43 protein-coding genes (1 of these 43 only partly in view) are annotated in these 57,671 nt (G+C 44.9%); 27 read left to right on the forward strand and 16 right to left on the reverse strand.

All coding sequences use genetic code 11. The features are described 5' to 3' along the window. Positions 1 to 70: 70 nt before the first annotated feature. On the reverse strand, positions 71 to 4,738 hold the full coding sequence (locus AAEO56_RS00275; RefSeq protein ID WP_341695004.1) for a choice-of-anchor Q domain-containing protein: 4,668 nt from the start codon (positions 4,736 to 4,738) through the stop codon (positions 71 to 73). Positions 4,739 to 4,859: 121 nt separating this feature from the next. Beyond that, positions 4,860 to 6,725 carry a tetratricopeptide repeat protein gene (locus AAEO56_RS00280; protein WP_341695005.1) on the reverse strand — a complete coding sequence of 622 codons (1,866 nt, stop codon included), beginning with the start codon at positions 6,723 to 6,725 and terminating at the stop codon, positions 4,860 to 4,862. A gap of 434 nt (positions 6,726 to 7,159) precedes the next feature. Here AAEO56_RS00280 and AAEO56_RS00285 point away from each other — a divergent pair, with 434 nt between their 5' ends. The 4 genes from AAEO56_RS00285 (at position 7,160) to AAEO56_RS00300 (ending at position 9,485) form a co-directional block, all read left to right on the forward strand. Continuing rightward, positions 7,160 to 7,846, forward strand: a complete 687-nt coding sequence (locus AAEO56_RS00285) for a DUF1345 domain-containing protein (protein WP_341695006.1) — start codon at positions 7,160 to 7,162, stop codon at positions 7,844 to 7,846. A 97-nt stretch (positions 7,847 to 7,943) separates the two neighbouring features. Beyond that, a complete protein-coding gene (locus tag AAEO56_RS00290) occupies positions 7,944 to 8,480 on the forward strand; it encodes an RNA polymerase sigma factor (RefSeq protein ID WP_341695007.1) in 537 nt (178 codons plus the stop codon). Beyond that, positions 8,461 to 8,730, forward strand: coding sequence for a hypothetical protein (locus AAEO56_RS00295; protein ID WP_341695008.1), 270 nt, complete (start codon positions 8,461 to 8,463; stop codon positions 8,728 to 8,730). Before AAEO56_RS00290 ends, AAEO56_RS00295 begins: the two co-directional genes overlap by 20 nt. A gap of 80 nt (positions 8,731 to 8,810) precedes the next feature. Further along, positions 8,811 to 9,485 (forward strand): ATP-dependent Clp protease proteolytic subunit, encoded by a 675-nt coding sequence (locus AAEO56_RS00300; RefSeq protein ID WP_341695009.1) that lies wholly within the window; start codon positions 8,811 to 8,813, stop codon positions 9,483 to 9,485. A gap of 23 nt (positions 9,486 to 9,508) precedes the next feature. On the opposite strand, the gene AAEO56_RS00305 is transcribed toward AAEO56_RS00300, so the two are convergent. From AAEO56_RS00305 to AAEO56_RS00320, 4 genes are all read right to left on the reverse strand, one after another. Continuing rightward, entirely contained in the window at positions 9,509 to 10,900 is a 1,392-nt protein-coding gene (locus tag AAEO56_RS00305; RefSeq protein ID WP_341695010.1) for an exonuclease domain-containing protein, read from the reverse strand. Positions 10,901 to 11,043: 143 nt separating this feature from the next. Further along, positions 11,044 to 13,482: a TonB-dependent receptor family protein gene (locus tag AAEO56_RS00310; protein ID WP_341695011.1), complete on the reverse strand. Its 2,439-nt coding sequence runs from the start codon at positions 13,480 to 13,482 to the stop codon at positions 11,044 to 11,046. Continuing rightward, complete coding sequence (locus tag AAEO56_RS00315; RefSeq protein ID WP_341695012.1) at positions 13,460 to 14,839, reverse strand: HTTM domain-containing protein; 1,380 nt, start codon at positions 14,837 to 14,839, stop codon at positions 13,460 to 13,462. The genes AAEO56_RS00310 and AAEO56_RS00315 overlap by 23 nt, the downstream gene beginning before the upstream one ends. 211 nt (positions 14,840 to 15,050) lie before the next feature. Then, entirely contained in the window at positions 15,051 to 16,151 is a 1,101-nt protein-coding gene (locus AAEO56_RS00320) for an imelysin family protein (RefSeq protein ID WP_341695013.1), read from the reverse strand. A 148-nt stretch (positions 16,152 to 16,299) separates the two neighbouring features. On the opposite strand from AAEO56_RS00320, the gene AAEO56_RS00325 reads away from it, so the two are divergent. The 6 genes from AAEO56_RS00325 (at position 16,300) to AAEO56_RS00350 (ending at position 23,635) form a co-directional block, all read left to right on the forward strand. Continuing rightward, entirely contained in the window at positions 16,300 to 17,493 is a 1,194-nt protein-coding gene (locus AAEO56_RS00325) for an imelysin family protein (protein ID WP_341695014.1), read from the forward strand. A gap of 67 nt (positions 17,494 to 17,560) precedes the next feature. Beyond that, the gene (locus AAEO56_RS00330) at positions 17,561 to 18,961 is read left to right on the forward strand and encodes a di-heme oxidoreductase family protein (RefSeq protein ID WP_341695015.1); all 1,401 of its coding nucleotides are present in this window, start codon (positions 17,561 to 17,563) and stop codon (positions 18,959 to 18,961) included. 169 nt (positions 18,962 to 19,130) lie between these two features. Further along, positions 19,131 to 20,183, forward strand: coding sequence for a PEP/pyruvate-binding domain-containing protein (locus AAEO56_RS00335; RefSeq protein ID WP_341695016.1), 1,053 nt, complete (start codon positions 19,131 to 19,133; stop codon positions 20,181 to 20,183). Between the two features lie 235 nt (positions 20,184 to 20,418). Then, a complete protein-coding gene (locus AAEO56_RS00340; protein ID WP_341695017.1) occupies positions 20,419 to 21,606 on the forward strand; it encodes a PAS domain-containing sensor histidine kinase in 1,188 nt (395 codons plus the stop codon). After that, positions 21,603 to 22,652 carry a response regulator gene (locus tag AAEO56_RS00345; RefSeq protein ID WP_341695018.1) on the forward strand — a complete coding sequence of 350 codons (1,050 nt, stop codon included), beginning with the start codon at positions 21,603 to 21,605 and terminating at the stop codon, positions 22,650 to 22,652. The genes AAEO56_RS00340 and AAEO56_RS00345 overlap by 4 nt, the downstream gene beginning before the upstream one ends. A gap of 152 nt (positions 22,653 to 22,804) precedes the next feature. Beyond that, positions 22,805 to 23,635: a universal stress protein gene (locus AAEO56_RS00350; protein ID WP_341695019.1), complete on the forward strand. Its 831-nt coding sequence runs from the start codon at positions 22,805 to 22,807 to the stop codon at positions 23,633 to 23,635. A gap of 64 nt (positions 23,636 to 23,699) precedes the next feature. Here AAEO56_RS00350 and AAEO56_RS00355 read toward each other — a convergent pair whose 3' ends face one another. Beyond that, complete coding sequence (locus tag AAEO56_RS00355) at positions 23,700 to 24,155, reverse strand: hypothetical protein (protein WP_341695020.1); 456 nt, start codon at positions 24,153 to 24,155, stop codon at positions 23,700 to 23,702. Between the two features lie 119 nt (positions 24,156 to 24,274). Between AAEO56_RS00355 and hemN the strand changes: the two genes are divergently transcribed. After that, on the forward strand, positions 24,275 to 25,639 hold the full coding sequence (gene hemN / locus AAEO56_RS00360) for an oxygen-independent coproporphyrinogen III oxidase (RefSeq protein ID WP_341695021.1): 1,365 nt from the start codon (positions 24,275 to 24,277) through the stop codon (positions 25,637 to 25,639). Positions 25,640 to 25,696: 57 nt separating this feature from the next. On the opposite strand, the gene AAEO56_RS00365 is transcribed toward hemN, so the two are convergent. Beyond that, positions 25,697 to 26,065 carry a winged helix-turn-helix transcriptional regulator gene (locus tag AAEO56_RS00365; RefSeq protein WP_341695022.1) on the reverse strand — a complete coding sequence of 123 codons (369 nt, stop codon included), beginning with the start codon at positions 26,063 to 26,065 and terminating at the stop codon, positions 25,697 to 25,699. A gap of 80 nt (positions 26,066 to 26,145) precedes the next feature. Here AAEO56_RS00365 and AAEO56_RS00370 point away from each other — a divergent pair, with 80 nt between their 5' ends. Next, positions 26,146 to 27,024 carry an NAD(P)H-binding protein gene (locus tag AAEO56_RS00370; RefSeq protein ID WP_341695023.1) on the forward strand — a complete coding sequence of 293 codons (879 nt, stop codon included), beginning with the start codon at positions 26,146 to 26,148 and terminating at the stop codon, positions 27,022 to 27,024. 219 nt (positions 27,025 to 27,243) lie between these two features. Here AAEO56_RS00370 and AAEO56_RS00375 read toward each other — a convergent pair whose 3' ends face one another. From AAEO56_RS00375 to AAEO56_RS00410, 8 genes are all read right to left on the reverse strand, one after another. Continuing rightward, the gene (locus AAEO56_RS00375) at positions 27,244 to 27,945 is read right to left on the reverse strand and encodes a sulfite exporter TauE/SafE family protein (RefSeq protein ID WP_341695024.1); all 702 of its coding nucleotides are present in this window, start codon (positions 27,943 to 27,945) and stop codon (positions 27,244 to 27,246) included. Positions 27,946 to 28,030: 85 nt separating this feature from the next. Next, entirely contained in the window at positions 28,031 to 28,474 is a 444-nt protein-coding gene (locus AAEO56_RS00380) for a FixH family protein (RefSeq protein ID WP_341695025.1), read from the reverse strand. 38 nt (positions 28,475 to 28,512) lie between these two features. Next, positions 28,513 to 29,931 (reverse strand): cytochrome c oxidase accessory protein CcoG, encoded by a 1,419-nt coding sequence (ccoG, locus tag AAEO56_RS00385; protein ID WP_341695026.1) that lies wholly within the window; start codon positions 29,929 to 29,931, stop codon positions 28,513 to 28,515. A 6-nt stretch (positions 29,932 to 29,937) separates the two neighbouring features. Continuing rightward, on the reverse strand, positions 29,938 to 30,852 hold the full coding sequence (locus tag AAEO56_RS00390; protein ID WP_341695027.1) for a cbb3-type cytochrome c oxidase N-terminal domain-containing protein: 915 nt from the start codon (positions 30,850 to 30,852) through the stop codon (positions 29,938 to 29,940). A gap of 9 nt (positions 30,853 to 30,861) precedes the next feature. After that, on the reverse strand, positions 30,862 to 31,056 hold the full coding sequence (locus AAEO56_RS00395) for a CcoQ/FixQ family Cbb3-type cytochrome c oxidase assembly chaperone (RefSeq protein WP_341695028.1): 195 nt from the start codon (positions 31,054 to 31,056) through the stop codon (positions 30,862 to 30,864). 6 nt (positions 31,057 to 31,062) lie between these two features. Next, a complete protein-coding gene (ccoN, locus tag AAEO56_RS00400; protein WP_341695029.1) occupies positions 31,063 to 33,255 on the reverse strand; it encodes a cytochrome-c oxidase, cbb3-type subunit I in 2,193 nt (730 codons plus the stop codon). Positions 33,256 to 33,257: 2 nt separating this feature from the next. Beyond that, on the reverse strand, positions 33,258 to 33,440 hold the full coding sequence (ccoS, locus tag AAEO56_RS00405; protein WP_341695030.1) for a cbb3-type cytochrome oxidase assembly protein CcoS: 183 nt from the start codon (positions 33,438 to 33,440) through the stop codon (positions 33,258 to 33,260). Between the two features lie 83 nt (positions 33,441 to 33,523). Continuing rightward, positions 33,524 to 35,896: a heavy metal translocating P-type ATPase gene (locus AAEO56_RS00410; RefSeq protein WP_341695031.1), complete on the reverse strand. Its 2,373-nt coding sequence runs from the start codon at positions 35,894 to 35,896 to the stop codon at positions 33,524 to 33,526. A 158-nt stretch (positions 35,897 to 36,054) separates the two neighbouring features. Between AAEO56_RS00410 and AAEO56_RS00415 the strand changes: the two genes are divergently transcribed. The 15 genes from AAEO56_RS00415 to AAEO56_RS00480 form a co-directional block, all read left to right on the forward strand. Next, positions 36,055 to 37,332 carry an acetyl-CoA hydrolase/transferase family protein gene (locus AAEO56_RS00415; protein ID WP_341695032.1) on the forward strand — a complete coding sequence of 426 codons (1,278 nt, stop codon included), beginning with the start codon at positions 36,055 to 36,057 and terminating at the stop codon, positions 37,330 to 37,332. Between the two features lie 329 nt (positions 37,333 to 37,661). Further along, positions 37,662 to 37,859, forward strand: coding sequence for a hypothetical protein (locus AAEO56_RS00420; protein ID WP_341695033.1), 198 nt, complete (start codon positions 37,662 to 37,664; stop codon positions 37,857 to 37,859). A gap of 153 nt (positions 37,860 to 38,012) precedes the next feature. Next, the gene (locus tag AAEO56_RS00425; RefSeq protein WP_341695034.1) at positions 38,013 to 39,362 is read left to right on the forward strand and encodes a sigma-54-dependent transcriptional regulator; all 1,350 of its coding nucleotides are present in this window, start codon (positions 38,013 to 38,015) and stop codon (positions 39,360 to 39,362) included. 350 nt (positions 39,363 to 39,712) lie between these two features. Then, entirely contained in the window at positions 39,713 to 39,994 is a 282-nt protein-coding gene (locus AAEO56_RS00430) for a DUF7674 family protein (RefSeq protein WP_341695035.1), read from the forward strand. A gap of 105 nt (positions 39,995 to 40,099) precedes the next feature. Beyond that, the gene (locus AAEO56_RS19265) at positions 40,100 to 40,177 is read left to right on the forward strand and encodes a potassium-transporting ATPase subunit F (RefSeq protein WP_407934945.1); all 78 of its coding nucleotides are present in this window, start codon (positions 40,100 to 40,102) and stop codon (positions 40,175 to 40,177) included. 40 nt (positions 40,178 to 40,217) lie between these two features. Beyond that, the gene (gene kdpA, locus AAEO56_RS00435) at positions 40,218 to 41,906 is read left to right on the forward strand and encodes a potassium-transporting ATPase subunit KdpA (protein ID WP_341695036.1); all 1,689 of its coding nucleotides are present in this window, start codon (positions 40,218 to 40,220) and stop codon (positions 41,904 to 41,906) included. Positions 41,907 to 41,917: 11 nt separating this feature from the next. Further along, positions 41,918 to 43,957 (forward strand): potassium-transporting ATPase subunit KdpB, encoded by a 2,040-nt coding sequence (gene kdpB, locus AAEO56_RS00440; protein ID WP_341695037.1) that lies wholly within the window; start codon positions 41,918 to 41,920, stop codon positions 43,955 to 43,957. 10 nt (positions 43,958 to 43,967) lie between these two features. After that, positions 43,968 to 44,540: a K(+)-transporting ATPase subunit C gene (locus tag AAEO56_RS00445; protein ID WP_341695038.1), complete on the forward strand. Its 573-nt coding sequence runs from the start codon at positions 43,968 to 43,970 to the stop codon at positions 44,538 to 44,540. Positions 44,541 to 44,577: 37 nt separating this feature from the next. Then, positions 44,578 to 45,957 (forward strand): outer membrane beta-barrel protein, encoded by a 1,380-nt coding sequence (locus AAEO56_RS00450; protein ID WP_341695039.1) that lies wholly within the window; start codon positions 44,578 to 44,580, stop codon positions 45,955 to 45,957. Between the two features lie 2 nt (positions 45,958 to 45,959). After that, positions 45,960 to 47,087 carry a sensor protein KdpD gene (locus AAEO56_RS00455; RefSeq protein ID WP_341695040.1) on the forward strand — a complete coding sequence of 376 codons (1,128 nt, stop codon included), beginning with the start codon at positions 45,960 to 45,962 and terminating at the stop codon, positions 47,085 to 47,087. Next, positions 47,084 to 48,820, forward strand: coding sequence for a sensor histidine kinase (locus tag AAEO56_RS00460; RefSeq protein WP_341695041.1), 1,737 nt, complete (start codon positions 47,084 to 47,086; stop codon positions 48,818 to 48,820). Before AAEO56_RS00455 ends, AAEO56_RS00460 begins: the two co-directional genes overlap by 4 nt. Before the next feature lie 87 nt (positions 48,821 to 48,907). Continuing rightward, complete coding sequence (locus tag AAEO56_RS00465) at positions 48,908 to 50,857, forward strand: KUP/HAK/KT family potassium transporter (protein WP_341695042.1); 1,950 nt, start codon at positions 48,908 to 48,910, stop codon at positions 50,855 to 50,857. 72 nt (positions 50,858 to 50,929) lie between these two features. Next, complete coding sequence (locus AAEO56_RS00470) at positions 50,930 to 51,304, forward strand: DUF1508 domain-containing protein (RefSeq protein ID WP_341695043.1); 375 nt, start codon at positions 50,930 to 50,932, stop codon at positions 51,302 to 51,304. 160 nt (positions 51,305 to 51,464) lie between these two features. Beyond that, positions 51,465 to 55,673, forward strand: a complete 4,209-nt coding sequence (locus AAEO56_RS00475; RefSeq protein ID WP_341695044.1) for a hybrid sensor histidine kinase/response regulator transcription factor — start codon at positions 51,465 to 51,467, stop codon at positions 55,671 to 55,673. Positions 55,674 to 55,847: 174 nt separating this feature from the next. Then, on the forward strand, positions 55,848 to 57,671 hold the 5' portion of the coding sequence (locus AAEO56_RS00480) for a SusC/RagA family TonB-linked outer membrane protein (RefSeq protein ID WP_341695045.1). 1,254 nt of this gene lie beyond the right edge of the window; the window shows 1,824 of its 3,078 coding nt (coding positions 1–1,824); it begins with the start codon at positions 55,848 to 55,850; its stop codon lies off the right edge, out of view.

The following is a 57,671-nucleotide window of genomic DNA, read 5'->3' on the forward strand; positions in this document are numbered from 1 at the left end:
ACGAAAAAAGGACAGCTCTACCGCTGCCCTTTTTCTGCTACCCAATTTGGAGGCTGCTTGTAGGGGGAATTTAATACACTATTTTTTTAGATGCCTTTACACCTTCCACTGTAGTCACCTGCACAATGAGCATCTGCTCCTGTACCTGCAATGTCGTGATCGATGTTTCAGCCGCATTAATATTGTCGGATGAATACAGCAGCCTTCCACGGATATCGTAAACCGCAACTGACTTCATATCCACATTGCCTGTGCTTATGTTGATGGCACTCCCCTGCTTGTAGACGATGATGCTGTTGCTATCGAATGCGGGTATATCAGTATTCAATGCTTCTGCGTATACCACATCAAACCTGCCTGCTGTTATTCCGGCTTCCGTAGTAAAGTCATACGCCGTTTCCAGATCGTGTGTCACACCCAAAACATTATCACGTAGGTAGATATTCTGCCCTTGGGTGAATACTCCATCAAAATGGTCGATCGATATCGTATAGCTGCCTGCCGCGGTTACCTTGTATTCCATCGGCACTTCATCTGCCGGGTCGAAGGCCGGACGCGCCTGTATGCCCAATTTGCTTTCTCCCGCAAGGGAATAAATGGCAATGCTGCCATCGGTCATGGCCGAACCGTCCCAGCCGTAGTCAAGGCCGAGTGTGGTGTTTGGCGTGTAGGCAATGGTCGTTTGCCCGAATAATCCTTCGCTATTGGTAATGTTCAGCCACAGTCGTGATTTATCCGAAGCATCCATTGCCGAGCGGAACATCTGGCCGTTGTTTACAGCCGCACGCATTCCGTTGTTAAAGACTATGGTAGTATTAGTTGCCCTCACGATAAAGCCCTGCCCCGGGTTGATGACCCAACTGTCACTATCATTCGGGTCATCAAACGCACCGTCGCTGCTGTCGCCAAACGGGTTGCCACTGTTGGCGTTGTAGCCTGCAAGGGTCAGGGAGGCATAACTGGAGGTGCCTGCTTCGTTCTTTTTCCTCCAGAAGAAAATGGGGGTATTATTGGCAAAATTATTTTGATTGGCTTCAAAGAAGGCTGCAATGTTAATGGCTGACGGGTACGGGTTGCCAATGGCGTTGAAGCCCTTCACACCGTTAGCATCTTCCTGGGTCGGCGAGGAATTTGGCACTACTGCCACGTTCACATTTCCATTATTCGGGACACCGGTAAAGGTACCCTCCCACGGTGTTGGTGCTACAGCATCGCTCACGTAGGCCGGATGGGCATTCGACACACGGATAAGGTAGCTTTTGCCTTCGGCGAAATCAGTAGCGGCAGGAGCAGCCACAGTAGCATAAGCATCGCTCAAAGGATTATAGCTATAGAACCTGTTATCCAATGTCTGTGGAGAGAAAGCCTTTAGCTTCTGCCCTGCGACTGGCGAGACCCATAGTGCATAATCCAGTCGGTACAACGGGGCGCTTTCTTTTATTACATTAATTGTGCCTGTATTATCTGCATCATCGATCTGGATGAGATTGGCGTTTTGCTGTACCGTGAATGTCGCGTTGTTATTATCAATGCTTACAGCACCCTTTATTTTGAAGTTATTGCCTTCTGCAATTACGACATCACCACTGTTTACTATAACTGAGCAGGCGATTATTTCACCATTAATCGCGGAGTTGTAATTGCCGTTTATGGTAACTGAATAGCTGTTGGAGACAGGCGTGCCGTTACTCCAGCCATTGCCATCCCATACGGTAGCAATAGTACAGCTGACTTTGTATTCGTAAGCGCCCAAATCTATGGCGGTACCATCCAGCCTCGGGTTTCCTGCAAGGTCGGTCGCTGTCGCAGCGCCCGGGTAAAGGGCACTGCTCCCGCTGTCTCTTGCCGGGCTGCCTGCCTTCAACGTGTAGTTGGCTCCACCGGGAGATGTAAACAACGGATTTTCAGATAATATGTTTGCGCCGTTAAATGGCCCGTAAACATTTTCACCATCGTTTATAATTATGGTGTAATTAGCGGTAACGCTGCCCCCTCCGGCAGAGAGTACCTGGTCACCGTCATACTCAGCATAATTGCCCCATACAATACAGTTTTGAAGTGTGGATAAGGCATTCTGGTAAGTGTGTATCGCGCCGCCATTTTGGCTGGAATCGTTGTTGGCAAACGTGACGTTGGTATATACCGGTGCGGCATTAAGGTTGTCAAAAGCCGCCCCGCCCCCACTTGCTGAATTGTTGTAAAACACACAGTTAACAATTTTTGTACTTCCGTTGCCCTCGTTATATATTCCGCCGGCCCAGTTGGCAGCATGGTTATCCCTGATTATACAATTGGCAATCGTTGGGAAGGCATTAATGTTGCTTATTCCGCCCCCGTTGTTATCTGTATAGCCTTGCAGCATTGTAAAACCGTCCAGCAACGCGGTATTGGTAAGGTTGTTATTGTTATTGTCAATTAACCTGTTACCGTTCCCCACCAGTTTTGTTTCGAACTGACGGATGTTTCTGTCGGCCATGCCCGGTGTTCCTGAAGCAGGGAATCCTCCGTATATCTTTACATTATCTTTCATGGTGAACGCTACGTCCAGCGGCGTTAGGTATTCACCTTGTGCCACCCACACCTGCTGAACACCATCGGCATTTATCATGGCCTGAAGATCGTTCGATGCATCTGCCCAGCTGCTCCCGTCTGCCAGTCCGGATGCATCTTGCTTCACATAACGAACGGGAAGGTAATTTACCGTTACAGCAACGGCAACACGGGCGCTTTCGCAGCCATCAATAGCCTGGCTCACATAATAGGTTTGAGTAAACAACTGGGTATCGCCTGCTTGTGCAGCTCCGCCTGCCGGCACATTGTACCAACGGATATCAGAACCTGTAGCTTCAAGATTGGCAACGGTCGCGCCTGGCTCAAAAATTTGGGTACCTGGCGCAGTGGGAACTGGAGTTCCGTTTACCAGCTGGAATTCGTAGGCACCCGCGTCAATATTCGACCCGTCTAAACGGGCATTGCCACCCAGGTCTTTTGCCGTTGCCGCATTGGCAAGGAAATCATTATTACCAATATTGGTGGCGGGGCCGCATGTTGTGAGGCTAAAATTATTGGCTGCAGGATCTTCAAATCCCGGGTCGCCGGAAATACAATTGTTAAGGGTATAAGCCCCGGCCAGATTACCGCTATCAGTAGATATAATCGAGTTATTTACCGTCATGCTGCTCAGGGAAAAAAACTGGTCACCGTCGCCGGAAGCATGATTATTCCAGAAGATGCAGTTAGAGGCTGTCATCGCTCCGCCATTATAAGTATGTATGGCTCCTCCGTTACCCGCGGTATTTTCAGTAAACGTTACATTTATGTAATTCACGCTGCTGTTGTGGTCGAATGATGCACCGCCGCCGCCGCCAATGTTATGATGAAACAGGGAATTGGTTATGACAGGGTTGCTCGTGTTGTTGTACATTCCGCCGCCCCAGTCTCCCGTGGTATTGTTCCTGAAAATGCACCTGTTAATCAGAGGTGAAGCATTGGTGTTTTGCATACCCGCACCGTTTATAACACCGCCTCCGCCTGTAATCGTAAACCCATCAAGTATTGATGTATTGTCAAGGCCAACGTTGTCGAACACCCGTGATCCATTGCCGTTCAACACCACCTCATGCAGTGCGGGGTTACGATCTGCCATAGACGGATTGCCAGTATTGGGGAACCCTCCATATATCGCTACGCCCTGTTTCATGCTGAACGACTGGCCTGCGCCGGGAGAGTAGCTGCCCCCTGCAACCCATACGGCATCATCGGAATTGCTGCTATAGATCATCTGCTGGAAATCACCGGAGGCGAGCGCCCAGCTGGAACCGTCTCCTGTTCCGCCTTCTTTTACATAGCGGATCGTGGGAGGGCTGTATTCATATGCCCCCATGTCAATGGCACTGCCACTCACCCTGGCATTACCCCCAAGGTCTTTTGCCGTTGCTGCGTTGGGGAAAAGGGCAGTATTGCCTGTATTATAAGCCGGGCCGGAGGGCGAAGGGGTAAAATTCCCCGCACCGTCATCGACAAATACGCCGGCCATAGATGTTCCTATGATAGAGTTGCTTACCGACACCACTTCAGACATATTGCTGACACTGCCTATAAGGGAGTTGGAAATCGTTAGTGCAGACCCTTGTGTTTCTATATCATATTGCCAGTTGTAAACAATGGTTACATTCAGCAAATGCGCAGTACTGCCGTATGCATTTATACCGTAATTTTGGCCTGTAATCTGTACATTGCTTACCAGGCTGGCAGATGATTCCAGCCTTAGGGCAAATGGGGCTTTTATATTCAGGTTTCGCAGGGTAGGTGACGAATTTTGCACCCAAACACCATTGTCATTATCTTCTCCCACAACAGTAAAGCCATCCAGCACCGTTGCAGGGGAACCTGCGTAGAAAAAGGGACTGCCAAATATAGTTGATGTATGAGCGGCCCAATTGCGTTGCCCCATCGTCGGGTTGCCGCTTTCCGGGAAGCCACCATACACCTTCACCTCCGGGGTCATATAAAGGAAATCTTCTGTATAATTACCTGCAGCTACCCATACCTCATCATTCGGCTGAGAAATTTCAACCATAGTATAGATGCTACCTGACGGATTGCCCCATGACGAGCCGTCGCCGCCCGCTCCTTGTTTCACATAACGGATGGTTTGTGCAGAAAGTCCGAAATTTAAAAATAGGGCAATGGCAAGGAATAATTGGTAACCACCGAGCCTGTAAAAATTCATCTTCATAAAATTCGTATTAGCTGATTTAATGGTGGCAAAATAACCACATATTAATTCAGCGGCAGAATTTCAGGTATAGACAAAAGCGGGACATTAAAATAAAAACATTAATCTACTCTATTTAAAATCAGTGTTTTGATTTTTTATTATATTGTGCCAGTATATGCTCCAGGTCCTGATCCTCGCTAATGCCCATCTTTTTCCTGATGCGGTATTTTCTTTTTCGTACAGCCTCCGGTACTACCTTCAGGATAATCGAAAGGTCCTTATACGGCAGGTTCAGGTTGAGCAGGGCACAAAAGAAAAGGTCATTTTCGCTAAGCTGAGGATAATCCTTGCCCAGGCTTTTTATAAATGCACTATTGGAACCGGTAAATTTCTCCCGAAAGTTTTCACCATAATTTTCATCTCCAAGAAGACTTTTTAATTCTGTCTTCATAGGATTTATATCCGGCATTCTCACTTCCGGCTCTTTGTCCTGATCATAGCCTTTTACCTTTTCAAAGTATTTTTCTATACCGCTTTCCTTTAACTCAATATTGCGGAGCTGTTCCCGTTTTTCTTCAATATCTGCATGCAGTTTCTTGTTTAACCTGCGTGCCGTTTTTTGTTCTGTTGCCAGTTCTTTAATAGCAGATTTGTTTTCGGCCACTTTCCTCCTGTGCTGTACTGTTTTATACAAATAGTAAGACACCAATGCTGCTAACACGCCTAATGGAAGCCATATCCAAAGCAATTTTTTATTTTCAGTACTATCAACTGATTCTTTTAGTTTTGAGTTGATCATCTTCAGCGTATCGCTTTTCTTACCCTGGTAGTCCCGCTGTATGCCAGCCTGCATCGCTATCACCGCTTTTTTATCCTGGGTACTGTTCAGGGTATCCAATAATTCTATCGTGGTTTTTGCGCTGGCAAGTGCCATAGTATGGTCGCCAATTTTTTTATAGACTTCGATCTTTGCTTTTTCATAGTGCGCAAGGTCCTGTAAGTTTGCCTTGCTTTTAAACGTGCTGTTGTCCACAAGCGTAATAACTTCGCGGGCTCTGTCTGTTTTTTTCAGGTAGGTAAGCGATTTAATGTATAAATTGGCCAAAGGCACTGTCCTTCCCGAATTTACAGATGACAGGAGGCTGAATGCTTTTTCGTAATATTTTTCACCCTGCACAAAATTACTTTTTTGGGTTTCGAGCCTGCCGAGGGTGGCATAAGCACTGCCTATAAGTTCTTTATCATTAAACTGCCCCAGTCCGGCTATCGCTTCCAAAAGTGATGTTTTAGCTGCATCGTCCCTGCCAACGGTGATAAGGCATTCGCTGTAATTGATAAGCGTTAAATAATAATTCTTTAGCATTCCGGCCTCCTTAAAGCCTTGTAATGTTTCTTTATACAAATCAATCGCAAACTTGTAGTTGCCAATATTCATGTAGGTATTGGCCAGGCTCTGCTTTATGGGAAGCTGGTCTTTTTTATTGTTTGCCTTTTCAAAAAATGCAATCGCTTTAATAAGGTATGGGATCGCGTACTGAGGCTTTAGCATCGCATTATAATTGGCTCCTATCTCCCCATATACAGTTGCCAGTCCCCGTGTGTCATTAATAGAGCTATATTCTTTTTCTGCGCGCCCGAGCAGTTGAAGCGACTTCTCATAATTTGCCTTTTTACGGTACGGAGCTGCCATAAGCCGTAAAGCCCGTGCACGGTAAGATGGCGTATTTGCAGCATAGTCCAGTGCCTTATCATAATAATAAATAGATGAGTCGAGGTTATTCTTTACCAAATAATAATATCCATTATAAGTGTTGGCCATAGCATATATAGTATCATTCTGCCTGACTTTATGGTCCATAATCTGCCTGATAAGCACATGGGCGCTGTCAGGATTAACCATAAGCAGTTTTTCTATCGACGCTAATTTTTTCCCAGTGTCGGTAGTTTTGTTCTGTGCATATAAAAAATACGGCAATACCAATACGATCAAAAGGCATCTTTTCATTTTAAAAAAAGGGAATATGGTAGGATTATATAGCTTCTGTGTTATGTGAGCAATACCCTGTAAAACTAAAGAATTTTATTTAAGTTAAATACAGCATATTTTCGCAGATATCATAATTCTTTTATAAAACCAGGCACAATTCGTATACGTTATAATAAAAACAGCTGGAAATCGACTAAAATGAATTATGAAAAGAGACTGTTGCAGGTAGTTTATTCTTTGCCTGATGGTTGGCTTATCAATTAAAAAAAACACACATTCCGTTCATCCTGAAGTTTTCGTACACATTCTCCAAATGCTATATTCGAAACTTTACTGCAATGGCTATACTGCAACATTTTTAAATTATGGCTAAGAAGTTTATATGAATAACCGGTCATAGCAACCTCGGATTTCTTTTAATTTGTACCTTGCATCATAACTCAAATTTTTCAATGAAGCGATCTAAGGTTTCCAACTGGGTGTTCCATTCCAATGGATATCAAAAATTAGTAACGGCGTTGGTTTTAGCGTTGGTTTGTTCAGGCGGGCTACTTCCTGTACAACTCAGCATTATGACACGTATTATGGCCGGGTGGGATGTATTTGCCATTTCAATGACCGGGATGATGTGGTTTCTTTTTTGCACCACCACGGCAGGCGAACAGAAAAAAATCGTAAAAAAGCAGGACGATAACATCAGCACCATATTTGCAATTATACTTACAGCCGTATGCATAAGCTTTTCAGGAGCGCTTTTACTCATATTCAATAACGATACGCCATCATTTGACAAGGGAGTAGCAACAATTGTTACACTAATTGCAATATGCTCATCATGGGCGCTCTTTCATACTATCTTCACCGTGCGTTATGCCCATTTGTACCACGATGATACGATTATAAAAAACGGGGACGGGTCCGGCGGTATAAATTTCCCTAATCCGGATGCGCCCGATTATATCGATTTTGCCTACTTTTCTTTTGTGATAGGGATGACGTTCCAGGTATCGGACGTGACCATTTCCTCCAAAACAATACGCAGGTATGTTTTGATGCACAGCATTATTTCCTTTATATTCAACACCATAATCGTGGCGCTGGCCGTAAATATTATTGCCGGGACGAGGATTCATGGGTAAGGGATGGCGTAGAGTTGAAGTCCGGAAAAATAAAATATCTTACTTTTATGGGTGATATTCCATCTGTTCTGTGCACTTATCTATAAACACATCATTTATGGCTACAGATATTATCGATAGCATGAGCAACGACCGCAAGGCAAGGCTTGAGGCATTGTACGTGAAAGCCTTCCCGCTGGTGGCACGCTATGTGGCAAGGATGGGCGGCACCCGTGAAGAAGCAAAAGACCTCTTTCACGATGCGCTGCTGATCTTTATGGAAAAAGAGTTCGGTACCGGCATCACCCTCCGGTATAGTGAGGCATCGTATATCCTTGGCATAGCACGACATCTCCGGATAAAACACAACAATACATCAGACTGTGCTGTTGACGAAATTCTGACAACACCTGAAGAATATCACTATACCGAAGTAGCATCGCGAAGGCTAACCGACCTGCTGTCCAGTGGAGGGCGGAAATGCCTTGAACTGCTGTCGGCGTTCTATTATGAAAAACTGGATATGGAAAGCCTGGCACAGCGTTTCGGGTTTGCGGGCGCACGTTCGGCTACCGTACAGAAATTCAAATGCCTTGAGAAAGTAAAAGATACCGTAAAAACCAAATCGCTGCAGTATGAAGACTTCATGGAATGATATGCAGGCAATAGAAGGCTATGCACTGTCGTCCGGCAATCCTGAAGACAGGGTGCTGTTCCAGGCAAGGCTGCTGCTTGAACCACAGCTAAAGGCGAGTGTTCATTGGCAACAGGAAACCTATGCACTAGCCCGTGAATATGGCCGCCTGAAACTGAAAACAGAGATTGAAGAAGTAGCAAACGAAGTATTCACCGCCAAAAAACACGAATCGTTCCGCCAAAAGATCCGGAATATCTTTAGCAAATAAACCTGAAACATATAATTATCCGTGCACCTTTTTTAAGGTGCCGGCTCCCTCATGCTTTATACGAACTTAAAACTAAAAATATGGATTCAAAAGAATTCCGCAGCTATGCGGTAAAGCACCACAGGATCAACAGTATTTATGTTGACAAATACATTACAAATACACAAGCTTATGCCAGGCCAATGGCACTCACGCCTTATATCATGGAAGAACGGCAGCTCAATGTGACCCAGCTGGATGTATTTTCACGCCTGATGGTCGACAGGGTGATTTTCCTTGGCGAGGCTGTGGAAGAACGGAATGCCAACATCATACAGGCGCAGCTGCTCTTTTTGCAATCGCTCGATGCCCATAAGGACATACAACTGTATGTTAATTCGCCAGGGGGTTCAGTCTATGCAGGCTTCGGCATTTACGATACCATGCAGTACATCTCGCCCGATGTTGCCACGATATGTACAGGAGTCGCGCTCTCTATGGGATCGGTGCTGCTGTGCGCCGGGGCGGCAGGAAAGCGGTCGGCGCTTAAACATTCGCGGGTTATGATACACCAGACATCAAGCGGTGCGCAGGGAACGGCAGCCGATTTGGACATCAGTATAAAACAGGTGCTTAAAATACAGGAAGAATTGTACCAGATCATTGCATCGCACAGCGGGCAATCCTATGAAACCATCTGCAAAGTGGGCGAACGTGATTACTGGATGACTGCTGTTGAAGCAAAGGAATTCGGGATGATCGATGAGATCCTCTAGAGGAATACATCTTTCCGCCAGGCTTATTCAATTTCTATTTCACAAAGCGGTTTTTGGGCTATAACCTTGTTAGGATATTTTGCGGCATACGAATACAGCAGGTGCATGATATACTGGTTGCTCCGGTAAGGTGTAACATGATCCCTTGCCTCTGAAGGTTCCGCAAACCCTATATCCGAAGCGATATAACCCATGCCGTAAAAATGTCCGTTTTCAACCCAGATGCAGCTGCGCTCATCAGCCGCCCGGCCTTTATCCAGGATGGCAAAGCTAGGCCTGCTTTTTATGTAAAATTCGAGGGCACGTTCTATTTGCAGGTTATGCTGCTTTACATCGGGTAAATTACTGATGTCCGCTTTGTGAGGTGCATCCCCTTCTCCCGGGCTACAGTATTTGCAGAACCGGTGGTCAATTTCAAACTGTGCCGAAAGATCCTGCAGCAGCCGTATTCCGTCATACAGCTGATTGAAAACCTCAATGCATTTTTGAAATTTTGTAACCTTGCCAATTGCCAGGTACCGGTAACCATTACGGGCCTCGTATTCGTACAGGCCATACTTGGGTTCAAAGCGTTTTAAAGCCTTATTGTATACAGGCCACAGCTTTTTAATCTCGGTACATTCGAGTAGCAGCGCCATCAGTTCGGTAGCGCAAACTTCAAAAGAAATGCTGTAAATATCCCGTAAGAAATGCTGTCTTTGCGGGGTGATCTTATGGCCGCTGAAATGGGAAGCTACCCGTTTCTTTAGGTTGACTGCTTTGCCAACGTAAACGACTTTCTTCGATTGGTCATAAAAATAATATACGCCCGGCTTTTCGGGTAACTGCTCAAAATCTTCAGGCGGGAGGTTTGGCGGGAGGCGCTGGTCCTGTGCTGTCTTTTTGATCATTTTTTCCATCTCTCCTTCACTATCCCATTCGAGCAATTGCGAAAACAATATGGCGGTAGCATCGGCATCACCGCCAGCACGGTGCCTGTTTTCTATGGGTATGTACAACGACCGGCAAAGGTTGCCCAGGCTATAAGAAGACAGCCCCGGTCTTATCTTTCTTGCCGCGCGCACCGTACACAGTTTCTTTGCTGTCCATTTAAAACCTGCTTCTTCCAACTGGTGGCGGACAAAGGAATAATCGAAGTTGACATTATGTGCTACAAAGATCCTGTTGGAGAGCATACAAAACAGTTTTTCTGCAATGTCGTCAAAAACAGGTGCGTCCTTAACCATTTCATTGTTAATACCGGTTAGGGCAAAAATAGGCAGCGGGATCTCTTTTTGCGGGTTGACAAGGGTTTCGAAACGCTCAAGTATAACTTCCCCATCATGGATGATAACAGCTATTTCTGTAATGCGGCTGCCACCGGCATTGCCACCTGTAGTCTCGATATCCACTATTGCATATTCAGTCTTCTTCATTTATCAAATAGCACTACTGATTTATTCCCGCAAATTTATATGAAAATAATATCCAAATGTAGTTTAAATTCTTATATCAAATATATTTTGAAAAGAATTTGATTGTGAAAAGACTTAAAAACAACCCATTTCGTTAAACTGCGCTATATCTTTATTTGTAATGTAGTATATATCGTACGCGGGTCGCTTGGTAATATGCCCGGCCCCGGATAGCCGGTAGCCCTGCGGGTAAAGTAATAATTGTTGGTAAAATTATTAACGCCTGCTTCCAATTTAAAGTTCTTCCAGGTATAGGACGCTGAAAAGTCGGCGACATAGTACGACGGTATCTGCCCGAATATACCGAAGCTGTTATCGTTGGGGTCGGTTGGGGCATTGCCGCTATCGGTATATTGTTCGGATAAATAGGTAAGCTGTAAAGATGCCTTAAAATTGCCCAACCCTACGGTAGTACCCGTTTTCAGGTTAATAAGCGGGACAAACTCTACTGCATTGCCTTTTGTATTCGGTACGTCGGTCTTTAAATACTGGCTTCCGGTGATAGCGTTATTCACAAAGGCTGTCCATAAAAAGCTTTCGTTTTCCTTAAAGAAGGTATTGCTTATGTTCCAGTCGGCCAAAATCTCCCATCCATAGGTAATGGCAGTACCCACATTGCTGCGGTAACGCACCACAGCGCCACTACCATTCGGGTTCGGGGCCATATACTCCCCTATTTTGTCATTGTAATACAGCGCATAAATATTGGTGTCGTAACTGAACCTTTCATCGGCCCTGCCACGAAGGCCAAGGTCAAAAGTAAATCCTTTCTCATCAGTAATAGATGGGTCTATCGCAAGGCCGGGGCTGGCAGTACGTATGTCGTTAAATGTTACTGAACGGTAGTTTTGGGAAATATTGGCATACCATTCCGCTTTTGTCGAAGGCTTGTAGCTAAACCCTATGCCCGCAAGGATGAAGTTACGGTTCTTAACCACGTTTTCATCTTCACGCTGGTCGAGGATGATGTTCCCGGCAAGATCGGTATTGATGCGGCGCCAGTAGCCATCGGCACGTGTCTTTATATTTTCAAACCGTATCCCGGGAGTGATGGTGAATTTATCCGAAAGCCTGAAAATATTTTCAGCAAAAAACGCAAGGTTAAGGTTGGGGTATACATAACTACTCTGGTTCGTGTAGTTTGGAAATTCGGCGTTGGCATAATCAAAATCCGGCCCGCTCCCACTGCTACCCGGCCCCTGGCTCGCGGTATTGCGCGCCTGGTAGTACTTCATGCCAACCATAAAGGCGCTTTTTTGGTTTTTGAGCGAATACTGCTGGAGGAATTTTATCTCGGTGCCCCAGTTGACGAAATCGCCTTTTATAAGGTCGCGCACCGAGCCGGGGGTATCGGCATTGCTGACACGATTGCTAAGATACCCAAGCGCACTGCGTGAGGCATTGAGCCCGAAAAGCTGTACGTTAAGGCGGGCATCATCCGTAAAAGCATGCTCAAAACGCAGGCTGTAAAGGTTCCAATTCACATCGAACCAGTTGCGGGTACGGTTGCTTTGGAACATATCCTTGTTAAACATCGGGTCGGTAAGGCCGCCTGGCTGCTTTGCAAGGTAATCGAACAATGTATAATCAAAATGGAGCGATGTTTTCGGGGTAAATTCGTAGTTTAGGTTTATGAAAAAATTGCGGCTGTTAAACTGTGCATTGGGCCTGAAACCGTCGCCCTGTTTATAATTGAAAAGCGTATAAAAACTGAACTTGCCCTCGGTACCGCTTAAACTTGTAAAATTGGAATACAGCCCGTATGAGCCGCCGGTATTCCTTACCACTACTTCCATGGGTTTTGGCGATGGCTTGTGCATTACAAAATTAACCAGCCCACCGAACTGCGTACCATATTGTAGCGATGCCGCGCCGCGTATCACCTGTATACGCTCTACCCCCTCGGAAGGTGGCGTGTAATAGCTTTCGGGATAACCCAGCACATCGGCACTGATGTCATAACCATTTTGGCGCGTATTGAAATTGCTGGTACGATTGGGGTTAAGACCCCTGCCGCCAATGTTAAGCTGCAGGCCGCCATCCGAATTTTCGGCAAAGGTTAGCCCCACGATCTGGGCGTATATCTGGCGTGTATTGTTGGTCGCTTTATTCACGGTAAGCCTGTCGACTTCAATTACTTCCGTTTTTTTGCCGGCATAAATAGAAGTGCCCTCTATATCCTTCAGGTGGGTTAACGCAAAAAGGCGATCACGGCCACGCTCGATCACAACTTCATTCAGTTCGGTGATCTTTTGCAGCGTTATAGTAGTTTGGATTCCGGCAGTGATGTCCTGCTCCAAAAGCGCATAGCCTTCTTTATATAATGCCAGGTGCAACTCCTCTTTAGCAGTGTTTATTGAAAATGAACCGTCGGTACCTGTAACGACAGTAGTGCCGGTTTCGGTATCAATAACCTGTACGCCGGTAATGGCATTGCTGCTTTCGTCAACGACAATTCCGGTATGGAAATGCTCCTGTGCCAAGACCTTACACGGGATAAAGGCAATAAGCAGCAGGAAGCTAAAACCCAGTGATCGTATCATTGAATGGCAGTATCCAGGTTTTGTGGGCAAATGATTCATCTTCTTTCGCAAGGTTAACATCAGGATTAATATAGAGGGTGCTGAGGCGGCCATTGAGGGCAACGTAGCTCTCGGCATACACTTTAGGGTCGGCCATTCCTTTGCGGGCGTAAAGGTCGTTCAGAAAGTGGGCATATTCCAAAATAAAATCGGGCTGGAACGACATTTGTTTCTCCTGGAACGCCGTAAGGTAGTCGCGGTTGTTTACATATACGGTTTTACCGGTGATGCTGTCGGACACCTTGAACTGGATGTAACCGGCCTTTTCCATGAGCATTACCCGCCATGAAAACCGGAAGCCTTCCTCGGTCCAGAACAGTTCTGAAGGGTAAAGCAGGTAACGGAACGGCAGCACTAATTGGATAATAAGGAAGAATGCTAAAAAATAAGCAATTCCATTACTTCTGAATTGCCTTCTTACAGGCGATACTGTTGTTTCAACAGGAGGCAGCAATTTTTTCTTTCCGAAAGTTATTAGCTTTAAAAGAAAAGCCAATACCTTCCTGTGGAATTGCGGGCTGAAAAATACCAGTGACGATATGATCATAACATACGGAAAGACACCTATCGGGAAAAGGATGCGGGTAAGTAGATGGAATATCACAACCAAAGCGAAGGCAAACAGGCGGGTGCGGCGGTTTATTAGAAGGAAAACAATTGCAAGGTCGTAGATAGCGCCAATATAGCTGAAGGCATAGGCAACCCATTCCCTGCCGAGCAAAGGCCCTATTATGGGCAAATGCGTGTTACCGGTGAGCCATATCTTTAATGGCATGGCATCAACAAGCCAGTCGGAATTAAGTTTTGCAAGGCCGGCATAAAAATAGACGATAGCCAGTAAAACTTTAAGGATGTCTGTTGTATAGCGTGGGACAGTGTTGCTAAAGATTGCCGGATCCCTTTTGGCATCAGCCGAAAAAAATACATTGGCAGGCAAAAAGATCAGGACAAAGCTTACAACCGATATGAAATAATAATGGTTGAGATAGGTGGTTTTGTCCATCAGCTCTATATAGGTAAAGCTCAGAAAAAACAGCACAATACCTAACCTGTAACGGTATCCCGCAACCACCATGAGCGCTGAAATGCCACATATTATAAAGACTAAGTACGTATAGATCCCTATTGGCTTCACCCATTCGAAACCATAATAGGTAAAATGAAAACCGGGCTTTATGTAAAACTTATCGATCCAGCCGTTCATTGCGAACCGCACCACACTAAAAAACATCATCAACCCAAAGGCCACCCTGTAAAAAGCCAGTGTAGCGGCATCGGTGTAGGTATTTAAATAGGTATGGAATCGCTTTTGCAACATAGCTTAGAAACTGTCTAAAATTTAATTTAACCACATAGATACATAGGTTTTCATAATTTTCAGGTTGTAAGTTAAAGCCCACAATAGTATTGAAGCATAGCTTCATTACTATGTTTGACTATAATTGAGGTCAATTTTCTAACTTTTTTGAAGCAATCTATATCTATGTACCTATGTGGTTAGATACACTTTTAAAAATTTATAAAGTTACTTAATCCCCGTCACCATCTACATAATCGATACTTATGTTGAGCGCCTGCAGCATGTCCAGCTTTTCATATACTGTAAGCTGCTGCATCGCCTGGTAAGCCGCAACCATTTTTGTATTATCATTTGCTATCTGGTTGCTGAAACTGTTATCAAGCAGGGCAACAGCGGCAAGGGCAGCATCATATTTGGCATTGATCACGTCGCTAAGATTTTGCCCGTCACGAACGGCATTTACAGCATCAAGGTAACCTTTGAGTCCCGGCCCGGTAGTTTGAGAACCAAAATATTTGCCATTAAAAAAATCACGTGAGGCGGTAATGGCCTCGGTAAGGAGCTGCCTGCTTACATTGTTTCTGTAATAGCCTTCCACTTTATCAGGGAACGTAGCGCCGTTGCTAAAAAGCCCGGCAGGTATACCCAGTTTTGGCGTACGTACATCTTTCTCGAGGTTCTTTACAAAGTTGTTTACCGTTTGGTTTATCGGTGCGCTAACGCCTGTACCTGTGCCCGCAATAAAAGTAGCCCGGTAACCGCCGTTCCAGTCGGCTAAAATGCCATCGGCAACAGTCTTTATATGGGAGGCAAGGTCGGCAACATAGTTGCGTGCATTGGTATTGCCGCTATAATACGTAATAATAGCAGCATCGTTATCAGCAACACCATATAGCAAATAATCCAGTGCAGGGAAGCCTTCGCGGGCATAATTCACCGGCTGTGAAAGGTTGTAAGTACCCGATGCAATGTTGCTGTTAATCCCTGCTACATCTGAAGGATAGGTATTACTGCCTTCAATAAGGTGGAGCTCGTTTGCTTTAGTGTCGTCAAAAATACCAACGTGCTGGAAGGCAAGATAAGCATCCAGCCAGGCCGCACGCAATTCGTCAAGGCTTTGCTGTGATGGGGCTGTTGAAAATGCCGTTGCTTTTGCAGTAAGGATATTGGCCTTCGCCTGGTAATTTTCAAATGAGGGAATAATGATATTATCGGCCCAACTGGTCATGAGCGCTGTGCGGTCATAGTTTCCCGTGTTTACATTGCCACTGTCGGAAGAGGAGCAGGCGGCAGCTACTACCGCGAAGCATAGTCCAAGGATTTTTTTCATTTAAAAAATTTTATGCAAATGTATGAACATAGCGTGTTTATTTATAACTATTCCAAATAATTTTTATATTCCTTTAAAAAAATATTTTTATCTAATATAAAAGTTCCTATTTTTGCACTGTTTTTAATCAATCTAAATAAAAAAACAGATGAGAAAAGTCACTTTAAGCTTACTACTTCTTGCCGCGTCAGGCCTTATTATAACAGCGTGTAGCAACGACGATGACTCAGGGAACAGCACTGTTACCAGGAGAGCCGTTATAGAAAACTACGCTAACATTGTTTACCAGAACTACCAGGATGCGCTTGATGATGCTAATGACCTTGAAACAGCCATCAACGATTTTACAGCAAACCCTACACAGGCAAAGTTCGATACTGCAAAAGCAGCGTGGAAAACAGCCCGTGAAAGCTATGGCACTACCGAGGCTTTCCGTTTTGCAAACGGCCCGATAGATAACGACCAGGACTTTTCAGCTCCTGAAGGACTTATCAATGCATGGCCACTGGACGAGGCTTATATTGACTATGTGAACGACAGCAATTCTCCTGATTATGGTGGAGGGATCATCAACAAACCGGCTATATATCCTACAATAAGCAAAGCCCTTTTGGTCGACCTTAACGAGAGTGCAGATGAAAAGAGTATTTCTACCGGGTACCACGCTATTGAGTTTTTACTGTGGGGCCAGGACCTTACAGCACCTGCTGCCAACCAGGCGGGGCTAAGGCCTTATACAGATTTTGTTGATGGCGGTACTGCCAGCAACCAGGACAGAAGAAGGGCATACCTGAAAGCTGCTGCCGACCTGCTTACCGACCACCTGACTTACCTTGTGGACCTTTGGAAAACAGGCGGTTCTTACAGGAATACTTTCCTTGGTTTGCCGGAAGAAATCGCCCTTCAGAACATTTACCTTGGCATCACTACGCTTGCGGCGTCTGAATTGCCGATAGAGCGTATGTCGGTTGCCCTTGAGAATGGCGACCAGGAAGATGAGCATTCGTGCTTTAGCGACAATACGCACCGCGATATATACCTTAACCTTAAGGGTATCATTAATGTATACGAAGGCAGATATGGCAACATAGACGGCGCTTCATTGGCCGACCTTGTAAGGCAGGCGAACAACACCCAGTACCAAACTACTGAAACAACTATAAATGCAGCTCTGACAGATGTTGCGGCTATCGCGACACCATTTGACCTTGCAATAAGCGGAGGGCCGACAAGTACTGAGGGCGCTAAAGTAAAAACAGCGTACCTTAAGATCATTTCCCTGTCACAGGAACTTCTTGCAAGCGCTACAGCGTCAGGAATCGTAGTAAACGGAATTGATTAATTTGTTTGGGATATAATTATTTATAAAGAGTGCCGTAATTTTGCGGCGCTCTTTTTACACTTTATAAATGAAAACCTTAAAACTTTCCTGCCTGCTGATATCAAGTCTTTTGATACTATCCTGTGCTAATGAAGGAGAAGATTACCGAACCCTTACCGCCGAAGACGGCGAGCAATACAGCGGCGGCACTTCTACTGTTATAAATGCTACCGAAGAGGCCTTTGGCTTTGCCTCCTCCACCCTTAGCGCTGACCAATCTGTCGATTTTGGCGTGGGCAATTCGCTCTTCAGGCAAAGCTGGGTAACAGCCCCCTCCTCTACTACGGCACGCGACGGCTTGGGCCCGTTCTTTAATGCCATATCCTGTAGCTCCTGCCACTTTAAGGATGGCCGTGGACGCCCGCCTGCTTTTGACGGGGAAATGGGCAAAGGATTGCTTTTAAGATTGAACATAGCGGGTACTGACGAATGGGGTGCAGGACTTACCGACCCTATATACGGGCACCAGCTACAGGACAACGCACTGTTAGGCATTACGCCAAAAGGAGCATTTACCATAACCTACCAAACCATAAATGAAACGCTGGCAGATGGCACGGTTATAACCTTGCAATCGCCGACATACCATATCAATTCGCCGGGCTATGGGCCATTGGCAGGCGGATTGCTCATATCACCCCGTGTAGCCAACCAGGTTATAGGGCTTGGCCTGCTTGAAGCTGTGCAGCACGATACCTACCTTGATTTTGCCGATGAATCGGATAGTAATGGTGACGGCATTTCCGGCAGGGCAAATTATGTGTACGACAAAGAAAGCAACAGCATTAAAATGGGGCTTTTCGGGTGGAAGGCCAACCAGCCGAGCATACGGCAGCAGATCGCAGCCGCTTTTTTAAACGACATGGGTATTACATCCCCGATATTTCCTGATGAATATGCCCCGACAGGGTTTGACATAAGCGGTATCTCGAATGGCGGTACCCCCGAAATACCTGATGTTTCGTTCAATCGTGTGGTATTATACTCACAAACACTTTCTGTACCCGTAAGGCGTAACTATGATGCACAAAACGTACTGCGTGGCAAAAAACTTTTTACAGACTTAAAATGTGCTTCTTGTCACATCCCTAAAATGCAGACCGGAAACGACCACCCGATTGCAGGGCTGCGCAACCAGACGATACGCCCTTACACCGATATGCTGCTGCATGATATGGGCCCCGGCCTGGCAGATGGCTCTCCTGACTTTCTGGCTACCGGCAGCGAGTGGCGCACCCAGCCACTTTGGGGTATTGGCCTCATCAGTACTGTAAACGGGCATACACAATTGCTGCATGACGGGCGTGCACGCAATGTCACCGAGGCTATTTTATGGCACGGTGGCGAAGCGCAACAATCAAAAGAAATGTTTAAGCAGCTTAGTACCCGCGAACGCCAGAACCTGCTCGACTTTGTAAACTCACTGTAAAGCTTTTGGTATCGCCTTCTTTTGCCGACTGCAAATGCTGACTGAGCCTGTTTCAGCTTCCTGCTTTAAATAAAATAACCGGTTTGTGATACAGGTCATTTACCGGTAGCCTCCAATGCTTTAGTTTTGCCGGTACTCATTAGGTACAAAGCAGATTAACAGCTACGAAATGGAGCGATATATAATAAAATTCAGCGAGGCGGGCATAAATGATGTTGCAGAAGTGGGGAGTAAAAACGTTTCCTTAGGAGAAATGTATAATAACCTCACCCCAAAAGGATTGCTCATTCCCGATGGCTTTGCTATTACTGCTGCCGCTTTCAGGCTATTTTTACAATATAATACCTTAAATGAATCGCTTCGGCAACTGATGGAGCGGCTGGACCATACGGAATTTTCGAACCTGAATGCAATTGGCATCGCCGCACGAAAATTAATCATGGATGCTAAATTTCCTCGCGGGCCCGAACAGGAAATAACGGAAGCCTATGCAGTATTATTGACTGCTAAAAATAATGATGTGGCTGTTCGAAGCAGTGCCTTTTCGATGGGTTTTATGCATCTTTTCCCGGAAGGGCTGCATGAGTCGTACCTGAACATACGCGGGCCTCTTGCGCTCATTTATGCCATTAAATGCTGCTATGCCTCGCTGTATAGCAACAGGGCTATAAAATTCAGGGAAACCTATGGCATTACCCATGATTCGGTAGTCTTGTCCATCACCATACAACGCATGGTACGTGCCGATACAGGGTGCTCAGGCATTGGTTATACATCGCATTCCTTTCCCGGTTTTTCCGATGTGGTACGCCTTACCGGCAACTGGGGACTGGGACAAAACACCCCTATGGAAACCTGGGACGAATATATCATTCCCAAGCCTTTTCAAAAAACAAAACACAGCAGTATAAAAACGATAGGCAGTAAAAGCAGGATGACTGTATATAAAGATATTTCTGCGGGAACCAACTCTACACTGACGCTTATTACCGCACCCGAACTGCGAGAAAAACCTGTACTGGACGATGCAGGGGTTTTTGAACTTGCAGGACAGGCAGTGCTATTGGAAACGTATTTTGGACATCCGGTAGAATTTAAATGGGCAAGAGACGGCGAAAACAGCCGCTTTTACATCCTTGGAGTGCGGCCGGTGAATAAGGAAATTTATAGAGATGCCGCGACTAATCATCTGTCTTTGCCGAAAGGGAAAGATATTGCCTAGGCACTTATTTTTATGATAATTCGTACAGAATTTTTTTCCGATATTTGTTTTTAATAACTGTCCGGAATAATTAAACCGGTCAAGATACAGAAATGCTATAGCCAACTGTTGATTATATCAATACAGCGAATAGAAACTTTGCTGCCTGTGGAAGTTTTAATCAAAGAATAGCATTAAACAAGCCTGTATATTTATGAGGTTAATTATTAAAATAGTTGCTCAGTAAAAATAATCAATGAAAAACGAGGCGCTTCTGAATTCCATTATAGATAATGCCATAGACGGTATCATTACCATCAATGATAAGGGCATTGTCGAATCCATAAACCCTGCGGCATGCCAGTTGTTCCTTTACAGCCCTGACGAGGTTGTAGGCAGGAATGTTGCCATGCTGATGCCTCCGCCGGATAAAGAAAGGCATGATGATTATATTGAGAAATACCGCCATACCGGGCAGGCCCATATCATAGGGTTTGGAAGGGATGTTACGGGACTTAAAAAAGATGGTAGCCTGTTCCCCTTCCGGCTGGGGGTGACCGAAGTGAAGTTCCAGGGCGAGCGGATGTTTGCCGGATTCATACACGACCTGAGCCACCAGAAGGAAGCCGAAAACCGTCTTATGGAATATACCCAGCACCTGGAAGACGTAGTAAAGGAACGGACGACCTCGTTAAACGAAACCATCGAGGAGCTGACCAAGGCAAAGGAAGATGTAAGCCAGTCGCTCGAAAAAGAAAAGGAGTTGGGGAAGCTAAAAAGCCGCCTGCTCTCTATGGCATCGCACGAATTCCGCACACCGCTCAGCTCCATACAACTGTCGGCATCACTGATAGAGCGCTACACCGCATCGCTCGAAAATACCAATGTGGGTAAGCACCTCTACAAAATAAAAAGCGCTGTAAACAACCTTACCACGATACTGAACGACTTCCTGCATGTTGAGAAAGCGGAAGCCGGAAAAGTGGAAGTGAAATGGGGAACTTTTGACATTGAGCAATTTTGCAGAGAAATTGCAGATGAGGTGCAACTGCTCGCGAAAAAAGACCAAAACATTATATATAACCATGAAGGCAATACTACCGAAGTAAGCCTCGACCGCAACCTGCTGCGGAACTGCATCTTCAACCTGATGTCGAACGCAATTAAATATTCAGGAGAAAATACCACCATACACCTTGCCACACATATTGATGCCGATAACTTTGTAATTACTGTTGAAGATAACGGCATCGGCATACCGCAGGAAGAGCACAAGCACCTTTTCGAAGCGTTCTTCAGGGCACAGAATACCGGCAACATTCCCGGTACGGGACTGGGGCTCAACATCGTGCTGCGCTATGTGAACCTGATGAACGGCACCATCGACTTTAAAAGCGCCACCAACGAAGGAACCATATTTACAATCACATTCCCAATACAATGACCAAAGTACTTATAATAGAGGATAATGACGACATCCGCGAAAACATCATCGAAATACTGGAGCTTTCGGGTTATGACGTGCATGCCGCGCCAAACGGCAGGATTGGCGTTGAACTTGCCATAAAGCACGTTCCCGATATAATCCTCTGCGATATCATGATGCCCGAAATAGATGGCTACGGCGTGATAGACGCGCTGAACAAGCATCCTGAAACGCGGGCAACGCCTTTTATCTTCCTTACGGCAAAAGCGGAACGTACAGATGTAAGGAGGGGAATGGAGCTTGGCGCCGATGACTATCTCACCAAGCCTTTTGACGATACCGAACTGTTGAGGGCGATAGAAAGCCGCCTTAAAAAAAAGGAAGTGCAACAGCTTTTTTACGGCAAAACCGCTGAAAAACTGGATAGCATCATCAGCAGGAAAGATGGCCTGGAAGAATTGAAAAAGCTGATGCAGGAGCGCGACACCCGCAAATTTAAGAAGAGCCAGACCATACACCATGAAGGTGACCGTGTTATAGGCATCTACTTTGTTATAAGCGGCAGGGTAAAAACGGTACAGCTAACACAGGATGGCCGCGAACTGATAACGGGAATGTATGCCGCGAATGATTACCTGGACCTGAATATCATACTATCCAGCGATACCTATATTGATACTGCCGTGGCTGTAGAAGATACCGAACTGAGTTTCCTGCCGAGCGAACAGCTGGACAAACTCCTGTTCCTGCACCCGGACATTGGCGCCAAATTCATCAGGATGCTGGCCAATAACATACGTGATAAAGAAACCAGGCTGCTGCAGATAGCCTACCTCTCGGTACGTAAGCGAATTGCGCAGTCCATCATACGCCTTCTGGACCAGCAGGGCGAGAGTGCCAGGAGCATCAAAATAAGCCGTGATGACCTTGCTGCTATATGCGGTACCGCACCCGAAACCGTGAGCCGTACCCTGACCGATTTTAAAGAAGAGGGGCTTATCGAGAAAAGCGGGAGTACGATACAGGTGCTGAATTATGAAAAGCTCAACAAGCTTAAGAACTAATATGCACTGCAACCGACAGAGGCCTATTTTTTGCAGCGGCATATTAGGAACTCGCTTTCACCGTAGGTTTTTGCAAAGGCTAATCTGATGAATATCATTTTTTAAGGCTAAGAATTAAAATACCTTTATAAAGTAATTTTAAACTACAGACCATGAAAAAAATTTTATTCCCAACAGATTTCTCTGCTGCATCACTCAATGCATTTGTATATGCGCTGCACCTTGCAAAAAACATCAACGCAGAGATCATTACGCTCCATGTATATGAGTTACCCATTGGCCTGGCAATTGACAATTATGATTTCCTGCTGGAAAATTACAATATTGGAGAATGGGGCGTATTTGAAAATTTTAAAAGTGAAGTACCAAAGCTAAGGGATATTGCCGAAAGGGAGCGAATGGAGCATATACCTGTGACCCACATGCTGGAAAGAGGCATACCTGTTGACGAAATAGTAACTACCGCTGCCAGTGAAAGGGCCGATATCATTGTGATGGGTACTAAAGGGGCTACCGGCCTGAAGGAAGTGTTTTTAGGCACTATAGCCGAAAAGGTAATAAGGCATGCAAAATCGTTTGTAATTGCAGTCCCTGAAGGTTATGCCTACGAACCGATACAAAAAGTACTTTTCCTTACCGAATATGAAAAATATGAAACAGGCCTGCTGAAAAAAGCAAAGGGTTTTGCGGATATTTTTAAAGCACACATCCATGTTTTGGAAGTAAAGAAACATAATGACGATGCTATTGGGGTACATATATCCAAATGGAAGGACAGCTTTAAAAGCGATGACATCACCTTCTCATTTATAAACACCGATGCAACCGAAGATCTGATACTGGAATTTATCGATTATCATAAGATCAACATTGCGGCAATGTCTATTCATCATAAAAACCTGTTTGAGCGGTTATTCCTGTTCAGCCTGTCCAAACAAATGGCGTTCCATTCAACTATTCCTGTGCTGGGCATCCCCGCATGATTTACAACAAGAAGAGGCTGTCATAAAACCGACAGCCTCTTCTTGTTTTAAAAGTATTTACGCCTTAGATTTTTTCCATTTCGGCAATGGCTTCGTTAAGCTTTTCTTCTTTTTTACGGTAGCTTTCCATAAAGCTTTCCATCCTTTGTATAACGGATGCATCAACCTTGTAATTATCCATCTTATCCTCAAAGCGTTCGCCCCTGAGCAGCTTTTCGCTGACCTGTTCCAGCTGGCCCTCGGCATTTATAATGGCATTGCGCAATTTCAGCTTCTGCTTCCTGTTGGGGTCATCCAGCCTGTCGGTAGCCTTTGAAATCTTTTTCTTAGCAGTCATGATATTGCTTTCAGACTCTTTTTTAAACAATTTCCATTCGGCAGCGGCGTTGCGTATTTTGTAGTCCAGCTCTTCGTAATCGGATTGCTCGGTGGTTTCGTACAGGGTTTTCTCTTCTGTATCGTCTTCACATGCTTTCGGGGCCAGTGCCAGCAATAATGCGGTAAATAGTATAAATTTCATAATGTGGTGTCTTTGCTCATTAAGATACAAATCTGCACCAATTGATTTCCTTATAAAATGATGCCCGTCATTTTTCAGGGAGCGTTGGCACTTTAATTTTGCTTTTATAAACTATGAAAATGGAAACCTCAATACTGCAGAAATACAATGTGCCCGGGCCGCGCTACACCAGCTACCCTACTGTGCCCTACTGGGATAATTCCGGATTTACCGAAGGCCTTTGGGAGGAGAGCGTAGTACGGTCGTTTGGCGAAACCAATGCAACGCAGGGTATCAGCCTGTACATCCATCTTCCCTTCTGCGAAAGCATGTGTACCTTTTGCGGATGCAACAAGCGCATTACAAAAAACCATTCGGTAGAAACAGCATACATAAGTGCTATCCTGAAGGAATGGGTCATGTACCGCGACCTTTTCAGAAGCAGGCCGCGCATTAAGGAACTGCACCTTGGCGGGGGCACTCCTACTTTCTTCAGCCCGGAAAACCTCGAAAGGCTGATAAAAGGTATATTTGAACTGGCCGATGCCGCACCGGGATATGAATTCAGTTTTGAAGGCCACCCGAACAATACCACAAAGGAGCACCTGCAAACACTATACAACCTCGGTTTCAGGAGGGTAAGCTTTGGTGTGCAGGATTACAGCGAAATTGTGCAGAAAGCCATCAATCGCGTGCAGCCTTTTGAAAATGTAGCCAAAGTAACATTGTTGGCCCGCGAAATCGGGTACACGTCCATCAGCCACGACCTTGTATTCGGGCTACCCTGCCAAACAGTTGAAGATATTGTAGATACGATTGAAAGGACCAATGCATTAAGGCCCGACCGCATTTCATTTTACAGCTATGCCCATGTACCCTGGATAAAAGGAACCGGCCAGCGTGGCTTTGACGATTCCTGCCTGCCAAAAGACAAGGAAAAACGCAGGCTGTATGAAATCGGGAAAAAAATATTGTGCGATAAAGGCTATCACGAAATAGGTATGGATCATTTTGCACTGGAGTCTGACAGTATGTATGAATCCTTTGGTGCCGGCAGGCTGCATCGCAATTTTATGGGGTACAGTTCCTCCAGTACACAGCTGATGATAGGACTGGGCGTATCGTCTATCAGCGACAGCTGGTACAGCTTTGCGCAAAATGAAAAGACACTGGAAGACTACTACCAAAGAATAGAACAAAATGAGCTGCCCGTATTCCGCGGCCATATACTTACGGATGAAGACCTTACAATTCGCAGGCATATACTGAACCTGATGTGCCGTTTTGAAACCTCGTGGGATAACGACGATGACTATTTCAACGAATTGCCCGAAGTACTTTGGGATTTGCGCGAGATGGAAAAGGACGGACTGGTAATAATTGACGATACATCGATAACCGTAACCGAAAAAGGCCTTCCGTTTGTACGCAACATCTGCATGGCATTCGACCTGAGGCTGAAACGAAAGGCACCGGAAACAAAGCTATTTTCGATGACGATATAATTTCTACGATTTATCTTGCAAAAGCCGGTATTGTTGGGATGCCGGTTTTTTTATATGCTATCCGTTTTCAAATTTCCCGCCCGACATTTGGATCGCCCACCCTGCCATGGCATTGATCACTGGTATGATGCCTTTACCTGCATTAGTCAGGCTGTACGTCACGAACGGTGGTACCACTGGCTTTGCTTCCCTTAAAACCAGCCCGTCAGCCTCCAGCTGTTTCAGGTGCTGTATGAGCATCTTTTCGGTTATGGCCGGGATTGCCCTTTTCAACTCGCTGTAGCGCTTGTCTCCCTGCGAAAGATGGTAGAGTATAATGGGTTTCCAGTAACCGCCTATCTTTTCCATAGTAAAGGTTACAGGGCACATTTCAAGCGCATAAGCTTTATTTTCCTGAATAGTCGACGTTTCTTTTATGGCTGTCATAGATACATACTTTAGGGTAAGTACTTGTAAAAAAGTAAGTAAAGATATAATTTTGTTTCATAATAATAAAATATTTAACCATGAAAATAGCAATTACAGGCTCGCTGGGAAATGTAGCAGGGCCGCTAGTGAAACAATTACTGGCCGAAGGCCACCAACTGACCGTGGTAAGCAGCAATAACGAACGTAAAAAAGACATTGAAGCCTTAGGCGCAGCCGCAGCCATCGGTTCCATTACAGATGCATCTTTTCTTGCCAAAGCCTTTTCGGGGTCAGATGCCGTTTTTGCCATGACGCCACCCAGCCTTGGTTTGGAGAGTATCGTAGCAAATAATATCGGCGCCGGGAAGGCCATTGTTGCGGCAGTAAAAGAATCGGGCGTTAAAAGAGTAGTGCTTTTGAGCAGCATTGGCGCTGAACTTGATGGCGGTACGGGACCTATCGCCGCCCTGCATGCCATAGAGAATGCCTACAATGATCTTGACAATGTAAACGTAACTTTCCTTCGGGCAGGATACTTTTACATTAACTTCAACAACAGCATCCCAATGATAAAACATTCGGGGATGCTGGGAAGCAACCTGGCTGCCGATACCCTTATCCCATTGGTACATCCCAGGGACATAGCATCGGCTGCGGCAAGGGAACTGGTACGGACTTCAGGGCAAAGTGATGTTCGCTATATCGTGAGCGACGTGAAGACCCCGGTTGAAATAACCAATGCTTTTGCAAACGCCATTGGCAAGCCCGGACTGCCATGGATCACCTTTAGCGATACGGATAACGAACAGGGCATGTTGCAGGCAGGCGTTCCCGCTGAGATAGCGGCATTATATACCGAAATGGGGCGCGGCCTCCGCGAAGGCAGGATACAGGCCGATTTCCTTAACGGAAACCATTCGGTAGACGGTAAGATAAAGCTTGAAGATTTTGCAAAAGAATTTGCTTCAGGGTTTTAATTCCTAAGTGCCAGAACAAATTTTAATTTACATACCACTCTTCCGGAGTTCTAAGCAACTCACATCGTATTATTGCTATAAACATTCCGCCCCGCCGGGGCTGCCAACTGTTGAGTCCCAGAGGGACGGCATATTTATAGTAAAATTTTAGTGAGGCGCAATTGAGCTCCGGAGAAGCGGCATGTTAGGATTTTTACAATTATTTTTAAGACTATGAGCTTATTTGCACTGCGGTGCTCCGGTTACATAAAGGCTTATGTTGGAAGGCGAAATATATGGAATGCCCAGCCCGAGCCCGCGCACAATGAACAGCATCCCAATAGCTACAGCAGCATAAGGCACAATCTTACTAAAAGAGTTACGCAACGGGTTCTTCAACAATCCTGAAGCGTAAACGACCAGGCTCATCAACGGAATGGTACCGGCACCGAACAAGACCATGTACAACATACCGTAAGTCACGCTTTGCATGGCAATGGCACCGAAAAGCGCCGCATAAACCAGTCCGCAAGGGAGGAATCCATTCAGTACCCCGGCAGTATATAATGGCCTATAGCCCTTTTGCCTGAACCGTGAGCCCAACCCGGTTTTCACTTTCGAAATAGCCCTGTATACCGGCTTACTAAAGTTGTAGCGCGCAAACATTTTTTCGGGGATCATAACGATAGCGATCATCAGTATCCCTGTAATGATAGAGAATTGCTGCTGGATTCCTGCAAGGAAAAGACCTTTGCCTAATGTACCGAACACAACTCCCAGTGCGCCATAGGCAGTAATCCTGCCTGCATGGTAGGTGAGTATCTGGAGGGTTTTCTTTGCCGGGTTGTTCCTGTCTACCGGGAGCATCATGGCTATGGGGCCACACATACCGATGCAGTGCAGGCTGGAAACAAGGCCAAGTATGAGTGCAGAGTAAAGCATTCTTTAGATTTTTATTGATTATTTTCTATTTTTTATTGCCACAGTCCACAGCAATAAAAAATAGAAAATAAAAACTCATCAATTATTACAGCATCAGCATTTCATGTGTAAAATATCCTTTGCCATCGTACTGCCAATCGACAGTAATGTCCCAGCGGCCGCCTGCCAGGTCACTTTTAGGTATGAGCAAATGATGGCCTGATAATGAAAAAGGGATTTCAAAATCAAGTTTTTGGTCAGACGGCCGGTACAGGGACACTTTTCCTGTAATTTTCTTATTGAATTCTTCGGGGAAGCTGATCTTTACGCCTCCCTTTTCGGTTATAATCTGCACTTTATGTACAAGCCCGGCAGCATTTTGCTCCCTGTCCATCTGTGCCTGTAATGTGCGTTCCTGCTTATAATATTCCTCAACTACAAGCTCATTATCATATTTGCTGTCGCTTTGCACCCTGAAGACAAAAAACAATATAAATCCCATAAACAGTGCAAAAGCTACTACTATTCCCGTACCCCAGTTAAATTTCATGTCATTTTAGTTTTTAGTTGTATCTGTCAATAAAAAAGCTAGTTAAATTTGCGCGGCCCCAAAAAGTTGGTGGTCTCGGTATCCAGACGCTTATTGCCATTGTATACTTCAAGGGTAATTTTTGTTTTGTCGCCCTTTAGCCAGGCAGGGTTTATCTCGACGAACAGCGTTCCTGACACCATCCCCTCTTTTGGCACCTTAAACTTTGGTGAGCCTACGGGCCTTACAATTCCTTTCGGGCTGGCCAGTACAAAGTATACGTCGTTAAAATCCCTTTCTGTTTTATTGATAACCTTGTAGGTAAACACGTTGCTTATGTTTTCGCCCTTATGTTCAAAAAGCTGCCCGGGAAGACGCAACACGGTTGCCTCTACATCGTTCCTCATAAATAGCATTCCGGTAAACACCCCTGACAATATGAGCAATACAGCTGCATAACCTTTCATACGGGTGGTGAAAACGAACTTCTCTTTTTTCGTGATCTCGTCTTCACTGGCGTAGCGAATGAGCCCCTGCGGTAAGCCCACCTTGTCCATGATGATGTTACACTCGTCAATGCAGGCGGTACAGTTGGTACACTCCAGCTGTGTCCCGTTCCGTATGTCAATGCCCATGGGACAAACGCTCACACAAAGCTTGCAGTCTATACAGTCGCCCTTGCCCGAAAGTACCCGGTCTTCATTCTTCACGATCCTGCCACGGCCTTTTTCTGCCTCGCCGCGCACATGGTCATAGGCTACAACTATTGTTTTATTGTCCAGCAATGCGCCCTGCAACCTGCCGTACGGACAAGCGATGATGCACACCTGCTCCCTGAACCATACATATATAAAATAGAACACGCCGGTAAATATCAGCAGGGCTATCAGTGTGCCCATGTTATCAGCCGGGCCTTCTTCTACCATTTCTATTAACTCATCACTTCCGGTAAGATAGGCCAAAAACACATTGGCTATGACAAATGCGATGATAAAGAACACGAACCATTTAAAGGATTTTTTACGGATCTTTTCGCCATCCCACTCCTGATTGTCGAGTTTTATCTGTGCATTGCGGTCACCTTCGATCCAGTATTCTATCCTGCGGAATACCATTTCCATGAAAATCGTCTGTGGGCAAATCCACCCGCAGAAAAACCTGCCGAAAGCCACTGTAAACAATGCCACGAACACCACCCCAATGATCATCGAGATTACAAAAAGATGGAAGTCCTGCGGCCAGAAGGGGAAGCTAAAAATGTTAAACCTCCGCTCCAGCACATTGAACATAAGAAACTGGTTACCATTTATTTTTACAAATGGTGAAGCAAACAGGAATGCAAGCAGAAACCAGCTAACGGTTTTCCTGTACTCATACAATTTGCCTTTGGGCTTTTTGGGATACACCCAGGCCCTTTTACCCTCTTCATCTACTGTCCCGAGCCGGTCCCGGAACTCCTCATCATGCAAGTCATCCATTTGTTTTTATTTACTGTTAGCTGCCACTTCCGGGGCTTTTGCTGCGTCATCTTTCCATATTTCGCCATCCGGAGCCTTAGGGTCCTTTGGTTTTGAGCCCTGTAATGAAAGTACATAGCTGGCCACTCTTTGTATTTCAGACGGTTTGAGCGTGCCTTTCCACGGTACCATACCCTTGCCGTCCCTGCCGCCTTCTGTAATGGTATGGAACACATTTTTTATGCCCCCGCCCAACAGCCAGTACTCATCGGTAAGGTTTGGCCCTATTGCCCCACCGGCATCAGCCCTGTGGCAGGCTATACAATTGGTTTCAAATATTTTCTTTCCTTCCGCAAGTTCCGCAGGATCTGTCAGCAAGGTTACCGTGTTGGCATCTATAAGGTCTTTAGCCGTTTTACGGTATTCCTCAACAGCAACGCGCGCCTCTTCCATTTCGGTATCAAATTCGGCTTTTTGATCCTTGCCGTCCATAATATGGAAACGCACCAGGTATATTGCGGCAAAAGCAATAGTTACGTAAAACAGCTTTACCCACCATGGCGGCAGCACGTTGTCGAGTTCGTGTATGCCATCATAATCATGGTTCAGCAGTATGGTGCCCTCTTCCTCAATAGGTTTTGCCCTCACGAAGAAAGCCTTCATCTTTTTAAACCACTTGCTGTCTTTGTAATCCAGTGCATCGGCTTCATCCAGCTTCCTTTTCTGCTCCTCTGTAAGCAGGTTGTAGGTCACCCTATCTATTGCCGAGATAACGATCTCGATAGCTATCTGTAAAAAAAGGAATACAAAAAGGAACACCGATACGAGCGGGTATTTAAGGAACGCAGGGCGGTCGCCGGAGTCGATAAAATATTCGAGGGCCATGAACACCAGCGCAAACAGCACGGGTACCCTAACATATACAGGAATAAACTTTTTCATCTTTAATAGCTATTGGTTATCGGTTCCGTTTTGTTCTCCTTCAGAAAATGGGAGGTTGCTCAGCTCACTGATCTTTTCTTTGCGATAGGTATACACCCATGTATAGAGTATAACAAAGAAGGTGAAGAAAATGAGCAATGAAATTATCGGGTATATTTCAATTCCGGCTATAGATTCCAGATTGTACTTTACAAACTTTAGCATGGCTTATTATTTTGAAGGTTTGTTGTCTTTAATTTTGATGTCGGTGCCAAGGCGCTGCAGGTAGGCAATCAGGGCCACGATCTCGCGGTCTTTCATTGGTACAAATTCCTCGCCCCTCGCCCCGGCTGCTTTACGGCTTTCTTCATAGCTCTTTACAAAATCCGGGTCGGCATGCAGGCTTTTCTCTATTTTTGCAGCCTGCTCACTGATACTGTTATGTGCATTCGCTATGTCTTCCTTACTGTAGGGAACACCCAGCTGCTCCATCACTTCCATTTTTTTCTGAATATCAGAATAATCCATTTTCTTGTTATCAAACAGCCATTTGTATGCCGGCATGATCGAGCCTTCTGAAGTGCTTTGCGGATCCCACAGGTGATTGAAGTGCCAGTTGTCGCTGTACTTGCCCCCTACCCGCATCAGGTCGGGACCGGTGCGCTTAGACCCCCAAAGGAACGGGTGGTCGTATACATATTCACCCGATTTTGAGTATTCGCCATAACGCTCCACTTCGCTTCGGAATGGCCGTATCATTTGCGAATGGCAGCCCACACATCCCTCACGGATGTAGAGATCGCGGCCTTCAAGTTCAAGCGGGGTATACGGTTTTACGGTAGAGATAGTAGGTATGTTCGATTTTACCATAAGAGTAGGCACAATTTGTATTAACCCGCCTATCAGTACGGCAACAGTAGCAAGCAATGCCAGTTGTATCGGCTTCCTTTCCAGCCATGGGTGGAATTTCTCACCTTTAATCCTTTTGGCGCTTATTTTTTGAAGTGCAGGCGCCTCGGCAAGTTCATCCTCAATTTTCTGCCCCTGCCTTACAGTCATAATGATGTTGTATACCAATACCAGCAAACCGATTACGAAGAGTGTTCCACCTATTGCCCTCATCCAGTACATAGGCATGATCTGCTTCACTGTTTCAAGGAAATTGCCATATTTCAGGGTACCATCCGGATTAAATTCTTTCCACATTGAAGCCTGTGTAAACCCGGCCACATACATTGGCAATGAATACATGATAATACCCAGGGTACCAATCCAGAAATGGAAGTTGGCTAATTTTACAGAGTACAATGTTGTTTTTGTCATTCGCGGTATCAGCCAGTAAATCATACCAAAGGTTAGGAACCCGTTCCAGGCCAGCGCACCAACGTGTACGTGGGCCACGATCCAGTCGGTAAAGTGGGCAATGGCGTTTACATTTTTAAGCGAAAGCATTGGCCCTTCAAACGTTGCCATACCATATCCGGTGATGGCTACCACAAAAAACTTGAGTACAGGGCTGGTGCGTACCTTATCCCAGGCGCCCCTAAGTGTAAGCAAACCATTGATCATACCTCCCCACGATGGAGCGATAAGCATGATGGAGAATACTACTCCAAGGTTCTGCGCCCAGTCGGGTAATGCAGAGTACAGCAAGTGGTGCGGACCCGCCCAGATATAGATGAATATGAGCGACCAAAAGTGGATTATAGACAGCTTATATGAATATACAGGGCGATTGGCAGCCTTAGGCACAAAGTAGTACATAAGCCCAAGGAAAGGAGTGGTCAGGAAGAAGGCCACGGCATTGTGCCCGTACCACCACTGCACCAGCGCATCCTGCACACCGGCATATACCGAGTAACTTTTCATACCGCTTACCGGAAGGGCAAGGCTGTTGAAAATATGCAGTATGGCAACGGTAATGAATGTAGCCAGGTAAAACCAAATGGCAACATACAGGTGGCGTTCCCTCCTCTTGATTATAGTGCCTATCATGTTAATCCCAAACACTACCCATATCAGCGCAATGGCAATATCGATGGGCCATTCGAGCTCGGCATATTCTTTAGAGGACGTATAGCCAAGGGGCAGCGAAATGGCGGCAGCAACAATGATGAGCTGCCAACCCCAAAAATGGACATTGCTCAAAACGTTACTAAACATACGGGCTTTGAGCAGGCGCTGCATGGAATAGTATATTCCCGCAAACATGGCATTGCCCACAAAAGCAAAGATAACCGCATTAGTGTGCAGCGGCCTCAGCCTGCCGTAGCTTAGCCAGGACACACCGTCGGTAAGGTTAGGGAACAGGTACATTGATGCTATCAATAACCCAACAAGCATCCCGACTACCCCAAAAATAATAGTGGCGTAGAGAAACTTTTTTACTATCTTATTATCGTAATAAAATTGTTGCATTTCCATGATCAGGCGTTATTTTGTTTTTGTATTTTGTTTTCTTCCTTTTTTAGCTCGTCGTCGAAAAGCACCCTGACAGACGGCGTGTAACTGTCGTCAAACTGTCCCTGCTTTACCGCCCTGATAAAGGCATATAGAAAAAGGACGGCGACAATGATGCTGATAGTGATCAATAAGTAGATTACGCTCATGGTTCTTAAATTTATGTTAACAAAATTAGGTTCGGAATTGCTCTTAAAATATGACGTTGGTCATACTTCCGGTTTTTATTGCATTATTTTCTGCGTGCATAATAATTGCTCATGACAGTCACAAAGCTGATGATGGTTATTGTGCTCAGCGGCATGATAATGGCTGCTGTAAGCGGCATCAGCCGCCCGGTAACCGCGAATGACAGCCCTGCCAAATTGTAAAGCAGCGAAAGCACAAAACTCATCCGGATTGTATGTATCGTACGTTTGGAAAGCCGCATAAAGTATCCCAGTTTCCTAAACTCTCCTGCATCCATTATACCATCGCAGGCTGGCGAGAACACATTTACGTTCTCCGATATGGATATTCCCACGTTGCTTTGTGCCAATGCCCCGGCATCATTGAGGCCGTCGCCTATCATCATTACATTGCTGCCTTTTTTCTGGAGGTTTTCGATGAAGGCCAGCTTCTGTTCCGGCTTTTGGTTAAAGCAGAATTCGGTACCTTCCGGCAGCAGCTGTTCCAGCACGTGCCTTTCGCCGGCATTATCTCCTGAGAGAATTTTTAATGAATAACCCTTCTGCAATTCGGCAAAAAGTTCCTTAAGCCCTTCCCGGTACTGGTTATCGAAAATATATTTGCCCATATAATTACGGTTGATAGCGATGTGCACATTGGTCTGCATCAGGTTATCTTCCACATGGCCCACAAAGGCAGCCGAGCCTATCTTCAAGTGAATGCCATCTACCATGCCGCTGATGCCGTTGCCGGTAAGTTCCTGAAAATCCTGTACAGGCAGTGCGGGCGTTACAGGAAGAAAGTCGTAAAGCATCCTGCTAAGGGGATGGTTAGAGCCGCGCAGTATATTCCTTATATACATGAGTTGCTTATCATCCGGGGCAGTACCCTCAAAATATATTTCTGATTTTTTATTCGTGGTTATGGTCCCCGTTTTATCAAAAACTATGGTATCGATCTTTGCCATCTGCTCGATCACGGTTGCGTTTTTAAGGTATAGCCTGCGGTTACCCATTATCCGTAGCACGTTGCCCAGGGTAAATGGTGCACTCAGCGCCAATGCGCAGGGGCATGCCACAATTAGTATGGCAGTAAATACATTGAAGGCTGTTTGTGTATCGATAAAGATCCAGACAGTGAATGACACTATTGCTATAAGCAGCAGCACAGGTGTAAAATACCGGCTTATGGTATCGGTCATGGTTTTGTAATCCCTGTTGCGCTTGCGCGAAAACACATCGTTGCTCCACAGTTGGGTAAGGTAACTTTGCGATACCGACCGCAGTACTTCCATCTCTGTTACCGGCCCAATTTGCTTACCGCCGGCGTATATCTTGTGGCCCGATTGCTTCGTTACCGGCACCGATTCGCCCGTTACAAAGCTGTAGTCTATCAGAGCGCTTTCGCTCATCAATATACCGTCTACAGGGATGAGCTCATTGTTGCGTATCAGCAGCCGGTCACCTGCCAGCACATCATATACCGGTATTGAAACTTCGCTCCTGTCGGGCATTATCCTGGTTACCGCGATGGGAAAATAAGATTTGAAATCACGTTCGAACGAAAGGAAGTTGTATGTTTTTTGCTGGAAAAGCTTACCCAGCAGCATGAAGAACACCAGCCCCGTAAGGCTATCGAAAAAACCCTGCCCGTAGCCGAAAATAATGTCTACAGTACTGCGCACAAACATGACTACTATACCTAGTGCTATGGGAACTTCTATATTGAGCATCCCTGCCCTGATGCTTTTCCAGGCTGAGATATAATACCCGCTCGCCGAGTAAAGGAATGACGGCAGGGCCAGCGCGAAAACCAGCCAGCGGAAAAAACCACGGTAGCTGTCGAGCCAGTATTCGTCCATCTCGAAATATTCAGGGAAAGAAAGCAGCATGATATTGCCAAAACAAAAGAACGCAACACCCAGCTTGTAAGTAAGGTCACGGCTCACGCTCCTGGGCTTCTTGTCATAATTATCAAGACTGATATAGGGATCATAACCAATAGAATTGAGCAGGTACACCAGTTCCTTAAGGCTTGCAGCCGATGGATTGAAGATGATGCGAACGCGCTTTTCATGGAAATTGACCTGCGAGCTGCTGACGGCGCGATTAAGCTTATTGAGGTTTTCGAGTATCCAGATACAGGAACTGCAATGGATATGTGGAATGTAAAGGCTGATGATGTGTACGTTATCTTCCTCAAATTCCAGCAGCCTCTTCACAATGTCGTCATTGTCCAGGAAATCATACCTGCCCTTAATATCCTGTGGCGTTGCGCCCGGAGAACGCTCGAGGCTGTAATAATCCGTAAGCCCGTTAAGGCTGAAAATTTCATATACGGTTTTGCATCCGTTGCAGCAGAAAGATTTCCCGTCAAACAGTAGTTCTTCTTTCTTTACCACATCCAGCCCGCAATGAAAACATTTTTGCGTGTCCATTTTATTTGCTCATTTTACCTACAGGCAAAATTGGCTTGTATCCTCATAGCCGGAAATGATACAGATCATAAAGCCACGGCTTCAACAAACGTTAAATGTGATGAAAGTCATATTTACTGCAACGGGCCGGGCGTAATTTTACCAAAAATTTCAATTCCATGACCCGATATACCACAGCAGAAGAAGCCGTTAAAATAATACAATCGAACCAAAGGGTGTATGTACAGGCCGCCGCAGCAACACCTTATTTCCTTACCAAAGCACTGAGTGAAAGGGCTTCCGAACTGCGCAATGTAGAGCTATGCCACCTGCATACCGAAGGCGAAGCGCATTATGCCGACCCCATGCTTGCCGACAGCTTCCATGTCAATTCCTTTTTTATTGGTAAGAATGTTCGCCACACGCTGGCAGCAGGCAACGGTTCCTACACCCCGGTATTCCTCAGTGAGCTGCCCAACCTGTTCCGCCGCAACATCATCAGCCTGGATGCGGCCTTTATACATGTATCGCCTCCGGATGCCCACGGCTACTGCTCGCTGGGCGTATCGGTAGAAGCAACGCCTGCTGCCATACAAAACGCCAAAACAGTGATTGCACAGGTTAACCCGCAAATGCCGCGTACCTTTGGCGATGGGATCATCCATATTTCGCAAATCGATTACCTGGTCGAAGCAGATGCCCCTGTATTCTCTCACGGCCAGGATGCCATTTCTGAAACCGAGAACCGGATAGGGCACTATGTAGCCTCACTAATAGACGACCGGAGTACGCTGCAAATGGGTATTGGCTCCATCCCGAATGCCGCACTTTCCAACCTCAAAAACCACAAGGACCTTGGACTGCACACCGAAATGTTCTCCGATGGCGTGATCGACCTCATCGAGCAGGGCGTGATCAATTGTAAATACAAGGGTGTTATAAAAGGGAGGGCACTTGCTACGTTCCTTATCGGGTCGCAACGACTGTATGATTTCGTGAACGATAACCCTTTTGTAGAGATGCGGGAATCGTCGTTCGTGAATGATACCGCACAGATACGCCGGAACCCGAAAATGGTGGCTATCAATTCGGCTATTGAGGTGGATGTGACCGGGCAGGTATGCGCCGACTCCATTGGCATGAAAATGTACTCGGGTGTGGGCGGCCAGATGGATTTCATCAGGGGCGCGTCCCTGAGTGAAGGCGGAAAGGCAATAATTGCGCTTCCTTCTGTTACCAAACACGGAGCCAGCAGGATCGTGCCGTTCCTAAAACAGGGAGCGGGTGTTGTAACCACACGTGCCCATGCACATTACATAATCACCGAATATGGCATTGCCGACCTTTACGGCAAAACACTCAAACAGCGTAACAAGGCATTAATTGAAATTGCCCACCCCGACCACAGGGAAGCTATTGAAAGGGGATTTCATGAAGGGGCGGTTTTTGGCAATTAAAAATTGCACTTCAGTTACTATAAAAAGGCCGGTACTATGCTGTCCGGCCTGAAAAAATAAACTCAACTAAATAATAATCACACACAAACCGCCTGCATAATGGGATGAAAGCGGGTACTGTTGAAAGCGTTACTACCTGCGGGCTGGCCATACTTAACAATCCCAATTATACACGCCTGCCTACCCAATATTTATATATCTTTAATATTGGGGTAACACCTTTTTGATACAACGCCTGTACATTTGCTTTTAGGATACTTTTACATTTTATTTAACTACCCCGAGGCAAATGAATTTTTAAATTTGCTGTAAGAGTTAATAAAATAACTATGATACAGCAATTAAGAACCAGGGCAGATAAGGCTGGCACTATTAAACCCAAGGCCGGTTTTCAGGTAGCAGCCGGTAAACATACCAAAGTTATTTTTAAAATAGCTGTGATCAGTGTTGCTGCATTGCTGATTATTAACGTACTTATTTTTTCTGCTGACCTACTTACTATGCTCGTGCTGACGCATCGTGAATAGCCATATTAAATAATATCATTCCCCTCTTTTTGCCTCAAATCAGATTTTGTTTCTGAATAATTCAGAAATGAAAACGAAATGTCCGAAAAATACAAATTTTGATTCCTGCCCTGAAGAAACTTTAAAATGGGAAATCTTCACTAAATTTGCTGCGTGAAAAAGATCCTGATAATTGACGATGAAGAAAAGCTGAGAACCCTGATGGCACGTATTATCGGGCTGGAAGGTTTTGAGGTTTTGCAGGCTGGCGATTGCAAATCGGGCCTGAAAAAACTTGAACAGCACGAGATCGACCTTGTGCTGTGCGATGTAAAGCTGCCTGATGGCAACGGCGTTGAAATGGCCGGGATCATCAGATCCAAATTCCCCACTACCGAGGTGATACTGCTCACTGCCTATGGCAACATCCCCGACGGTGTGCAGGCCATAAAGAACGGTGCCTTTGATTATATCGTAAAGGGCGATGACAATAACAAGATCATCCCGCTGGTGCACAGGGCGCTGGAAAAATCAGCATTGTCGCAGCGTGTGCAGCAGCTTGAAGAAAAACTGGGGAATAAATATTCATTTAACGGCATTATCGGCACTTCAAAAGCTATAACGAATGCCATAGACTTAGCCCGGAAAGTGGCAGTTACCGATACGACCGTACTGCTTACAGGGGAGACCGGTACGGGTAAGGAAGTTTTTGCACAGGCTATCCACCAGGCGAGCGGCAGGAACGGCAAAAACTTTATCGCTATCAACTGCTCTGCCTTCAGCCATGATTTGCTTGAGAGTGAGATGTTCGGCCATAAGGCCGGTGCATTTACCGGTGCCATGAAAGATAAGAAAGGTTTGTTCGAGGAAGCAAATAACGGTACAATCTTCCTGGATGAGGTAGGCGAAATGGCCCTGGAACTTCAGGCAAAACTGCTCAGGGTTATTGAAAATGGCGAGTTCATTAAGGTCGGTGAAAGTAAAGTGACAAAGATCGATGTAAGGATCATTACCGCAACCAACAGAAACCTGGCTGCAGAGATCGCGGCTGGACATTTCCGGCAGGACCTTTTTTACCGCCTCTCCGTATTTACCATACAGCTTCCGGCATTGCGGGAAAGAATTGCTGATATAGAACCGCTTGCGCTGCACTACCTTAAGCAATTCGCGCTCAAGACCAATAAGAAATTAGTTGGTGCCTCGGATGATTTTATAAACTTATTGAAACTCCATCCGTGGCCGGGGAATATCCGTGAGCTTAAGAACGTGATCGAGCGCAGTGTTATCCTTGAAGGCAGTGCCATGCTTACTCCATCGAGTCTCCCTTCTGAAATACAATACAGGGAAACAGATCCCGTGAAGGACGACAAGACATTGTCTGCTTTTTCATTGGCTTCTGCCGAAAAGATACACATTCGCAAGGTATTCAACCATACCAGCGGCAATAAGACCGAGACGGCCCGCCTGCTCAATATTGCCCTGACAACCCTTTACAGGAAGCTGGAGGAATACCAGATCTCGTAAACGGAAATAGGTGTAAATTCATTAATTCCCTACGGGAAACTTACTCCTTCCACATATCATTCCTACCGAAATTAAATCGCTACGCGATAGACTATGGACTTGCTACTGGATTTCCCGTCAGGGAATTTATTTTGGTAGCCTAATTTTCTCCTGTGGAAGATCTTTCCCGTAGGGAATTGATCCAAACAACTCGTTTTGATATGCCGACCCTATCGTTTTGATAGGGTTTTTTATTTTGGAACAAAACCAAAAATCGCTAATACCCTTAGTTTACAAGGCATTGCATCTATCATTACTACAAGGGTACGCTATTTGGCATAAGTGGCATGAACTCAAAATTAATTATCAAAATGAGAAATACCGCCAAATCTGTCCATTACAAAGCACAGAAATTCGCAGACCTTACAAAATCACTGATTATAACCGGCAATATCGCAAGGGCAAAAAAATGCCTTGCCGTAGCCGAAAAGCTCCTGCTTACCGGCAGCGCTGAAACGAGGAATGCGATCAGCAATGTATATGTTTTTTCGGTTTCAACTTTTATGGAAGTCCATAATTGCAGCATCGCCAACCTGTTTCCGCAGTCACTGCGCAAGGAGTATAACATGCAAATAAACGCATCAGGCGTATAACTTTAAAAACAAACTTATGGCACTAACCGCTGTACTTGCCGTTACCGGCATCGCGCTTTTCGCAATTTGCTTTAAATCAATAGACTTTTTTGATAAGATATAATTATGGCAGCACTATTCATCATCGCCCTATTCGTCTTTGTGTACATCTGTTATGTACTGATACGTCCCGAAAAATTTTAGTTATCCATCATAATATTATGATCACCAAACACCAAAAACAATGAATACAGAGATCTTAGGAATTATAATAATGTTTGCCCTCACCCTGGCCCTGGCAATACCGCTGGGAAGGTATATCGCGAAAGTATATTCTAATGAGAAAACCTTTGCAGATGCAGTCTTCAATCCAATTGACAAACTCATTTACCGCCTGGGGGGTATTGACCACAATGAGGAAATGGGATGGAAAAGGCATCTTAAAATACTGCTATCCATAAACTTTATATGGTTTATCCTCGGTATGATTGTGCTGATGTGCCAGGGATGGTTGCCGCTGAACCCGGATAACAATCCAAATATGTCGCCCGACCTGGCCTTTAACACCTCAATATCTTTTGTGGTTAACTGTAACCTGCAGCACTATTCAGGGGAAACCGGCCTGAGTTACCTTGGCCAGCTCTTCCTGATGTTCCTGCAATTTGCATCGGCCGCTACAGGCCTCGCCACCGCAGCGATACTGTTCAATGCGCTAAAGGAGCGCACCACCGAAAAACTCGGTAACTTCTATGTATATTTTGTAAAATCATGTACGCGTATACTTTTACCCTTATCACTTATTACAGCGATATTATTATTGCTTAACGGCACCCCCATGACATTTGAAGGGAAACAGGATATGGTAACCCTGGAAGGTGAGCATGTACAGGTCTCAACAGGGCCGGTAGCCGCTTTTACAGCGATTAAGCATATCGGAACGAATGGCGGCGGTTTCTTCGGTACCAATTCTGCGCACCCGTTCGAAAACCCGAATTACTTTACCAATATGGTAGAAATGATTGCCCAGATGATCGTTCCGTTTGCTATGATATTCGCACTGGGCTTCTACGTGAAACGCAGGAAGCTCTCTTATATGATCTTTGGCGTAATGACAGTTGGTTTTTTGCTTTTGGCAGTGCCTACCGTTATCGCTGAAATGAATGGGAATCCTGCGCTAAGCCAAATGGGGATTGATACTTCGGCCGGGGCGACTGAAGGAAAGGAAGTACGGTTTGGCGCTGCGGCTTCCGGCTATTGGAGCATTGCCACCACAGTAATTTCTACAGGCTCGGTAAACTCGATGCATGACAGTGCAATGCCGTTATCGGGTGCGATGCAGCTGCTGGCCATGATGGTCAATTGCTTTTACGGAGGCTGTGGCGTAGGATTGCTCAACTTTTACATCTTTATCATACTTGCGGTTTTCATCAGTGGGCTGATGGTTGGGCGAACCCCTGAGTTTATGGGCAAGAAGATCGAGGCCCGCGAGATGAAGATCGCCATGATCATTGCCCTGCTGCACACCTTGCTAATATTATCGGGTACAGCGCTTTCTACTGCCTATCCTGAGTATGGGGCGTGTACGCTCAACAATCCGGGGTTCCATGGCTTCAGTGAGATACTCTATGAGTTCACCTCATCATCTGCCAATAATGGGAGCGGTTTTGAAGGCCTTGGCGACAACAACCCATGGTGGAATATTACCACGGGTGTAGTATTGCTGCTCTCCCGGTTCCTTCCGATAATCGGCCCTATTGCGATAGCAGGGATACTGGCATCCAAGAAACACGTGCCTGAAAGCGCGGGAACGCTTAAAACAGATACTTCTACTTTTGGGCTGATGGTGTTTGCCGTGATATTTATCATAGCTGCCCTGTCCTTCTTCCCTGCCCTTGCGCTTGGCCCTATAGCCGAATACTTTTCACTTGCTTAATAAAACGTAACATGAAAACCCAAAATAAATCATTGTTTCAGAAGGAACTGGTGCTTGAGGCATTAAAGCAGTCCGTACTGAAACTGAACCCAAAAAGCCTTGTAAAGAACCCTATAATGTTCACCGTAGAGATAGGCACCGCAGTTATGCTATGTGTCCTGATATGGATACTTACAGGTGAGCAAAGCCAGGGCACCTTTGCCTATAACTTTACGATATTCCTGGTGCTGCTTTTTACACTTTTGTTTGCCAATTTTGCCGAAGCTATAGCCGAGGCACGCGGAAAGGCACAGGCCGACTCGCTGCGCAGGACCAGGGAAGAAACCCCTGCCAAGAAAATTGAGCTTTTAGGCGATATATACCTTGACGAGATACAGATGGTGCCATCCTCAACCCTTAAAAAAGGAGATGTTTTCATCTGCGAGGCCGGGGATACCGTACCAACTGATGGCGAGATCATTGAAGGTATTGCCACCATAGACGAAAGTGCCATAACCGGAGAATCTGCCCCGGTGATACGTGAGGCCGGTGGCGATAAAAGCTCTGTGACCGGCGGTACCAAAGTGCTTTCGGATAAGATAAAAGTAATGGTAACAACAGAGCCGGGCGAAAGCTTTCTTGATAAGATGATCGCACTTGTAGAAGGCGCTTCAAGGCAAAAGACACCTAACGAAATAGCCCTGACGATCCTGCTTGCCGGCTTTACCTTAGTATTCATTATAGTGTGTGTTACCTTAAAACCGTTTGCAGATTTTGCTAATGCCCCCATCACTATAGCTGCATTCATTGCGCTATTTGTCTGCCTGATACCGACCACTATAGGCGGACTGCTTTCAGCAATCGGGATAGCGGGCATGGACAGGGCGCTGCGTGCCAATGTGATCACGAAATCGGGCAAGGCAGTAGAAACCGCAGGTGATATTGACGTATTGCTTCTCGATAAGACAGGTACTATCACTTTCGGGGCCAGGAGGGCTACGCATTTTTATGCTGTGGACGGACTGAATCAAAAAGATTTTATAGAAGCAGCGGTATTAAGCTCCCTGGGGGATGAAACTCCTGAAGGCAAATCCATCATCGAACTGGCAGGAATAACCCCGTCGGGCAATGAGGGTAAAAACATAACATTCATAAAATTCAGTGCAGAGACCAGGACTTCCGGGGTAGACTTTGAAGGACGGAGGATTCGCAAAGGCGCTTCTGATGCTATCAGGAAAATAGTGGAAGGCAGCGGCAATGAATTCCCTGACATGGTAAAAATGAAAGTGGAGCAAATTGCCTCAAACGGCGGTACACCGCTGGTAGTCTGTGAGAATGAAAAGGTACTTGGCGTTATCGAATTACAGGACATCATTAAAACAGGTATCAGCGAACGCTTTGACAGGCTGCGCAAGATGGGTGTAAAAACAGTGATGGTTACAGGTGATAACCCGCTTACGGCGAAATATATTGCAGAAAAAGCAGGAGTAGACGACTTTATAGCCGAAGCAAAACCGGAAGATAAGATGAACTACATAAAAGAAGAGCAGCAGCGCGGTAAGCTGGTCGCGATGATGGGCGACGGTACCAATGACGCTCCTGCCCTGGCCCAGGCCGATGTGGGCGTTGCCATGAACAGCGGAACGCAGGCAGCCAAAGAAGCGGGCAATATGGTAGACCTTGATAATGACCCTACCAAGCTTATTGAGATCGTGGAGATAGGTAAGCAATTGCTTATGACAAGGGGAACGTTGACCACCTTCAGTATTGCCAACGACGTAGCGAAATACTTCGCTATCATCCCTGCTCTTTTCATTACAGCTATACCGGCATTACAGGGACTGAACATCATGCACTTGCACAGCCCGGAGAGCGCTATACTATCAGCGGTTATTTTTAACGCGATAATCATCCCGTTCCTTATCCCGTTGGCATTAAAAGGCGTGGCCTACAAGCCTATCGGGGCATCGGCATTATTAAGGCGCAACCTCCTGATATATGGCCTTGGAGGGGTGATTGTGCCTTTCATTGGGATAAAGCTTATCGACATTGCAGTAGCACTATTTATCTAAATTAAACATCATGAAAAAAACATTTTTACAGGCCCTGAAACTTACTTTGGTATGCCTTGTTTGCTTCTCAGGAATTTATACCTTTATTGTGTATGGCATGGCGCAGGTAATGCCGAATAGTGGCAAAGGGAACATAATTACAGACACCGGCAGGGCTTATTATTCGAATATTGGGCAGTCATTTACTGCAAAGGGTTATTTTCACTCCAGGCCATCGGCGGTAGCCTACAATGCAGCCGGTTCCGGTGGCAGCAACAAAGGGCCATCCAACCCTGAATACCTTGCTGAAGTAGAAAAACGCATAGACACGATCCTGATACAAAACCCTGATATGAAGCGCGAAGACATTCCGGCAGATATGGTAACGGCAAGCGCAAGCGGCCTTGACCCGCACATATCGATGCTTTCGGCAAAATTCCAGATGAAGCGTATTGCCAGGGAAAGGAACATTAAGGTTTCTGAACTGGAAACACTGATAGAAAACCATACGGATAAACCGCTTGTTGGGCTTTTTGGCCCTGAAAAGATAAATGTCCTGGAACTTAACATTGCCCTCGATAAACTCGACAAGAACAAACACTAAAAACAAATATACACTCAAACAAATTTTAATCCCTATTATGAAAACAGTAAGCACAATCGTATTACTATTAATTACCTCACTTGCATTACAGGCACAGGATACCCTGGTCGCTAAAAAAGCGCCCTTTGAAGGCATGGACTTAACCTGGGTGAATGGGCAGAACAGGCAGAAAAATTTCCCGCTCACCCTTAAAGACAAAGATGACGAAACAATACTTACAGGTGTGCTGTATGCCGACACGTATTACAACTATAACTTTGCCAACCCGATAGATAATACGCAAACAATATCTGCAACTATGGGCCGCCACAATGAGTTTACCGTTAACCTTGCAAGCATTGGTTTCGAAACCAATTACAAGAATATAATCGGACGCGTTTGGTTGCAGTATGGACAGATGGGCGCAGTTGTTAACGATGTGGACGGGTCTGTATTCAGGGGGCGAAATACCAGCATCAACAACCTGAAGAACATCCGTGAGGCTGCTGCCGGTTACCACTTTGACGTATGGCACGGCATCAACATTGAGATGGGTATTTTCATGAGCTATATTGGCCTTGAAAGTTACGTAACACAGGAAAACTGGAACTACCAAAGGAGTATGCTGTGTGACTTCACGCCATTCTATTTTAGCGGTGCACGTGTCCAGATGTTCCCTTCTGAAAAACTGAAAACAGAAATCTGGCTACTGAACGGCTGGCAATCGTATAACAGTTTCAGCAATAGTCCCGGGCTTGGCAGCTCAACGTATTACAGGCCAAATGAAAACCTGCAATTGGTTGCCAATTTCTACTTAGGCCGCGATACACAAAATCCGGATACACAGGGCAACCAGTCACAAAGGCTGCGTTTTCACCATGACAACAGCATTGTGGCACGCTACTACAAAAATCCTGAAGCTACAGGAATATCCCAGGCTGCCTTTAGCCTTAACTCCCATTACGGCTTCCAAAGCAATAATGAGGAGGGCGATAAGGTTAAAGCATCCGAAAATTTTATGGTAGGAACCTCACTGGCTAACCGTATATGGTTTAACAAAAACAAGATGGCTTTGAGCCTCAGGGCAGATTATATGACCAACCAATCGGTTGTGAATGGTGTAAACACCTCGCCTTACCTTGCTTTCACCCCTGCCGCTACAGGCGACATCCCTAACAATTATGACAATGCCCTTGCCAATGGCGACAAGCTGCGGATATTCCAGTTCACCTCTACTTTCGATATTATGCCCAGCGATTTTGTAACCTTCCGTATTGAGTATGGCTTCAGGAACTCAAGCATACCTTACTTTACAGGTTCAGGTGGCACAACATCGGCCAGCGGATGGACAAACGGGCCAACGGGTACTACGCCATGGGCGGCAGACCTGAAAAAGTCGGAGAACAGGGTTACCCTTGCTGTTAACTTCAGGCTATAAATGTGGATAAAGAAAAAGAAAATAATGTAAAGCATTTTCTTGACCTGATCCAGAAATCAAGGAAAGGAAAGTTTAAGGTCTACATCGGCATGAGTGCCGGTGTAGGCAAAACTTTTCGTATGCTTCAGGAAGCCCATTCACTGTTGCGAAATGGCATTGACGTAAAGATCGGCTTTGTTGAAACGCATAACCGCAAAGAAACCCATGCCCTTTTGGACGGACTGCCCATCGTACCCAACAGGACCTTATTCTATAAGGGCAAGCACCTCGAGGAGATGGACCTGCAGGCGATCATCAACCTTCGGCCGGAAGTGGTGATTGTAGATGAGCTGGCCCATACCAATATAGAAGGCAGCAAAAACGAGAAGCGCTGGCAGGATGTGATGGAAATACTGGATGCCGGTATTAACGTGATCAGTGCGGTAAACATACAGCATATTGAAAGCCTGAATGATGACATTAAGGAAATCACCGGCATCGAAGTTAAGGAGCGCGTTCCGGACAGTGTCCTAAAGGCTGCTGATGAAGTGGTAAACATTGACCTTACCGCCGATGAGCTCATTACGCGCCTAAAAGAAGGCAAGATATACACCGAAGATAAAATACAGGCCGCCCTCAGGAACTTCTTTAAAGCAGACCATATTCTTCAACTGCGCGAACTTGCCCTGAAAGAAGTTGCAAGCCAGGTCGAGCGCAAAGTTGAGAATGAAATTACCGGGACCGGCAGCTTACGGCACGAGCGCTTTTTGGCGTGCATCGGCAGCAACCCGCAGACCGCAAAAACCGTTATCCGAAAAACAGCAAGATTAGCTAATTACTACCATAGTAAATGGTTTGTGCTTTATGTACAAACCCCAAAAGAAAGCAGCGACAAAATACCTTTAGACAAGCAACGCCACCTGATCAATAATTTTAAGCTGGCAACACAATTGGGCGCTGAAGTCATAAAGGTAGAAAACAATAATGTAGCACGGACTATAACGCAGCAGGCCGAAACCCTGAAAGTAACAACAATATGCATTGGCAAGCCACGCCTTACACTGGTTAAGGTAATTTTGTCAACAAACATTTTCAATGAGCTCCTAAATAAATTATCTTCGAGTGATATTGACCTTATTATTTTGTCATGACCATGAAAATCAAAACGAAACTTATATTCGCGATGTGCCTTTTGTTCCTGATGATCACCATCCTTTCGGGACTGGGCATCAGGCAGGTAAGGCTATTATCAGGCGATACTAAAAATATTCTTGTGGCCAATTACCAATCGCTGGAACACGCCCGCAATATGTACAAGGTGCTTGATAATATCGGTAATGAAGAAAAAGCCACTGAAAAATTCCAAACGTATCTCGACCTGCAAAAAAACAATGTGACAGAAACCGGTGAGCAGGAACTGACTAACGACCTTGCAGAAGATTATGAAGCCCTTTTAAAGCAACCGGGTAATGCCGAAATAACAAAAAAAGTACGCGCCGACCTGAACAGCATCATGAAGCTGAACATGGATGCCATACAACGCAAAAGCAACACCGCAAGCCAAACTGCAGATGACTCCTTGTTGTGGATGTCATTGGTCAGTTCCTTCTGCTTTATCATCGGATTCACCCTGATAGTCAACCTGCCGGGTTATATAGCAAACCCTATCCGTGACCTTACGGAAAGCATAAAGGAGATAGCGGCTAAGAATTATTCGAAAAGGCTGTATTTTAAAGGGCATGATGAATTTAGCGAGCTTGCAAAATCGTTTAATACCATGGCCGAAAAGCTCCAGGAATACAGCGCCAGCAACCTTTCTAAAATTATGATTGAGAAAAAGCGTATCGACACGCTCATCAATAATATGCAGGATCCGGTTATAGGACTGGATGAAAACCACAGGATACTTTTTGCTAATGATGAGGCCCTGAAAATTACGGGTTTTAAGAGCAGCGACCTTATTGGCAGGCCCGCACAGGAGGCTGCATTGATTAACGACCTGATGCGCAATCTTACAAAAGACGTCATACTTCCGGATACCATAGCCGAAAAAGAAGAGGCACTGAAAATTTATGCTAACGGACGGGAAAGCTACTTTGAAAAAAACATCATTCCAATATCGATAGTGCCTACGGGCGAAACGGATAAAAAGAAGATCGGTTCTGTGATTATCCTCAGGGATATTACGGCCTATAAAGAGCTTGACGCAGCAAAAACAAATTTTATAGCCACCGTTTCGCATGAGTTCAAAACACCTATTTCGTCTATGAAGATGAGCCTGCAGTTGCTTGAGAACCAAAAAACGGGCAGGTTGAATGCAGAGCAGAAAAACCTTGTAGAAAGCATCAAGGATGATACCAACCGCCTGTTACGCACTACTGGTGAATTGCTTAACATCACCCAGGTAGAGACCGGAAAGACCAGCCTTACAGTAGCATCCTGCGATGTGGGAACCCTAGTAGCCGAGAGCATAGAAAGCAATAAGGTACAGGCGACTGCAAAAAATATCCAGATGGAAACCGATGTTCCTTTAGGTTTTCCTGAGATCCTTGCCGATGCCGGGAAAACGCAATGGATCATTTCTAACATTATCTCTAATGCGATCCGGTATTCCTATGAAAATTCGGTAGTAACAATAAGGGCTGTACAAGAGGAACATACTATCAAATTAACGGTAAAAGATAATGGCCAGGGCATTCCTGAAAATTACATCAGCAGGATATTCGATAAGTATTTCCGTGTACCGGGAACCCAAAAAGAAGGCACCGGCCTGGGCCTCGCTATCAGTAAGGAATTTATGGAAGCCCAGGGCGGGACGATAACGGCGGCAAGCACTCCCGGAGAAGGCAGTTGCTTTACGCTGGTTTTCAAAAGGGCTTTCTGATAATGATAACAGGCAGGAGGAATTGCTTTTTACTTTCGATAAAGTCATCTGCATGTTTTAAAAATTATTTCTAATTTTACTTTACTTATGCATATAGATAACAAGGAATTTCACAAGAAAATTACTTTAGCAGGGTCGCTCATCGCTGTAGGAATTGTTTTTGGAGATATAGGAACATCACCATTATATACGCTTAATGCAGTATTTCACGGAAGAATTATAACCGAATCGATTGCTCTGGGCAGCCTGAGCTGCATATTCTGGACGTTATTTTTTCAGACAACCCTTAAGTATGTCATAATTACGCTACAGGCTGATAATAATGGTGAAGGCGGTATATTATCCCTTTACGCGCTGATAAGGAGATATTGGGGCAAATGGCTCATATTTCCTGCTATGGCAGGCGGGGCATTCCTGATTGCAGACGGCATTATTACCCCGCCTATTTCTGTTGCTTCCGCTATCGAGGGCGTACAACACGTTGTACCCGGCTTTGATACGGTCCCTGTTATTATAGCAATACTCATAGGCTTATTTGTATTCCAGCAGTTTGGGACAGATAAAATCGGCAAGATATTTGGCCCTGCTATGGTGATATGGTTTAGCTTTATAGCGGTACTGGGCATTATGGCCTTAACCGAAAATCCAGGGGCGCTAAGGGCAATAAATCCTTATTACGCTTACCAGATGCTTGTCAACAATCCCGGCGGCTTTTGGCTTCTGGGGAGCATTTTTCTTTGTACTACCGGTGCCGAAGCACTGTATAGCGACATGGGCCATTGTGGGAGGAACAATATCCGGATCAGCTGGATATTTATCAAAATAGCCCTTGTGCTTTGTTATGCAGGGCAGACAGCATGGCTTTTAGGCCATGTTGGCGAAACGGTAGGTAATGTGAGCCCTTTTTACCACATAGTCCCTCCACAGATATTCTGGCTGGCACTAATCATTGCTACAGCGGCTACCATAATAGCATCGCAGGCATTGATTAGCGGCTGTTTTACACTCATAAATGAAGCGATACGGCTTGATATATGGCCGAGGCACATGGTACTGTTTCCAGGTAATGTTAAGGGGCAGCTATACATCCCGGCAATAAATTGGTTCCTGATGACCGGGTGCATTGGGATGGTACTCTATTTTAGGGAAAGTACCCGAATGGAAGCTGCTTTTGGATTAAGCGTTACGCTCACAATGATAATGAGTACCCTATTGATAAACTATTATTTGCGGGCAAAACGTATCCCATACCCTTTGGTACTAATCACCACAGGCCTTTTTCTTTGTATCGAATTCAGTTTTCTTATAGCAAACCTCCAAAAAATTACTGAAGGCGGCTGGATTACCCTTGTAATAGGGTTCCTGTTATTTATGATCATGTTTGTGTGGTGGAAAGGTAAAAAGACAAAATCTGCCATTACCCCGATGGTTGACATAGAGCAATACATACCCAGGCTTAAAAAGCTAAGTGTTGATGAGACAATACCGAAATTTGCTACCAATCTCGTATACCTTACCGTTTCGGCATCCCATCGAAAAATTGAGCAGAATATCATAGATTCCATTTTGAGCGGTACACCAAAACGAGCCGATATCTACTGGTTCGTACATGTAAATGTTTCCAACGAGCCTTACGGGTTAAATTATTCTGTAGATAGTATTATTAAAGATGATATCTATTTTATTGAATTCAATTTAGGTTTCAGGATCGAGCCAAGGATCGACTTTTACTTTAGGGAAGTGGTACTGGAAATGATACATAATAAAGAGGTAGACATTTCGCAGCGTAGGGAGTCCGGCTACCAAAAAACACTCACAGGAGATTTCAAATTTGTAGTTCGCGACAGCTTCCTTTCTTTTGATAATAATATGCCTTTTTGGAAAAATTTTATTATGAAAAGCTTTTATAACCTTAAGTATCTTAGCGTTAAAGAACAGGTTAATTTTGAGCTTGACAAAAGCAATTTGATTGTTGAAAAATATCCATTGGTGGTTACTCCGTATAGTGGCCCAAAGCTTGTTCGGAAAGAGCATTAAACATATCTTTTTTAAATAAAATTTTATCTTTATTTTATGCTATCTTGCCGCCCTTTAAATCTTACTTGAACTATGGGGATGTTTGTCATCAGCAAGCGGTATAATGGGGAATACAAATTTACTTTTGCATCGCGCAAAGGAAAAACTATTTTTACCAGTATTGCCTGCAAGCAAAAAACAGATTGCCTACAGATGATTGACGGAATAAGGGAGAACATTGCATCGTTTGCCTTTACAAAGAACAGGACTGCCGCCGGAAAATATTTCTTCAGGCTTTCAAAAGACGGGTTGGTACTCGCCACCAGTCGGAAATATTCTTCAGAAGTGAGTTTTACGAAAGGTATTAATGAAATCCTTAAATATCTCCCCCTTTCGGAAACATTGGATTTTTCTGAAAACGAATTTGTATTCCCTGATGCCGATACTATTTTTGAAGAAGCCGAATAGGAATAAATAGTGATTCTTTTACAATTTCAAAGAAAAAATCTGTTTTTCGTTAAAATACGCATTTTTTTATGCGTTTTATAAATAACATTTGATTAACTTGGACATAAGTAAGTCCTGCCTTTTTCTCATATATACAGGCTAAAGTTAAAACATCATCCAATTGAAACGCAGTATTTTATTTATCAGCTTTCTTTTCCTGTATATTGCCTGCAATAATAAGGAAGGGGCTGTGCCATCAAATGTTACGCCTGCCAGCAAAAATAGCAACAGAAACCCCCAACATCAGGCAGCTATTTCAAAATCGCAGGACCTGAAATACTCCCTTGAACAGCTCGATAATACAAAGGGATTATCCAACAGTTCAGTAAATTGTATATTCCAGGATTCCCAAAACCTGGTGTGGATAGGAACATGGGATGGGCTGAACCGGTATGACGGACACGATTTTAAAATTTTCAGGCCGGAGCCTGGTAACAAAAACACACTTACCAACCAGGTAGTACTTAAAATAGCCGAGGACAGCGCAGGGCAAATCTGGGTGCTTACCATGCATGGCATTAACAAATACGATAAAAAAACCGATACCTTCCAACAGTTTTATTTTTCTACGGATAACAAACCGCCTTTATCCGAATCGCAGTTCAATATGGCGCTGGATGGTTCTGGACAAGTATTTTGCGCTGTTAAAGACTGGGGTATCGGCTATTTTGACGGCAACGCTTTCCAGCCATTCAGCAGCAAAGACTTTACTGCTAAAACCGTAAAAAAAATAGAATTTTCAGGAACAGGGGAACTGCTGGTACTGTTTGAAGACAATGAGCTGTATGCCCTGACAATACAGACACTTCCCGGCGGTAAAAAAACAATATCGAAAATCGAATTGATTTCTAAAGCAATACATACGTTTGATGTACTGCCTGACAGAGGCATCTGCACGGTATCTGCTACAGGTGAAGCGGCCTTATTTTCACTGGCAGATAAGAAACGATTGGTGCTTCAGCAAAAAAACATCGAGAATATCATTGGGCATACACCTGAAGGGCTGGTATTATCGGGTAAGGCAGGTTATTTTATCATTGACCCCGCAGGGAATACTATCACCATGCCATGGTCCAAATACCTGACAAACCAAAAGATTACTACCCTAATCCAGGGGAGTGAAAACGTACTGTGGACAGGGACGGATGGTGATGGGGTTTTTAAAATGTATCCGCTTAAAAAATCGTTTAATCTTATCTCTAAAGCGCAGATGCCGGAACTTGATGGCGGTATCGTGCGCACCTTCCTTAAATCAGGAGACAATTCTTTCTGGCTGGGCACGAAAGGGAAAGGCCTGTTTCGCCTGCCAGCCGATTTTTACCAAAATCCCGGTAAGGTCCCGGAGTTACAAAATTTTAATGAGGACAACAGCACCATAAACAATGCCGTGTATGCTTTAAGCAAAGGAAAAGACAACCTCGTCCTTATCGGCACAGATGGCGACGGGATTACAGTATATGACATCAATGCATCACGGCTTATCAACTGGAAGGACATTGCCGGAAATGAAAAGTGCGGGCACTTCAAATCAGTTTACGCTATACATCAGGATAATGACGGTTTTATCTGGCTTGGGACAAATGGTTACGGAATGATCCGCTTCAAATTAGAACGGGCCGGTGGAAAATTGAAAATTACGGATTTTAAAAAATACATTGCCGGGACAGATGGTGAGGGTATGCTGAGCAGCAACATTATATTTTCGATCATTCCCGGAAATGATGGCCAGCTCTGGATCGGTACGCGGCTTGGCGGGCTAAACCTGTTCGATAAGAAATCAGGGCGTTTCCGTACCTATAAAAATGTACCTGACAATCCTGCAAGCCTTTCCAACAATGATATTCTTTGCCTCGTTACCGATGCCGACAATAAGCTTTGGATAGGCACCAGTTTCGGGCTGAATGTACTGGAAGACCTGAAGAGTGATGGTACGGCAGTATTTAAAAATTTTACCGTTAAAGATGGCCTGCCCAATAACACAATTCACGGGATCGTACCTGATAAAAAATCGAACCTTTGGATAAGCACCAATTTTGGGTTGTCCAACTTTACTATCAATCCGGCTAAGTTCACCAACTATTCTAAAAATGAAGGACTGCAAAACAATGAATTTGCAGACGGCGCATTTTATAATGACCCCGAATCAGGCCTTATTTTTATGGGTGGGATAAAAGGTTTTAATTATTTTTTACCGGAAAAGATACAGGAATCGCCTGCCCTACCCGATCTTCTTATTGATAAGATAAGCGGTCAAAACCAGGCTACCCCCTACTATCAGGGGCTTGTTATTTCTCCCAATTCGAAAACGCATCCCTCGATCGTTTTAGATCATAACCAGAATTTTTTCGACATCCATCTTGCGGCACTGACCTATACAAACAATGAGAAATGCCAGTATGCCTACCAGTTAAAGGGCTTTGATGAAAACTGGAATTCCATTGGAAACCGTAAGATCATTTCTTTTACAAATGTGCCCAGGGGAAGCTATTCTTTATGGGTAAAATGGTCTAATATCGACGGTGTGTGGAGCGAGCCGGTACATGCCATCGACATACGGATAAAACCTGTGTGGTGGCAGTCTAACCTGGCTACCGGGATCTACCTGGTGCTGGCCTTGCTGTTTATTTTGTTTGTACGCAGCTACTACCTGAAACGCCAGTCGTTACAGCAAAATATACTTTTCAGGAAGAAAGAGGAAGAGCTGCATGAAAACAGGCTGTCGTTCTTTACGAATATTGCCCACGAATTTTTAACGCCGCTTACCCTGATCGTAGGGCCGGTACAGAAACTATCGGAAACGGCCCATCTAGATGACCGGAACCGGAAATTCACCCACATGATCCAAAAGAATGTGTCGAGGCTCCTGTTCCTTACCCAGCAATTGCTGGAGTTCAGAAAGGCTGAATACGATTACCTCGAAATTACAGTAAAGAAATTCGACCTTATAAGCCTGATTGAGCAGATTGCCGAATTGTTTGACGATTGGGCATTGGATAAAAACATCAATTATACTATTGAAGTACCTTCTGAACTGCCGGGATGGTTCGATAAGGATAAGCTTGAAAAAATAGTATTCAATTTAATGTCCAATGCCTTTAAGTATACCCCTGTAAACGGTTCTATTTCGCTAAAATGCGCGATAGAAGGTGAGAATCCTAAAAAACTGAACATCACGATAAGCAATACCGGAAAAGGAATTCCGAAAGAAAAACTCGATTCCCTGTTTGACCGCTTTTTCCTGTCGGATATCAAAGAAAACCCCGACCCTGAAATGTTCAGGACAGGTATCGGCCTTGCTTACATTAAGAGGCTGGTAACCGTATTGCGCGGCGAAATTTTGGTATCCAGCATCGCTAATGCACAAACGACATTTACCATTTTAATACCTTGCGAAAAAGCAACTTTCAGCGAGAAAGAAATAGATACGGAGATTGCGCCTGTTTTAATTTCCCATCACCTTAAAAATATCCTTGAAGACACAACAACTGATAAGCCAAACGAGCTTCCGGATAAGATTTTGGCTTTGGAAGTTGTAGAGAGCAACAGGAAAAATGTATTGGTTGTTGAAGATGAGAAAGAGATACAATTGTACCTGAGAGACCTGCTATCTGAAAATTATACAATCATCAGCGCCTACAATGGTATTGAAGCGCTTGAAGCTATTGAAAAAGAAATCCCCGATATTATAATCAGCGATGTGATGATGCCTCTTATGGACGGTGTGGAGCTTTGCAGAAAGGTAAAGACCGATATAAGGACCTGCCATGTGCCTTTTATCATGCTTACCGCCAAAAACTCCGTGATGCACAGGATAGAAGGTTTGGAAAGCGGCGCCAACTCCTACATACCTAAGCCTTTTTATCCCGACCATTTGCTGGTGAGGGTGCAGAAACTCCTTGAAGAAAAGGAATTGATCCTAAGGCATTTTACACAGGATACACTTGTTGAGAATTTATCTGCAATGCCAATACATAATGATGAGAAAGCTTTTATAAAATCATTGATTGATCTTATCCGTAAAAATATTGACAGCGAAAACCTCCAAAGCGCCTTTATTGAAAAAACACTTGGAATAAGCACCTCACAATTATATCGCAAGACAAAGGAAATTTTTGACCTCTCCCCCGGCGACCTGATACGGACAATACGCTTAAAACACGCTGCCGAACTTTTGCGGAAAAATGTTTTGACAGTGTCTGAAGTATGCTATAAATCCGGTTTCAACAACCGTTCTTACTTCTACAGGGAGTTTAAAAAGATGTATAACACCACCCCGAAAAATTACCAGCTCCAATATAAGTCAAAGAGCGCGTCTTTTTCAAATAACTGAAAATCAATCTGTTTATAATTAGTGTACACTTTTGAAAAAATAGTGTACACCATTTTTTGCAGGCATATTTTACATTTATAACGTTTTCGTAAAGTCATTATCACATTTAAACTAACCATTTATTATTAACATGAGAAAAAATTACAAATTATTAACAACTCAACCTTTTTTAATATGAATCGAAAAATCATTTACACTTTGCTCCTTATATGGACAATGTTATCAGGAGGTGTTATTTATGCGCAGACTATTACAGGTACCGTATCGGATGCAAACGGCCCTTTACCTGGTGCAGATATTATTGTTAAAGGAACTACTACAAGCACTATGACCGACATTGATGGAAAATACAGCATCAGTAACCTTGGCTCAAATGCTGTATTGGTTTTTAACTATGTGGGGTATATCCCTCAGGAAGTTGCCGTGAGCGGTGACTCCACGGTTAATATTGTTTTGGTGGAAGATACACAAAGCCTGAATGAAGTGGTGCTTACGGGATATGTAGGCCAGCGTAAAAACGCAATAACCGGAGCCGTAGGGCAGGTAAATGTTGAAAACACGCTGAAAACAAGAGTTCCGGACGTATCCCAGTCGTTACAGGGACAGATTGCGGGTGTATTTGTTGCTGCAAGTACCGGTGCGCCCGGCGATGGTATCAAGATCAGGATACGTGGTGAAGGAACATTGGGTAACAATGACGTATTATATGTTATTGACGGTGTGCCAACACGCGATATTTCATTCCTTGACGGAAACGACATCCAATCGATCAACGTTCTGAAAGATGCTGCTGCTGCTGCTATATATGGATCCAGGGCTGCGGGTGGTGTTCTGGTAATAACCACAAAACGCGGTATTGAGGGAAAACCTACACTCGAAGTAAATATGTTTACCGGGATACATTTTGCACAAAATCTTCCTGATATGCTTAATACCGACCAATACCTTCAGGTAAAGGATCAGGCATGGCACAACACATTAGGTAATGCTGCTAATGCAGAAAGCCCGTATGCTTTTGACAGGAGGACAAGGACTGACCTTGCCGATACCAACTGGCAGGATGAGCTTTTTACAACAGGAATTTCTAACAATGTTCATATTTCTGCAAGCGGCGCTAGCGATAAAGTAAAATATTTTGTTTCCGGTGGCTACTACGGTATTGATGGGATTGTGACTGAAAACAATGACAAATTTAAAAGGGTAAACTTCAGGTCGAATGTTAATGCGGCTGTAAGTGACCGTTTTGATGTAGGTACCAACATCCAGATGAGCTTTGCCAAGCAGGACAGATTGTCATCAAGCGGCGATGCTCCGGGTGTGATTCGCCATGCGCTGATACGCCCGCCGGTTATAGGAGTATATAAAGATCCAAGCGACCCAACATGGTCGGCTGGCAATCCTTATACTGATTTGCCATTTTACGTTGGGCCCGGCGATTACAGCAGGAATTATGAATACAGCTCTAATCCATTAGCCATCGTGCATTTTACGGATGACATAAGGGAAACATTCCAGACCTTTGGTAATGTGTATGCACAATATGCTTTCCTTGGAGACAAATCCCTTAAATTCAAAAGTAACCTTGGTGCAGATGTAAAATTCCTGCATGGTAAAACTTTTGGTGAAAACTTTGGGGATGCTGATATTACAGACGTTAACAATGTATATTATGGATTGGGAAGGAACAACAGGCCGAACAGCCTGAATGAAAGCAGGACCCAGGATGTTACTTTTACATGGTCTAACACGCTTAACTATGTAAAGACATTTAATGGCGTGCATGACGTTAACGTGCTTTTGGGGCAGGAATTTATAACCAACAAAGCTGCCGGACTAGGTGGTGCAAGGTCGAATTACGACAATACTACAGACCCTTTCAGGTATCTTGATTTTGGAGGGTTGGGAAGCGCTACTACCCCATACCCATACAGTTCAGGATCTCAGACTTCATGGAGCTTAATGTCGTATTTCGCATCGGGTTCTTATGGTTATAAAGAT

The organism is Flavobacterium arundinis (assembly GCF_038289855.1).
GTDB lineage: Bacteria > Bacteroidota > Bacteroidia > Flavobacteriales > Flavobacteriaceae > Flavobacterium > Flavobacterium arundinis.

What these genes read in the sequence shown, in the direction of transcription:
- AAEO56_RS00275 (WP_341695004.1), bottom strand. Translation starts at nt 4,738, where the DNA reads ATGAAGATGAATTTTTACAGGCTCGGTGGTTACCAATTATTCCTTGCC.
- AAEO56_RS00280 (WP_341695005.1), bottom strand. Translation starts at nt 6,725, where the DNA reads ATGAAAAGATGCCTTTTGATCGTATTGGTATTGCCGTATTTTTTATAT.
- AAEO56_RS00285 (WP_341695006.1), top strand. Translation starts at nt 7,160, where the DNA reads ATGAAGCGATCTAAGGTTTCCAACTGGGTGTTCCATTCCAATGGATAT.
- AAEO56_RS00290 (WP_341695007.1), top strand. Translation starts at nt 7,944, where the DNA reads ATGGCTACAGATATTATCGATAGCATGAGCAACGACCGCAAGGCAAGG.
- AAEO56_RS00295 (WP_341695008.1), top strand. Translation starts at nt 8,461, where the DNA reads ATGAAGACTTCATGGAATGATATGCAGGCAATAGAAGGCTATGCACTG.
- AAEO56_RS00300 (WP_341695009.1), top strand. Translation starts at nt 8,811, where the DNA reads ATGGATTCAAAAGAATTCCGCAGCTATGCGGTAAAGCACCACAGGATC.
- AAEO56_RS00305 (WP_341695010.1), bottom strand. Translation starts at nt 10,900, where the DNA reads ATGAAGAAGACTGAATATGCAATAGTGGATATCGAGACTACAGGTGGC.
- AAEO56_RS00310 (WP_341695011.1), bottom strand. Translation starts at nt 13,482, where the DNA reads ATGATACGATCACTGGGTTTTAGCTTCCTGCTGCTTATTGCCTTTATC.
- AAEO56_RS00315 (WP_341695012.1), bottom strand. Translation starts at nt 14,839, where the DNA reads ATGTTGCAAAAGCGATTCCATACCTATTTAAATACCTACACCGATGCC.
- AAEO56_RS00320 (WP_341695013.1), bottom strand. Translation starts at nt 16,151, where the DNA reads ATGAAAAAAATCCTTGGACTATGCTTCGCGGTAGTAGCTGCCGCCTGC.
- AAEO56_RS00325 (WP_341695014.1), top strand. Translation starts at nt 16,300, where the DNA reads ATGAGAAAAGTCACTTTAAGCTTACTACTTCTTGCCGCGTCAGGCCTT.
- AAEO56_RS00330 (WP_341695015.1), top strand. Translation starts at nt 17,561, where the DNA reads ATGAAAACCTTAAAACTTTCCTGCCTGCTGATATCAAGTCTTTTGATA.
- AAEO56_RS00335 (WP_341695016.1), top strand. Translation starts at nt 19,131, where the DNA reads ATGGAGCGATATATAATAAAATTCAGCGAGGCGGGCATAAATGATGTT.
- AAEO56_RS00340 (WP_341695017.1), top strand. Translation starts at nt 20,419, where the DNA reads ATGAAAAACGAGGCGCTTCTGAATTCCATTATAGATAATGCCATAGAC.
- AAEO56_RS00345 (WP_341695018.1), top strand. Translation starts at nt 21,603, where the DNA reads ATGACCAAAGTACTTATAATAGAGGATAATGACGACATCCGCGAAAAC.
- AAEO56_RS00350 (WP_341695019.1), top strand. Translation starts at nt 22,805, where the DNA reads ATGAAAAAAATTTTATTCCCAACAGATTTCTCTGCTGCATCACTCAAT.
- AAEO56_RS00355 (WP_341695020.1), bottom strand. Translation starts at nt 24,155, where the DNA reads ATGAAATTTATACTATTTACCGCATTATTGCTGGCACTGGCCCCGAAA.
- hemN (WP_341695021.1), top strand. Translation starts at nt 24,275, where the DNA reads ATGGAAACCTCAATACTGCAGAAATACAATGTGCCCGGGCCGCGCTAC.
- AAEO56_RS00365 (WP_341695022.1), bottom strand. Translation starts at nt 26,065, where the DNA reads ATGACAGCCATAAAAGAAACGTCGACTATTCAGGAAAATAAAGCTTAT.
- AAEO56_RS00370 (WP_341695023.1), top strand. Translation starts at nt 26,146, where the DNA reads ATGAAAATAGCAATTACAGGCTCGCTGGGAAATGTAGCAGGGCCGCTA.
- AAEO56_RS00375 (WP_341695024.1), bottom strand. Translation starts at nt 27,945, where the DNA reads ATGCTTTACTCTGCACTCATACTTGGCCTTGTTTCCAGCCTGCACTGC.
- AAEO56_RS00380 (WP_341695025.1), bottom strand. Translation starts at nt 28,474, where the DNA reads ATGAAATTTAACTGGGGTACGGGAATAGTAGTAGCTTTTGCACTGTTT.
- ccoG (WP_341695026.1), bottom strand. Translation starts at nt 29,931, where the DNA reads ATGGATGACTTGCATGATGAGGAGTTCCGGGACCGGCTCGGGACAGTA.
- AAEO56_RS00390 (WP_341695027.1), bottom strand. Translation starts at nt 30,852, where the DNA reads ATGAAAAAGTTTATTCCTGTATATGTTAGGGTACCCGTGCTGTTTGCG.
- AAEO56_RS00395 (WP_341695028.1), bottom strand. Translation starts at nt 31,056, where the DNA reads ATGCTAAAGTTTGTAAAGTACAATCTGGAATCTATAGCCGGAATTGAA.
- ccoN (WP_341695029.1), bottom strand. Translation starts at nt 33,255, where the DNA reads ATGGAAATGCAACAATTTTATTACGATAATAAGATAGTAAAAAAGTTT.
- ccoS (WP_341695030.1), bottom strand. Translation starts at nt 33,440, where the DNA reads ATGAGCGTAATCTACTTATTGATCACTATCAGCATCATTGTCGCCGTC.
- AAEO56_RS00410 (WP_341695031.1), bottom strand. Translation starts at nt 35,896, where the DNA reads ATGGACACGCAAAAATGTTTTCATTGCGGGCTGGATGTGGTAAAGAAA.
- AAEO56_RS00415 (WP_341695032.1), top strand. Translation starts at nt 36,055, where the DNA reads ATGACCCGATATACCACAGCAGAAGAAGCCGTTAAAATAATACAATCG.
- AAEO56_RS00420 (WP_341695033.1), top strand. Translation starts at nt 37,662, where the DNA reads ATGATACAGCAATTAAGAACCAGGGCAGATAAGGCTGGCACTATTAAA.
- AAEO56_RS00430 (WP_341695035.1), top strand. Translation starts at nt 39,713, where the DNA reads ATGAGAAATACCGCCAAATCTGTCCATTACAAAGCACAGAAATTCGCA.
- AAEO56_RS19265 (WP_407934945.1), top strand. Translation starts at nt 40,100, where the DNA reads ATGGCAGCACTATTCATCATCGCCCTATTCGTCTTTGTGTACATCTGT.
- kdpA (WP_341695036.1), top strand. Translation starts at nt 40,218, where the DNA reads ATGAATACAGAGATCTTAGGAATTATAATAATGTTTGCCCTCACCCTG.
- kdpB (WP_341695037.1), top strand. Translation starts at nt 41,918, where the DNA reads ATGAAAACCCAAAATAAATCATTGTTTCAGAAGGAACTGGTGCTTGAG.
- AAEO56_RS00445 (WP_341695038.1), top strand. Translation starts at nt 43,968, where the DNA reads ATGAAAAAAACATTTTTACAGGCCCTGAAACTTACTTTGGTATGCCTT.
- AAEO56_RS00450 (WP_341695039.1), top strand. Translation starts at nt 44,578, where the DNA reads ATGAAAACAGTAAGCACAATCGTATTACTATTAATTACCTCACTTGCA.
- AAEO56_RS00460 (WP_341695041.1), top strand. Translation starts at nt 47,084, where the DNA reads ATGACCATGAAAATCAAAACGAAACTTATATTCGCGATGTGCCTTTTG.
- AAEO56_RS00465 (WP_341695042.1), top strand. Translation starts at nt 48,908, where the DNA reads ATGCATATAGATAACAAGGAATTTCACAAGAAAATTACTTTAGCAGGG.
- AAEO56_RS00470 (WP_341695043.1), top strand. Translation starts at nt 50,930, where the DNA reads ATGGGGATGTTTGTCATCAGCAAGCGGTATAATGGGGAATACAAATTT.